The sequence below is a fragment of the Ruicaihuangia caeni genome, assembly GCF_029952955.1.
GTDB lineage: Bacteria > Actinomycetota > Actinomycetes > Actinomycetales > Microbacteriaceae > Ruicaihuangia > Ruicaihuangia caeni.
Genome location: NZ_JASATX010000001.1, coordinates 1,036,263 through 1,092,961, shown reverse-complemented (window position 1 = coordinate 1,092,961; position 56,699 = coordinate 1,036,263). Strand labels below are relative to the sequence as shown.

Below are 56,699 nucleotides of genomic sequence, written 5' to 3'. Positions count from 1 at the left end.
CTCGCCGACTTGAGCCCCTGCCGGTTGCGAGCAACGAGCGAGCGGCCCGCGCGCCGCAACCTTCGACCACGGGTTGAGGTGACTTAGCGGAGCGGGCCGTGTGCTGTCAAGGGTGTTGAAAACCCGCCGTTAGGCTCGTTTCATGACTGCTCCGCGCGATACCTCAGCCGTCCTGCCAGACGTCGCCGAGACGTCGCCCGCCCGTTCGAGCAACTCCAATAACAGCAAGCCCAAGAACGCCGAAAAGTCCGCAGCCAAGGTCGGCCCCACCGGCAAGCCGCTGCGCGACTTTCCCGCTCCGGCCCCACTGAAGAGCCACGGTCCCGCCCGCATCATCGCCCTCTGCAACCAGAAGGGCGGGGTCGGCAAGACCACCACGACCATCAACCTCGGCGCCTCGCTCGCCGCCTACGGTCGCCGCGTGCTCGCCGTCGACTTCGACCCACAGGGCGCGCTCTCCGCCGGTCTCGGCGTGCAGACGCACGATGTGCCCAACATCTACGACCTGCTCATCGGCAACCTGAAAGACGCCAAGCAGGCGATCGTCGAGACCGCCGTGCCCGACCTGCACGTGGTCCCAGCGAACATCGACCTCTCGGCGGCCGAGGTGCACCTGGTGAACGAGGTCGCACGCGAGCAGATCCTCGCTCGCGTGCTGCGTCAGGTCGTCGACGACTACGACGTGATCCTGGTCGACTGCCAGCCCTCGCTCGGTCTGCTGACCGTCAATGCACTCACTGCCGCGCACGGGGTGCTGATTCCGCTCGAGGCCGAGTACTTCGCGCTGCGCGGAGTGGCGCTGCTCATCGAGACCGTCGACAAGGTGCGCGACCGCCTCAACCCGGCGATCGAGCTCGACGGCATCCTCACCACCATGTTCGACTCGCGAACGCTCCACGCCCGCGAGGTGCTTGAGCGCGTGGTCGACGCGTTCGGTGACAAGGTGCTCGAGACTGTGATCGGACGCACCGTGAAGTTCCCCGACGCGAGCGTCGCCGGTGCGCCGATCACCGAGTTCGCACCCGAGCACGCCGCGGCGAAGGCGTACAAGCAGCTCGCGCGAGAGTTGATCTTCCGTGGCGCAGCCGCCTAGCGCGGCTGAGCAGGCCAAGACCGAGACGGATGCCGCCACCCCCGGCTCGGCTGCATCGCCGACCGACACGGCGGTCATCGACACAGCGTCGCGCCCGGACGCGGTGAGCGACGCCACGCCGAGCTCCGTAGCAGTGGGCACCGAGACCAGAACCGGCAGCCAGCGCGCCGGCGACGCCCAATCCGCGGATGCGGGACCCGCGGACGCCGAACCCGCGGGCGACGCCCGCACCGACGCTGAGGGCGAGGCCCCGGCATCCGGATTCCGCCTCACCCTCAACAACTTCAGCGGACCATTCGACCTGCTGCTCTCGCTGATCACCAAGCACGAGCTCGACATCACCGAGGTGTCGCTCAGCAAGGTCACCGACGAGTTCATCTCGTACCTCAAGGGCCTCGACACCGACGAGGAGCTCAACGAGGCGAGCGAATTCCTCGTGGTCGCGGCCACGCTGCTCGATCTCAAGGTGGCGGGGCTGCTGCCGCAGGGCGAGCTCGTCGACGCCGAAGACGTCGCGCTGCTCGAGGCGCGCGACCTGCTCTTCGCCCGCCTGCTGCAGTACCGCGCGTTCAAAGAGGCCGCGCAGTGGTTCGAGCAGCACTTCGAGGCTGAGGGGCACCGCAAGTACCGCTCGGTGCGGCTTGAGGAGAAGTTCCGCAAGCAGACGCCCGAACTCAAGTGGACGCTCAGTCTCGACGACTTCGCCGCTCTCGCGCTGCTCGCGCTCACGCCGCGGGAGATTCCGACGGTCGGGCTCGATCACCTGCACGCGCCGCTCGTCAGCATCCGCGAGCAGGCGGCGAACGTGGTCACGCTGCTGCGCAGTGCCGGTGCGCTGACGTTCCGCGAACTCATCGCGGGGGTCGAGCAGCGCGGCGTGGTCGTGGCGCGGTTCATCGCGGTGCTCGAGCTCTACCGGCACGCGTCGATCTCGTTCGAGCAACTCGAACCGCTCGGAGAATTGACCATCAGGTGGACTGCGGAACACTGGTCTGAGGAACAACTCGCCAACCTTGGGGCCGACTATGACAACTGACAGCGATCGCACGGATGCCGTGACTGCCGGCGCAGCGCCCCGCGCTGACGCCGCGACGGTCGATGACGCGGTCGCGGTGGGTGCAGGCGATGCAGATGCAAGGGCTGCAGCCAGAGGCGATGCGGGTGCCGATGTCGTCGGCACCGAGACCGATCCCGCCGGCACTGAGACCGATCCCGCCGGCACTGAGACCGACGCAGATGACCGAGGCGAGGCCACTCGATTCGAGGGCGATCTCGAACGCGTGCTCGAGGCGATCCTCATGGTCGCCGACGAACCGCAGAGTGTCGTGTCGCTCGCGTCGGCACTTGGGCGCCCCGTGCGCGAAGTGCGCCACGCCATCGCGAGGCTGAAGGCTGACTACGACGGCGAGGTCGCACCCGGGCCGGTCGTAGCGGGCGAGGCTGGCACCGGCGACGGTGAGGCCGGCACCGACACCGGCTCCAACAACGGCGCGGCCCCGGCGAGTGCCCCCGGCATCCGTCGCGGATTCGAACTGCGCGAGGTCGCGGGAGGTTGGCGCATCTATGTGCGCAGCGAGTACGACGATGCCGTACGCGGGTTCGTGCTGACGCAGACGCCGACGAAGCTGTCGCAGGCGGCGCTCGAGACGCTCGCGGTGATCGCGTACAAGCAGCCGATCTCGCGCGGTCAGGTCGCCGCGATCCGCGCGGTGAACGTCGACTCGGTCGTGCGCACCCTGCTCGGCCGCGGGCTCATCACCGAGGCGTTCACGGACGCCGAGACCGGCGCGATCCACTACGCCACCACCGACCTGATGCTGCAGCAGCTCGGCATCAACTCGATCGACGAGCTGCCGCCGATTTCGCCGCTGCTCGACGACGGGACCGCTGGGTTCGAGGAGCGCGCGAGCTGATGCATCGCGATGACGAGCGCGCGCGGACGAGTGAGCAGGGGCACGAGCACAGGCACGAGCTGGATCACCAGGACGAATCGGAGCACCGTCGGGGGAGCGCCGAAGAAGCGTCTGCGCGCCCAGACGCGCAATCAGTCGGCAACAGTACAGCCGACACCGCCCCGCAAGGCGAGCGCCTGCAAAAAGTCATGGCCGCCGCCGGCGTCGCATCGCGGCGCGTATGCGAGCAGCACATCGCCCAGGGTCGGGTCGCTGTCAACGGCGAAGTCGTAATGGAGCCCGGTCGCCGCGTCGACCCTGCGATCGACCGCGTCACGCTCGACGGCACCGCGCTGCAGCTCGACACCACTAAGCGATACCTCATGCTCAACAAGCCCGTCGGCGTCGTGAGCTCGATGAGCGACGAGCAGGGCCGCCCCGACCTCACCCGCTTCACCGCCGGCTACGAGGAGCGCCTCTTCAACGTGGGTCGCCTCGACCAGGCCACCAGCGGGCTGCTCGTGCTCACCAACGACGGCGAGCTCGCGCACGTGCTCGCCCACCCGTCGTTCGGCGTCACCAAGACCTATATCGCCCGTGTCGCCGGAGACGTGAGCCCAGCCACGATCAAGCGGCTGCTCGACGGCATCGAGCTCGACGATGGCCCGATCGCCGCCGACAACGCCCGCGTGCTCGCCGGATCGGCCCGTGGCGAGAGCCTCGTCGAGCTGACCCTGCACTCGGGCCGCAACCGCATCGTGCGACGGATGCTGGATGCTGTCGGTCACCCCGTGAAGGCCCTCGTGCGGCGCCAATTCGGCCCGCTGCACCTCGGAACCCTCCGTGAGGGGCAGCTGCGCGAGCTGACCAAGGCCGAACTCGGGGCGCTGCTCACGCTCGCTCGCGACCCCGAGAGAGCGGCACGACAGGAGCGTCGAAAGGCGCGGAACCGTCCGAAGCAGAAGCCCGGCAAGGGCGACCAGACGCGCGACGGTGGCCGCGAGAGCAGGGGTCGGCGTGAGTCAGCGGGGGAGCGCCGCACCGGTTCAGGTGGTGGCGCGCGTACTGGCGCCCGCACCGAACGTGACCGCGAGCCGGACAAGACCCGCGACCGCAAGCCCGCCGCGAAGCGCGATGGCAGCCGCAACGCAGGCAGCGCGAAGACCGGTGGCCGGGAATCTGCGAGAGTAAAGTCCGCGAAGCGGCAGGCATCCGCCGGTGGTCGCCAGTCCAAGACCGCCTCATCACGCAGCCAGCAACAACGCGGCAGCCAGCCCCGCGGCACGGCCCGCAGCAACCAGAAACGAGGAAGACAGCAGTGAGCGAACGGCGCCTCAACGAACAGGTGCGCATCGTCGGCAGCGGCCTGCTCGGCGCGAGCATCGGACTCGGGCTGCGCGACCACGGGGTCGATGTGATCGTCGCCGATGTGTCGCCGTCGGCGCAGCAGCTCGCGATCGACTACGGCGCCGGCCGTGCACCCGCCGAGGGCGACAACCCTGGACTCATCGTCGTCGCCGTGCCGCCGGACGTCACCGCGCGGGTAGTCGCCGCCGAACTCGCCGCCTACCCGAACGCGCTCGTGACCGACGTCGCGAGCGTCAAGCTCGGCCCGCTCGAGCAACTGCGCGCCATGGGCGCCGACCTCAGCCGCTACCTCGGCACGCACCCCATGGCCGGGCGGGAGCGCGGCGGCCCCATCGCCGCTCGCGCCGACCTGTTCCTTGGCCGCCCGTGGGTGCTCGCCGGCCACGACGACATCACCTACAAGCGCGCCGCCGCGATCGAAGACATGATCCTCGACCTCGGGGCGGTGCCGATCGAGCTCACTGCCGAGACGCACGACGAAGCGGTCGCGCTCGTCTCGCACGCGCCGCAGGTGGTCGCCTCGCTCATGGCCGCGCGTCTCGTCGACGGGCCGGATGCCGCGCTCGGCCTCACCGGGCAGGGGCTGCGCGACGTCACGCGCATCGCCGCGAGTGACCCGGGCTTGTGGGTGCAGATCCTCGGTGCGAACGCGAGCCCGGTCGCCGAGGTGCTGCGGGGACTGCGTGACGACCTCGACGCGGTCATCACCGCACTCGACGAACCGGATGCCGGGGGCTCTCGCCGCACGATCGCCGAGGCCATCGCGGTCGGCAACACCGGAGTCGCCCGCATTCCGGGCAAGCACGGCCAGGACCGTCGCTTCGCGCAGCTTGTGGTGATGGTCGACGACCGCCCCGGCCAGCTCGCGAAGCTGCTCACCGAGGTGGGCGAGGTCGGCGTGAACCTCGAAGACCTCCGGCTCGAGCACTCGCCGGGCGCGCAGATCGGCCTCGCCGAGCTCGCCGTGCTGCCCGAGGTCGAGCACAAGCTCGTCAGCGAGCTCGAGGCGCGCGGCTGGCGCATCGCGGCGGTGTCGGCATGAGCGCCCAAGGCAAATCCCAGCACGAGCCTCAGCAACATGACGCGGCCGCGCACGCGCAGCCCGCGGCATCCGCCCCCATGATCGTCGCGATCGACGGACCGGCCGGCAGCGGCAAGTCGTCGGTGAGCAAGGCCGCCGCGCGCGAGCTCGGGTTCGCCTACCAAGACACCGGTGCCGCGTACCGCGCGTTCGCCTGGTACTGCGTCGAGCAGGGCGTCGACCTGCACAACCCCGACGACGTCACCGACGCAGTGCCTGGCTTCGACTACGCGATCGGCACTGACCCCGACCGTTACTACGTGCGGGTCGGCCGGCACGACGTGACCGACGACATCCGTGAGCCCCGCATCTCGGCCGTGGTGAGCGCGATCGCGCGAGTGCCGGCGGTGCGCGAGCGGTTGACGGCGATCTTCCGCGAGATCATGGCGTCGACCGAGCGTCCGGGAATCATCACCGAGGGCCGCGATATCACCACGGTGGTCGCGCCCGAGGCGCCCGCCCGCATTCTGTTGACTGCAGACGAAGACGTTAGAATGTCGAGGCGTTCGGCGGAGCTCGCGGGCACGCAGCCCGAGCACCTCGTCGCCGAACAACTCGGTGCGAGAGACCGGCTCGACTCGCAGGTGGTCGATTTCATGTCGGCCGCCGACGGAGTGGTCACGATTGACTCGACCCACCTGACCTTCGACGAGACCGTGCGCGCTGTCACCGACCTGGTGCGCGCCACGATGGCGACCGACCGCAACTGACCGCCCGCACGAGCGCGGCGGCGGGGCCCACGAACAGGATCACCCATGACTGCTGACCACGACACCCCGCGCGACGACTTCGCCACCGGGCGCGGCTTCGACGCCGCCGACCTGGCTGCAGACAGCGCTGCCGACGCCACAGAATTCGACGGCGCGGAGTTCGACGGCGCCCAGCATGATGCCGGCGAGTTCGACGACAGCGCCTTCGAGCCCGCCGCCGATGACGAGGCCTTCGCCGAGCGCCTCGCCAGCATCGACGAAGCGGATGCCGAGGCCCGCACCCGCTCGCTGCGCGCCGGGCTCGAGGAGTACGAGCTCGAAGACGAAGACCTCGACCTGCTCGAGGGCGTCACGGTCGGCGAAGACGGCATCATCACGATGCCCGCGCTGCCGGTGCTCGCGATCGTCGGCCGCCCCAACGTGGGCAAGTCGGCGCTGGTCAACCGCATCATCGGCCGCCGCGAGGCCGTGGTCGAAGACGTGCCGGGCGTCACCCGTGACCGGGTGTCGTACAAGGCCGAGTGGAACGGGCGCCGCTTCACGGTGGTCGACACCGGCGGGTGGGAGCCCGATGCCAAGGGCATCAACGCCTCGGTGGCGGCGCAGGCGGAGGTCGCCGTCGACCTCGCCGACGCCGTGCTGTTCGTCGTCGACGTGAACGTCGGCGCGACCGCCACCGACGAGCACGTGGTGCGGATGCTGCGCTCCGCCAAGAAGCCCGTGCTGCTCGTCGCGAACAAGGCCGACGACCCCCGGCAAGACTTCGAGGCCTCCGCGCTGTGGAGCCTGGGGCTGGGGGAGCCGTGGCCGGTCTCCGCCCTGCACAGCCGCGGCGTTGCCGACCTGCTCGACAAGGTGCTCAAGGTGCTGCCCGAGGTGTCGAAGGTGGCGAAGGAGGAGTACGGCGGGCCAAGGCGCGTCGCGATCCTCGGCCGCCCGAACGTCGGCAAGTCGAGCCTGCTCAACAAGGCAGCCGGTGAAGAGCGCGTCGTCGTGAACGAGCTCGCGGGTACAACTCGCGACCCGGTGGATGAGCAGGTGGAGCTCGGCGGGCGCATCTGGCGCTTCGTCGACACCGCCGGCATCCGTCGCCGCGTGCACCTGCAGAAGGGTGCGGACTTCTACGCCACCCTGCGCACGAGCGCCGCGCTCGAGAAGGCCGAGGTCGCCGTCGTGATCATCGACGTGACCGAGCCGATCAGCGAGCAGGATGTGCGCATCATCGACCTCGTGCTCGAATCGGGCCGCGCGCTCGTGCTCGCTTTCAACAAGTGGGACCTGCTCGACGATGAGCGCCGTCGGTATCTCGAGCGCGAGATCGAGCAAGACCTTGGTCACGTGTCGTGGGCGCCGCGCGTCAACATCTCGGCCCGTACCGGTCGCCACCTCGAGAAGCTCGTGCCCGCGCTCGAGCTCGCACTCGACTCGTGGGATACCCGCATCCCGACCGGCAAGTTCAACGCGTTCCTCGCCGAGCTCACCGCCGCGAACCCGCACCCCGTGCGCGGCGGCAAGCAGCCGCGCATCCTCTTCGGCACGCAAGCTTCGACCCGCCCGCCGACGTTCGTGCTGTTCACCACCGGCTTCCTCGACCCCGGCTACCGCCGCTACATCCAGCGCAAGCTGCGCGAGCTGTGGGGCTTCGAGGGCACCCCGATCGTGGTGAACATGCGCGTGCGCGAGAAGCGCAAGCGCTAGCCGGGCTTGTCGATCGCCAGCGCCGAACGGATGCTGCGCCTGGGGGGAGTCGCGTAACGCACCGCCGTCGCTCGCTCGCCGTTCAGCCGAGTGCGGCAGACTGAGACGATGACCCAGCAGCAGGCTCCGCCGCCCCTCGGGCCACGCGACCCTGCGGACGCCTGGGTCACCGGCCCCGACGGACGCCGCTTCTGGGGCCGCTTCGGTGCGGCCGGCTTGCTCGCCATCGACCCCGCGCGCGGGATTCTGCTGCAGCACCGCGCCACCTGGAGCCACTTCGGCGATACCTGGGGCCTGCCCGGCGGCGCCCGCCACGAGCACGAGTCGGCCTACGACGCCGCCCTCCGCGAGGCCGAGGAAGAGGCAGGCGTGCCCGCGGATGCTGTGCGCCCCCTCTTCGAGACCGTGCTCGACCTCGGCTTCTGGTCGTACACGACAGTCGCCGTCACCGTCGAGCACCCCTTCGAGGCCCGCATCGCCGACCTCGAGAGCCAAGCCCTCCGCTGGGTTCCCACCGCGGATGTCGGCAGCTTGCCCCTGCACCCCGGCTTCGCAGCCGCCTGGCCCGCACTGCACGAGCGCCTTAGCCGCGAAGTTCCCTAGTGCCTTCTCGCGCGCTGCACTCGAGAGTGCGCAAGTCGACTCAGGAACCGCGCTACTATAGACAGGTTGCTCTGAGCGTGCTTGGGGCATCGGGCTGTGGCGCAGCTTGGTAGCGCACTTGACTGGGGGTCAAGGGGTCGCAGGTTCAAATCCTGTCAGCCCGACCAAATAAGTTGAAACTCTCTCACTATCGCTGCTTGTGGAGCTAGCGCCCATGTGCTGGCCAAATGCGCTCGCGACCGGCCTGAATCTGACGGTTCGAAACGTGACGACCCATACGCAAGACGAACTGGACGAGCAAGGGGCGATGGAACGTCTCGCCGCCCACAGCTACCTCGCGCGCGTGCGCGACGCGTGTGTGAGATATGCCATGCCGACCCAACGGAAGTCAAGCCCGTGATTCATGTCTGGGTTTTCCGGGGCTCGCAGGCCCCGCTTTACGGAATTGACGCCGGATGTGCGTGGTGCGCCCTCATGCAGCGCTGCGCGTCTATTGCCGCCATGCGCGTCTCGAGTCTGGCACTCTGGAGATGTGAAGCACTGGCAAGAGCGACTCCAGGCTGCCTTTCCGAGCAACTCGGCTTTGTTCAATGGACAAGCAAATGACTTTAGTTTCGTGGTTCAGTCCATCAACTTGATCGGCGGCGAGTCCATCCCTCTGCAGCGTGCTGGTGTAACGGCGGTCGTTGGCGCAAATAACGCGGGGAAGTCGACGGTACTGCGGGAGGCGTGGGAGAAGCTCGCTCATCGCCCCGGTCATCCAGAGGTGCCTCGGATCGCAGTCGAGTCCCTGACGCTGGCTACCAGCGGAACGGCTGCCGACGTGATCTCATGGGTCGGAGAGAACTCGACGTTCATTCAGCGAGATTCGACCGCGGGCTTTCAGCGGGCCCAAACTGGTGTCGTAAATCCATCCCAACTCCTTCGGGGCTGGAATACCCACCCTCCAGCTGAGCTCGGAGAACTGGCAAATTTCTTGGTCTTCTACGGGAATGCGCAGGGCCGTTTCGGCATCGGCGGGGCGGCTGAAATGCGCGAGAACGTAGATGATCCGCCGCAACATCCTGTCCATCGTCTTCAAGACTCGAAGGCCCTGCTCGATGAGTTGAGCGCTGTCTCCGAAGAGATCTTTGGCAAGCCCCTGACGCTGGATGGTCTTGGGAGGACACTTAGGCTGCGCGTGGGCAGCGTGGGTCTTGAACCCCCACGCATTGACGACATCTCCCAGGCGTATCGCGACAGGATGGCGGAGTTACGGCCACTCGACGAGCAAGGCGATGGGATGCGCAGCCTGATGGGCCAGCTTCTGCCCGTGGTGACGGCGTCGTACAAGCTCCTACTCATCGACGAGCCCGAAGCATTTCTTCACCCGCCCCAGGCGCAGGCGCTGGGTGCCGAACTCGGCCGGATAGCCGCCCGTGAGAAGCTCCAGATCGTGCTGGCGACGCATGATCGTGGCCTCTTAACGGGCCTACTGCAGTCCGGGGTTGACGTTTCCGTGGTGCGGCTCGCGCGAAGCGACGGCCCAACGCGGGCGAGTCGACTCGGCGCGGCTGAACTACGCGCGCTGTGGACTGATCCGGTTCTCAAATACACCAATGTTCTCGACGGCCTTTTCCATCGCATGGTCGTGGTCGCCGAAGCAGAAGGTGACTGTGCGTTTTTGGCAGCTGCGCTCGACTGCCCTAGTCGGGCTGATGGCCCTCTTCCCCGGAACGAAATTCTGTTCGTTCCTACGGGCGGAAAAGATGGAATGGCGAAGGTCTGCTCGGCCCTATCAGCGGTAGATGTGCCTGTGGTTGCTGCGCCCGACCTGGACATGCTCTCCGACAAGTCGAAGTTGTCAGTGCTTGTGGGATCGGTCGGTGGCGTATGGACCGAGGAGCTCGATCGGCTTTGGAAGGTCGCTACCGCCGACCTGACTGCGCCTCGCGAACCGGCGAACGTTGGCCATGTGCTCGACGCCATCACCGCGCTTCTCGCGGACAAGCGGAGCGAGCCCTACTCCAAGTCGTTTAAGGACGCGGTAGCGGCGCAACTGCGAACGACTGCCTCGCCGTGGGCCTCGGTCAAAGAGCACGGGATGTCCGCCTTTCGCGGCGAAGCAAGGACCGCGGCCGGCGAACTGCTGACAAAGCTCGACGAAGCCGGCGTGGTCCTGGTCGAACACGGGGACCTCGAGCGCCTGGCACCCGAGGTCGCAGTGCGAAAGGGTCCGGGTTGGCTTCAGGCTGCACTAGAAAGAGGCGAGCAGTGCAACGCGCTCACGCAGCGCCATGTCGATCGCATCGTCGCGTCTGGGGCGAGGCGGGTCAACGCAGGCAGTTAGCCGAGTAGAGCAGACGCCTCGGGGATCTCCTGGCAGGTCGCATCCACCAGGGTGAATCTTGGTGTGCCAGCCAGCTTGATGCCGGAGCCTCGATCATGGATCTCCGGCTCAGGGATGTAGGTGCTCCCGCCCGCCGGCCCAGCCCCTCGACCAAGTGAACTGGTGGGCCGGCGTCGGCTGCACCTAGAAAGCTGTAGTGCTGGAAGAGCCACCGCCTGTATGCCGAACTGGGCGATCGCACACCGGCCGAGATCAGGGTTGCACGCCACGTCAGCAGGACCCGCGTGGCTTAGCGAGTCGTCCGTCACGACAACAGACCCAGGAATTCGGGTAGTGATCGAGCAACGGGGGTAAGAGCGTCTAGATTGCATCGGAATCGTACGCTAGTGATTCCAGACCCCGGGGCCACCAAGGGTCGCGGTACATCGCTAGCGGCAAACGCGAGGAAGGGTTCTGCGCCGATAGTCGCGAAAGTAAAGTCCTCCGCCGACTCGATGTCGCCTGCGAGCGTGCGCAATGCGATTCGGTTGACTCGCGCAGCTACCGGTCCCGGCAATCGTTGCAGCAGACTTTCTAGTAGGTCGATGACGGAACGCCCGGAGGGATCGTCGGCTATGGCCAGCGAGGCTACCAAGACTGTCTTGGGATCTCCGATCGCCAATTGATCCAGAGCGAACTCATGATTACGTACGGACCCAGCCGTAGTCTTTACCTCGATGCGAGCGCTAGGCAGCGAGAAGTCAAAACGATCGCCAGGGGTACTATGCCACGCCGTCGCTAGCGGGGTTGGGTCCTCGGCAGAAGCGATCAACCACAACTCGCCCCATAGCCCCGTCACGGTCGATGTCTCGATCACGCCACGTTGAGCCACCAAGTCCGCCAGGCTATCGAGGAAGTCGACTATTTCCGCCGAAGTGGGGTTGTCCGCCAGGGTCGAAAGCAACGCGGCCGCTACTACTGCGAAGGACGAGAGTAGGTCGTCATTGCCCCTCCGGAGCGCAACCATGGCGAAGCGCCTCTGCAACACCTCGTCGCTAGCGGCGTCAACGATTGTGAAGTTGTCCCCCGTCAGGATGTGCAGTGCCTTGAGGCGGCGCTCATCGACGAATGTTTCCTGGTCGACTTCGAAGAGGACAAAGCGTTCCTTGTGCGCGGAAACCGCCACGAAGGCATCGTGGCGGTCAGGGACGCGTCGTGCATCGAGCGCCCCGTCCCCGAGCGGACGGTCCCCGAGCGTATGGAACGCCTCCAATATGAACTCGGCTGTACCGGCGATGTCGCTCAAGTTTCAATGAACCAGTCGTTGCTCAGGCCGTCAGGGAAACTCACTGCGAACCATGGGACACGATCGTAGGTTTCGCCCGGAGGCGGCGAGTCAGTGAGCGCGAGGGTTCTCAGTTGGATAGTCACCTCGTCGGGTGAACGGAACGTCCGGTCACCCGAATAGTTGACCGCGGCGCCCCTGGCGCCCGAGGGGTTCATACCCACGAGGAGGTTCTCTTGAACCACGCTAAGTTGACGGCCGGGGCCGGCTGGAACGTCGAGTTCGCTCATGAAGACGAGCGCTGCCGATTTCGGATCATCGTTTCTCGGCTCTCGGATGACTCGAGCCAACTGCATTGCGATCGCCTGTAGCAGCATCGAGTCTTCGGCGTGCCCGGCGCGGATTTGGAGCAGGAACTCCAGGGCTTCTTCGAGTTCGATCCCGGTGACCGCGAGATTTCTCTTGCCGCTTCGACGGTCAACAGCATCAGGAAAGAGGGTTCCATCCACTGCTTCGTTCCGCGTGCGCGCCAAAACCGCGGCAAACAATTCTTCGTTGGCGAGTCGGATATCTTCACCGAGATGCATCCACTTGGGCCAGGCCCATTGCCGACTGGCCCGCCTTCGAGCTACTCTCCGCCCGATGACTGCGGTGCGAGTGGGACTTGCGAATTGACCGTGCAGCACAAAGTCACGCTTCCACACCGATAGAGGCTTGCCCTCGTGGCGCTTCAGTCCTGCGCGAAGGAACTCTTCGTTGTCGACGTAATCGACAAATGCGTCTCGCGCATCTGAGCGAAGATAGACCCTGCAGTAATCAATGTAGGCAGCTCTATATCCGAAGAATCGTGCACGTTGCTGCAAGACGTCCGCGTTGCCGGCGATGGGCCGTGGCATGTACGTGACGGTTAGGCCCTCAACGGTGAATCCGCGATCAAGCTTCATCCCGCCGATCAACAGCCAGTAGAAGTCCGATGTCCAGTCGATATCCTTTTCCGCTTGCTGCGTCGAATTGACTTCAACCACGCGGAGCTCTTCGGTGAGTTCTGGGATGCGAGAGATTAGGTCCTCGAAGGTACCCAACTCTTCAACGGTTTTCGCCAGTTCTTCGTATGCAGCCTGAAAGCCGACCAAGACTTCGTCCCGATACTCGCCACCGGCTTCGATACCTTTTTGCCAGTCTTCAAGGAGATGCCGGATCCACGATCGATATTGCCGGTGGGGCGCTGTATTCTGATGTGCCTGCACCATCATTGACCGGTTCTCCTCGATTCCCTTTCGACTCGCGTCGGCAATGCCGAGGAGAAACACTCTTAGCGCATCCTGCAGGCCCTGCGGCGGTTCGGTCAGCGGGTTGCGAGGGTCGTAGGTCTCTGCGTCCGGAACCACGACTACCAACTCCTTGACTCGGTCTTGGAAGAAGGCACGGCCGCCGGTGTAGTCCGGCCCGCTGGACAGAACCTTGGCGTAGTGTGGATCGAGCCGATCAGCAGTAGCGAGGAGCAAGTTCGCCTGGGGCGTGGCCGTATATTGGACGAACGAGTGGTGGGGGAGCGCCGCGCGGAGGCTTGCTACCGCTGAGTAGGTTGGGCTTTCGTCGGATGCGCCAGAGAGACGGTTCCTGCGCGCTCGAGTATTGGGTGTTGCCTGGTCGCTCTCGTCATCGATTATCAACACCGGAACACCGCTCAAATCGAGTCGCTTGAGCGCGGCCGCCGCGTTCTCAACGCGGCCCGCGTGCTTCAAGACGGTCAGTACTAGCGCTGGCTTCTCCTGAAGAGCTGCTCCGTCTCGATGTCGCTTCCAACTTTTTAGGGCAGATTGGATTGCGGGAAATGATGGACCGTTGACTTCGGGGTTGTCAAACAGCTTCCAGCTTCGCTGTAACTCGTCAAGACCAAAGTCCTTTCGAAGTCGGGCCTCGCTCTGGCCCTTGAGATTTGTGGTTGTCCCCGCGAGGAGGATCACGACTCCGAAGCCATTGTCGGCCGCGAGCGATGAAAGAGTTGTGAACGAAAGAGTCTTGCCGGATTGAACATATCCGACGACCAGAACAACCGAACTACCTGCCGGCGCAGTCGGTGGTATGCAGTGGCCCAGGATCGATTTTGCTTCGGTGAGCACTGTGCTCATGTCGATCGCGCCCCGACCGCTCGATTTGGATGCGATGAACTGCTGTGTCCGCTCGCCGATCTCAGGTTCCCAGGCGTTATTCATCCCAGCATTCATCGGCGCGATTGTGATTGTCACCCTTTGTCCTCTGTTCCGTCGATACTCGAGAAAGTCTCTCGCGCGAGTTCGTTGATGCGTCGGATGACGCTGTGTGATTTGGCGCCGCTCCGCTTCCCAAGAGCGAGCGCCAACCCGATCGTGGCTGCGAAAGCCATGATCATCTCGGAGTTCTCGTTTGCCGCCCCGAGGAACTTGCGGCTGAAGGGATGGGCGAGGCTGACAGTCACTTTGACCCGTGTCTCCGGAAGTCGAGAGGCTGAGTGCGCACCGGGGACTTCCGCGCCAACTGCGATCCAATCGGGTATTCCGTCTTCAAGCGTCGCCTCCAAGTCCACGGTCCAAACCTCGCCCTCCAGCACGACCTGAGCCGAACGATTGATTGAAGCGAAGTCACGAGACTGCGTCACAGTGTCTGGGATGTGCTCTTCATCGTCGGACCGCTGAGCTATGACTCTGGACGCAACCGTGTCGAAGTGCTCCTCGACAGAAGTGGCGACTTTGGTGACGGCTTCTTCTACGGGCTTCCGATGGTCGGCGATCGGCTGGAGGCGATAGTTTGACGCCTGCTTGAGGAGATCAAGATCGCCGTCTGATAGGGCGGCTTCGAGTGCCTCGAGGAAGGCATCCTCGTAGCCGTCCCAGCGGAAGCCGTCTTTGGTGTGGCTCACCTCGAAGCCTTCCAGGGTCAACTCGCCGTAGAGACGCTGGTAGGTGTGCGTTGTCGAGCGTCCAAAGATCTCTACAGGACGGTATGTTTCGTCTGCACTTCCCAGAATGAGTCGGCCCCGTCGCATTAGCGCAAAGCCAGCCTCGGCAGTGGAACCCTTGGCGCGCAGGCCCGCGAACCCATACACACGATGGGTCTCGTCGAGGCTGAAATCTATCTTCTTTACCCAACGCATCACCGCACCGCGTGGATCGCTTGCGCGTGGAGCAACTAGGGGCTCAACCTCTGCGAACGTTAGCTTCTCTCCTCGGAACACGAGCTCGAGGTTTCCGGTTCGAAGGAATTCGCGGTAGATGCTGGAAAGGTGAGCCTTGATCTTGCTTAGCGTCTTGGTTTGTGGGATGTGATTTAACCGGAACAACTCGATTGTTGTGAAGTGCGAGTTCGCTTCCGTGGGTGCCTCGCGCACGTGGATAGTGTCCCGCTGGTTATCGCGGATCTCATCAATATCAAAATGCACTGTTCGCTCAACGGCATCGCCCGCGACCGAGGTGGTTACCTTCCACTCTCTTGCGAACCAGGTAGCTGCACTTTTCATGCCCATACCGAACTCAGATAGCCCCGTGCGATCGGGGGGGGCCTGTGCAGCGCGGAATGCACGAGGGAAGTCCGCAGGATCAATTCCTCCTGCGTTATCGCGAATGACGACTCGGCCGCCATCCTCTGGGTACAAGTCGATCGTGACTCGGAGCGGCCTGCCTGGGGATGCGAGTCGGTGTTGCAGGGCGCTGGCGATGGAGTTGTCGACGAACTCCGCTAGTGCGAACCAGGGCTTGTAGTTCAGATGTCTGAGCACGCCCAGGATGTTGACTTCCGGTCGGATGTTTATGTCCACGTGCGCTTGGATCTCCGCCTCAGGCAGCGGCCTTCGTCGAACCGCTGGCCAGCCCAGGTTTGGTCTTGACTAGACCACGAAGGAGTGGCTCAGCTATGGCCCTCACCACGCTCGCATTTACAGCGTTGCCAAGCGCTTTGTAGGCCGTGAGATCGCTCTCCGGCAGTCTCACCTCCCCAAGGCTTTGGAGTTGTGCACACTCACGAGGCGTCATGTATCTCCGTACACCGACGAGGTCGCTGCCAAGGATGGGAACTTGCGTGTGTGTCATTGCGACGAGACTGGGGGCAGTCGTGGTGCGCTTCACTCGAATTCCCGACGCTCTCACCTGCAGGACAAACTTGTCGATCCGGCGTTCGTCGCCTTGAGCGTTCCACTCAAACTTCTGAAGGCTCTGCGGTAAGTCCCAGGGCTTCCAAGCTTCCATCCAGGGCGCGATCCAAGAACGGTTCGTCCAGAAGAAGTCTCGATTCTGACGAATAAAAGCTCGTTTCCAGGTAGGAAACCTGTAGTCCCCGTCACGGCGAGCGTAGCTGGGTAGCAGTTCGTACTGACGCTCGCGTGTAAGTCCAGAGAGTTCATGCCCAAAACTCCCCATGAATCCATCAAGCTCGCGCGGGCCCTTCTCGGCCCAGATTGCCGGAGGCGTTCCCTCATCATCAAATGGGTACGTAGCGCCGAATTCCATGGACCAGATCGGAAACGAAGGAAGCTTCACGTCTGCGGGAGAACGTCGGAGAAAGTCATCCCACATGTCAATCGCTCGGAGCGTCTGGGGCGGAATCGCACGGCTTGGTAGAGCTGAATCGTCAAGAACGGTTCGGATGTCAGTCTTCTGGTGCGTTGGCTCTGGCCACTGGAAGTCCCTAAGTCCATCTAGGGATCCGACAAAGTATGCGCGCTCCCGGATCTGTGGGACCCCGAACTCGTGGGGGGAGTATTTGCGCCACTGGACGGTGTAGCCGGCCTGCTTCAATTCTGTGAGGATCGTGTCAAGAGTCTCCCCCCGCTTATGCCGCAGGATGTTCGGAACGTTCTCCAGAATGAAGCGGCGAGGCTGTCTCACTTTCAGAATGTCTAGCACTTTGAAGAAGAGTTGACCTTGAAGGGTGTGCGCGAAGCCAAGTTGCTCGCCCGCTTTCGAAAACGGTTGACAAGGGAACCCCGCGGTTAGGAGATCGTGCTCTGGTACTTGGGTACGTATGACTCTCGCGTCGTCGAGGGTGTTCACGTCGGACCACACCGCGGTACCGGGGAAGTTCTGGGAATACAACCGATTGAGCGTCGGCTCCCACTCGGCGGCAAAGACTCCTTGGCCGCCGAGTCCTTGCAGCGCGATATGGAATCCGCCGAGACCTGCGAAGAGATCTATGAAACGAAAACGTGCGTCACGCTCCATCATGTTTCCTACCCTTTGATCGCTGGCAGCGCTCAGCCTATTGGCAAGCGGAGACATTCTCGGGTACCGTCGGCCGCGTGGCGGCCTACGTGGTGGTGATGTCGTGGCGATAGTGCGGAAGTTCATTGTCGGTGACCGGGACGTTAAGGCACCACAGTCGGAAGTTGACGGCTACGTGCAGCGGGTCCTCGGCGACGACGGCACGGTCTACCTCTACCTCTATAACTATGCGGAGGGCGGCCCGAAGCCTGGTGCTTCGCCGACGCAGAGTATGCACTTTGACTACACGGCGGCCAAAGCCCTAAAAGCGATCCTTGACGAGACGTTTGGGTCCTTCTAACGCCTGTCAGTCTGCTGAGGTCCCTAGGCGGATTGAGAGCAGTCGGTGCCAGCGCCATTCACGATGTGTCCTGCATCCCCCCAACAGGATCGGCCGTTGGGGCGTTAGCGGCAACTGCGCTCCATAGCGCCCTCGCTCGCGGGTTGCACCGCCGCGTGCTCGACGCTTGGTGCGCACCGTTGGTTGTCGGTGCGTCGGTTGTGCTTATTTCCCACGCACTCTAAAGTGCATAGCGAACAAGTTCTTGAGCCGAAGGGGTCTCGTAATGTCCGTTGAGACGCAACGCAGCGTCAACACCTCGCTGGCGCGGGGTGCGATGAGTCTGCCCGAACTCGTCTTCACCGCACTGGCGACGCTTGCGCCGCTTACCCTCGTCGCGGCGGTCATGCCGCTGCACTTCCTCGTGGGCGGCGCCGCGGTGCCGGGCGGGTACATCGTCGCGGCCGCGGTGATGGCGCTGTTCGCGGTGGGGTTGAATACCATGCTGAAGTACGCCCGCAGCGCTGGTGCGTTCTACCTCATCATCGCGAAGGGTCTCGGCAAGGAGACGGGCACGGCATCCGCGATGCTCGCCGTGCTTGCCTACAACGCGCTGCAGGTCTCGACGTACGGCGCCATCGGCGTCTACGCGGCCGACAGCATCGCCCGCTGGACCGGCGTCACGCTGCCGTGGTGGTTCTACGGCCTCGTCGTGCTCGCGATCGTCGGCTTCTTCGGCATCCGCGGCATCACCGCTAGCGCCCGGGTGCTCGCCACCGTGCTGGTGCTCGAGATCCTCGCGCTCGTCGTGCTCGCGATCGCCGTGATCGCCTCCGATAAGTCGGGCCCCGTGCCAGTCGAAGCACTCAACCCCGGCCTCATCCTGCGCCCCGAGAGCGCGGCGATGTTCGCGCTGATCTTCGGTGCGTTCATGGGCTTTGAGTCGACCGCGATCTACTCCGAAGAGGTCAAGGGCGGCGCCCGCACGGTGCGCCGCGCCACCTACATCGTCGTCGCGTTCATCGGACTCTTCTATGGCTTCATGGCCCTCGTCGTGCTCACGGCCTACGGCTTCGATGGCATCGACGCGGCTGCGGCCGATGACCCGGTGGGTCTCGTCGTGCAGCTCTTCGCCGTGTTCACCAACCCGGTGGTTTACGAGGTGATGAACATCTTGCTCATCCTCAGCGCGTTCGCGGCCCTGCTCGCCCTGCACAACGCGTCGAACCGGTACGTGTTCACGCTCGGCCGCGAAGGCATCATCCCGCGCGTCTTCGCTCACACCGGCGCCAAGACCTCGTCGCCGTGGGTCGCCGGCATGCTGCAGTCGGCCGTCGCCCTCGCGGTGCTGCTGTTCTGCATCTTCGGCAACGTCGACCCCTACACCGGGCTGTTGCTGCTCGGCAGCGCGATCGGGTTCCTCGCGATCATCCTGCTGTGGGCGCTCTGCTCGCTTTCGGTGCTGCGCTACCTGCGTCGCACCCACCCCGACGAGGGTCTGTGGCGCACTACCATCGCGCCGGCACTCGCGTTCGTCGGACTCGTCGCCGCGACGGTCGCGGTCATCGTGAACTTCGACCTGTACTCGGGCGGCGACCCGGTCGTGAACGTGGTCGTGTTCGCACTCACGATCGCCGCGGCGGTCGGTGGCATCGCTCGCGCGCTCTACCTCAAGCGCAATAGGCCCGAGGTGTACGCGGTGCTCGCGACGCAATCCGCAGCCGACGACGAGGAAGAGCCGCAGCCGCAGGCCGCGACCTCCTGACCTCGCCGCATCAGCCCCGGCGTGGGCCGAACCCCTTCAAGATCGGCCCACGCCGGCCAACCTCTGACACCTCGTGAGGCGAGCGCGCGGCATCCGCACCACTCGCCTTCACCTCGCACCACTGGAGCACCATGTCGACCGACACCAAGCTGACGGCACCCGCCGCTTGGTCGCCGCGCGGGTGGCCCTCCGAGCGCCCGTTCACCACCGACAGCCCCGAGACCTGGGTGTACACGCCCCGGTACTCATACCTGCCAGGCGAGACGGTCGAGCTGCACATAAGCACCACCGCGAGCGAGTTCGAGCTCGAGGTCATCAGAGACGGCGCGCACCCCGAGACCGTGCATCGCGCGCACACGCTCACGGGCGTGCGGCAGGAGACGCCGGCGGATGCCTACGCCGTCGGCTGCGGGTGGGAGCCGACCCACCACTGGAGCATCCCAGACGACGCCCCCGCCGGCTTCTACCTGATCATCGTGCGCAACCACACGCCTTCGGGCGAGGTGTGGGAGCGCGAGCACTTCATCATCGTCAAGCACGCGACCGACCACCGCGCGTCGATCGCCCTGATACTGACGACGGGCACGCTGAGCGCCTACAACGACTGGGGCGGCGCCAACCAGTACCGCGGCATCGGCGACGACCCGCGCAACGAGATCGGCTCACCGCTCTCATCGACGCAGCGACCGATCGCGCGCGGGATGCTGCGCAAACCTCCCGGCGTGCCGCAAGAGTTCCACTCGCACACCCCACCGATCGACGCAGCGCCGCGGTACCCCGCCTACGAGTGGGCGCGCCTCAACGGGTACAGCCGCCACCACGCCGACGCGTTCTGGGCCACCTACGAGCGTGACTTCGTGATCTGGGCCGAGGGCCACGGCTACGAGCTCGACTACCTCACACAGATCGATCTGCACGAGGACCCGACGGCTCTTGACCCCTATGATTGCGCGGTCGTGGTCGGGCATGACGAGTACTGGTCGTGGCAGATGCGCGACGTGATCGACGCGTTCGTTGAGCGCGGCGGCGGATTCGCCCGGTTCGCCGGCAACTACCAGTGGCAGGTCCGGCTCAGCGACGACAGCACCACGCAGTACTGCTACCGGCTGCCGTCACTGGACCCGGCATCCGACACCACACCCCACCTGACCACCACGGTCTGGGAAGCCCGCAGCGTCGGCCGCCCGGGCGCGACCACGGTCGGGCTCAACGGCCTCGGCGGCACGCTCACCCGCTACGGCGTCGCCGCGCCCCGATCGTCCGGCGGGTTCACCGTGTACCGCCCCGAACACTGGGCGTTCGCAGGCACCGACCTGTACTACGGCGACCTGCTCGGCGGCGCACCCGCGTTCCTCGCCGCCTTCGAGGTCGACGGAGTCGAATACACCTTCCGCCGCGGACTGCCGTTCCCCACCTTCGAAGACGGCGCCCCCGACACGCTCGAGATCCTCGCGCTGTGCCCCGCAGTCAAGGGTGAGGAAGACCGCTTCAACGGCACCCAGCCGCTGGGCAGCTCAGACAGCGGCATCCAAGAGCTGTTCGACGCGCTCGGTGACGAGCTGCCCGATTACGTGCGCCAGAACGAATCTCGAGGCTCGGGCATGATCGCCACCTTCACCCGAGGCGCCGGCGAGGTGTTCAACGGCGGCTCGACCCAGTGGCCGCACGCGCTCAGCACCGGCGACCCGTTCGTGTCGCAGGTCGTGCGCAACGTGCTCGACCGCTTCACGCGACGAACCGGGCGGTCCGGTTGATTCGGACTACCCGCCAGTAGACCTGACCGCGCCGACCACGCTCGACCTTCCGCAGGCGAGCATCACCACGAACCAGAGAGAACCACCGTGCACACCACCACCGTCGAGTACGAGCCGATCGACCTCACGCCGGTCTTCACCGCACCGGCCGACATCATGGAAGACCCGCTCGAGATCACGCTCGGCCAGCGCTCCCTGCACGGCCTGCCGTTCTCATTCGGAACCCCGGATGCCGCCTTCGCCCTCGCCGCGCCGGGCGGTGAGCCCGTCACGGCTCCCGTGAACGACGAGGCCCGCTGGCTCGTGTTCGCCCACGCCGTGCTCGAGCCCGACCTGTTCGAAGGCGGCTCGATCGGCGAGACCGTCGGCGCATACCGAGTGGTCTTCGACGACGGCGAGACCGTCGATGTGCCGCTGCGCCAGCGGTTCGAGATCGGCCCCACGCCGCGCAAGTGGTCGGGCCGCGCGCTGCCGCTCGACTGGGGGCAGACGCCGTTCCTCGCAGTCAACGACGCCGAGCACGAGCTCATGGACCGCACCTGCGGACGCTACGACGAAGCCGGCGCGCGCCTGGTCGAGATCGAAGACCCGCAATCACGCGTGCCCTACGTGTTGCCGTACCGCTTCTACCTGTGGGCCTGGCAGAACCCGCGCCCCGACGCCCGCATCGAGCGTGTCGAACTGCGCGGCGAACGCCACACCATCGTGCTCGGCGCGCTCACCCGCAGCCTGCTCGACGAAGAGCCGCTCATCCGCGAGGTCGCGCGCGAGACCCTGTTCACCTTCGCCGACGGCGAGGCCGATGAGACCGTCTCGATCGAGGTCGACCGCGGCAGCAGCACCTACCTCTACAAGGTCGCGCGCTCGCAGCCGCACGCCGGCCTTGACGTGAGCAGCTGGGGCGGCACTCGCGAGCGCGACGACATCGGCTACGCCCGCATCGCCGCCGCACCGTCCGCCACGGTCACGGTGCGCCGCGGAGCCGAGACGCTCGGCTCGTTCCGGTGGCGCGACCTCGTCGAGCACGGCGAGCTCGCGGTCTCGGCATCCGTCACCGCGAAGCTGCCCTCGGCCGACCGCACCTGGGTCACGGGCGAGGTGCGGGATGCCGACACGGGTGAGCTCGTGGCATGCCGCATCCGCTTCGAGTCAGCCGACGGCATCCCGTTCGCCCCCTATGCGCACCACGCCCACATCAACTCCGACGGCGGCACCTGGAACCTCGACATCGGGGGAGACGTGCGCCTCGGCGCCCACACCTACGCGTTCATCGACGGCCGCTTCGAAGGCTGGCTGCCCGACGGCGAGGTGACCGTCGAATTGGCGCGCGGGTTCACCTACCGCCCGGTGCGCCGCACCATCACGGTCGGCCCCGATTCGACCCGGTTCACCCTCGAGGTGCAGCGCGAGTTCGACCCGCTGGCCCGCGGCTACGCCGGTGGCGACACGCACGTGCACTTCGTGTCGACCAAGGGCGCCGAGCTCGAGGCGCGCGCCGAAGACCTCGAAGTGGTGAACCTGCTGCAGACCCAGTGGGGCCACCTCTTCACCAGCACCGAAGAGTTCTCGGGACGCCCCGAGCAGTCGCCCGACGGCCGCACCGTCGTCTTCACCGGGCAGGAGAACCGCACCAACATGCTCGGGCACATCAACCTGCTCGGCATCCGCGAACCGATCTTCCCCTGGTGCACCGGCGGCTCAGAAGAGGCCGACCTCGGCGGCGGACTCGAAACCACGCTCTCGCGCTGGGCCGATGAGTGCCACGCGCAGGGCGGCACGGTCGTGCTCGCGCACTTCCCGGTGCCCTACGGCGAGACCGCAGCGCTGCTCGCCACCGGACGGCTCGACGCGGTCGAGACCATCGCGTTCGACCACTACAACATGAACGAGTACTACCGGTACCTCAACGCCGGATTCCGGATGCCGCTCGCCGCAGGCACCGACAAGATGACCGCCGAAGTGCCCATCGGCATGATGCGCACCTACGCCGCAGTCGACGACCCGTCGCAGGTCGACTACTGGGCGTGGTCGCGCGGCATCAAGAGCGGCAACACCATGGTCACCAGCGGTCCGCTGCTGTGGGTCACCGCAGACGGGGCGCCGATCGGATCGGTGGTGCAGACGGCATCCGGTTCAACCGCGCAGCTCGCGATCGAGCTCGAGACGGTATTCCCAGTGAGCGAGATCGAGGTGATCGTCGACGGCCGCGTCGAGGCGCGCGTGCCGGTGCCCGAGGGCGCGACCCGTCACCAGGTCGAGCACGCGATCACGGTGCATGAAGACTCGTGGGTCGCGGTGCGCTGCTTCGGCAGGGATGCCGCCAAGCACCACGACAACTGGGAGCGCCCCGTCTTCGCGCACACCTCACCCATCTACTTCGCCACCGCGGGGCAGTACGCCAAGACCGACGAGGGCACGCTGCGCAACATGCTCTCGATCGTCGAGGGCGCCCGCCGCTACGTCACCGAGCGCGCCCGCACGAACTGGGCAGGCAGCGCGACCCAGCGGCACGGGCAGGCCGACCACATGGCATGGCTCGTCGAACCGTTCGACGAGGCCACCCGCGCACTGCACGACCGGCTCGCCGCCGCCGGCTTCGAAGCCTGAGAAAGGAACCACCAATTGTCTGATCTGTCTGATCTGTCTGATCGATCACTCGTCTACCTCTCGGCGACCGAGGCGCTGCAGCGATTCCGCGACGGATCGCTGCTGCCCTCCGAACTCATGGCGGCGCTGCTCGCCCGCATCGACGAGGTCAACCCGGGCCTGAACGCGTTCACCGCGGTGTACGCCAAAGAGGCCATGGCCGGTGCACGCCTCGCCGACGAACGCTGGCGTCAGGGCACCGCCCGCCCGCTCGAGGGCATCGCGCTCGCCGTGAAAGACAATGTGCCGATCACCGGGCACACCGTCACCTACGGCTCGAAGCTGTACGCCGACAACGTCGTCTCCGACACTCATCCGGGCGTCGCACGGATGCTTGAGGCCGGCGCCGTCGTGATCGGCCGCACCACGATGCCCGAGTTCGGTGAGGCCGGCAACTGCTACACCCCGCTGTGGGGCGTCACCCGCAACCCGTGGAACCGCGAGTACGGACCCGGCGGGTCGTCGTCGGGGGCGGGCGTGACCCTCGCCGCCGGCATGACGACGATCGCCGACGGGTCCGACATCGGCGGATCGATCCGCATCCCGGCATCCTGCTGCGGTGTGTACGGGTACAAGGCGCCGTTCGGCCGCAACCCGAACGACCTGCCCAACACCTTCGACCCCTACATGCACTACGGCCCGCTCGCGCGCACCGTCGAAGACGTGTGCCTGATGCAGAGCATCATCGCCGGCCGGCATCCCGACGACATCAGCACCGTCAACGAGACCGTCGACTACACGGCCCTGGCCGATGTGAAGGGCTGGAAGATCGCGTACTCGATCGACCTCGGGTACTTCCCAGTCGACACCGAGGTGCGCGACAACCTGCTCTCGCTCGTCGAGGGGCTGCGCGCGCTCGGCGCGACCGTCGAGGAGGTCGAACTCGACTGGGGGACCGAGGCGTTCGACGCCTGGCTCGCCACGAACTCCAGCCGTGGTTCCGCCGCCCGGTTCGTGCACGACTTCGAGCGCGACGTCGACCAGTTGGCCGACTACACCGCCGACATGATCGCGCACGGCAAGTCGCTCACGCCCGACGACCTCACCGCGGCGCTCGAGGTGCACGTTGCGATGTACGGGCGCATGGGGCGGATGCTGGAGGAGTACGACGCGTTCCTCTGCCCGACCACCGCGCTGCCCTCCGTCGGCGCCGACCGCTCGCCGCTCGACCTCGCGATCGAGATCAACGGCGAGATCGTGCCGGAGAAGATCGCCGAGGCCTGGTTCATGACCTACCCGTTCAACATGCTCAGCCAGCTGCCCGTGCTGAGCATCCCGAGCGGCATGTCGTCGATCGGCGTGCCGACCGGCGTGCAGGTCGTCGGCCCCGCATTCGACGACATGAAGGTGATGTCGGTCGCGCGCGCTGTGGAGAAGCACGTGTACAAGACCGACTTCTGGCAACTGGAGGTGAGCGCGTGATGAGCGTGGATCAGATTGTTACCCTGTCGCCGACTGCGCTGGAGGGCTCTGTGCCCGACCCGGCGTCGTACGACGAGGTCAGCGACGGCTGGACCGAGACCGAGTACCGCGCCGACTTCGGCAACTCGGCCGTCGAGGGCGGCTATTGGACCGGTTCGGCCGGCAGCGTCGCATTCGAGTCATGGCCGTACACCGAGCTGTGCGTCGTGCTCCGCGGCCGCGTCGCCGTGGAAGACGAGTCCGGCGCGCGCCGCGAGTTCGGTGCGGGGGAGTCGTTCGTGATCCCGCAAGGGTTCAAGGGCGTGTGGCACACGCTCGAAGACACCGAAAAGGTGTTCATGGGGGTGCACCGGGCGCAGTAGCGCTCGGCGCAATCGACGCGAGGTCACGCGGGCGCAATCGACGCGAGGTCGCGCGGGCTCGAAGCCGGCCGTTCCGAGAGGGGCGGCCGGCTTCCCGTCGCGGTCGCGCCAGCGATAAGACAGACACCAAGTGGCTGCTTCGGGTTCAGATGCTACGCACAGCCCACGCTCAGAAAGGTTGTAGGCTCCGGTGGTGCTCGATCGTTGGGACCCGCTGATCCTTGTCCATGCCGTAGCGGCCACTTATGCCCTCGGCTTCGGCGTCGTTCAGATCTTTCGGCGCCGCAAGGGCGACCGGCCTCACCGCATCGTCGGCTGGACGTGGGTGGTCGCGATGGCGCTGGTCATCACCACCTCGTTCGGCATCCGCACGATCAACGGCGGGTTCGGGTGGCTTCACGCCCTCTCGCTCTTTACTGCGTTCACGGTGACCATGGGCATCATCGCGGCGCGACGTCACCGGGTGAAGTCGCACCGATCGTTCCTGCTCGGCAGCTACTTCGGGCTGCTCGGCGCATTGATCGGCGTCGTGGCGGTGCCTGATCGCCGCATCCCCGACACAGCAGTGCATCACCCTTGGCTTGTCGCCGCGTTCATCGCGGCGATCGCATTGACCGCGGCGGCGTCGGTGTGGGGCATCGTGAACCTGCCAGCGCGTGGGCCGAAGAAGGCGGCCGGCCAGGTGTCTGAGTCGACGGCGGAGAACTCTGAGGCGCTGCCGCGCTAGTCGAGGCCCGCACCGTCATGGCGGAACCGCAGCTTCACGCTGCTGCTCTGCCGGGCTGCTTGAGCTCGTGAGTGTGGCACCCGCCTACTCGCCGGTCGCGGGCGTCAAGAACCAGAGCACCGTCGCACCGTCTTTGGGCGACGCTGTCCAGTGGTGCGACTCTTTCCCGTCGAAGGTGAGCGAGTCGCCCTTAGCCAACACCCACTGCTGATCTTGGATCTCCATCGTCAGCTCGCCGTCGAGCACATGCACGAAGTGCACGTTCGAGTTGACGGTGTAGTCCTGCGAGTTCCCCTTGGCGCCGGGCTCGATGATCGCGTGGATCGCCTGCACACGCGATTCCTGGCGCGGAGTGAGCAGCTTCTCGAGGGAGCCCTCGGTGGCCGACGACAGCTTCGGCGCGTTCTCGAGCTTCACGTGCGCGGCATCCGTGCGCGAGAGCAGAGCGCCCGCGTCGATGTTGAGCGCGTTGCAGAGGTTGATCAGGGTCGCAACGCTTGGCGAGGTCAGGTCGCGCTCGAGCCGGCTGATGAACCCCTCGGTGAGGCCGCACGCATCCGCGACCTGCTTGATCGTCATGTGCTTCGCGAGCCGTGCCCCGCGCAGTCGTGACCCGATGCGAGCACGCTCGGGATACTGCTCTACTGCAACGACTCGCATCTGTTCGGGCCCCGTTTCTCGCGCTTCTCTCCACAGTATCGGAGGGCAAGTGCGGTCTCCGCGGTCTGCGAGTGAACGGGCGAAGTCCGTGCGAAGTCCGTGCGAACGCCACGGCCCGGCCGGTCACGAGGTCATAGCGGAGGAGGGTCGGTGGGGCCGAGCGCGTGATCGTCGGCGTGCGCGTCGTTCGCGGCATCCGCACTGTCGCGCTCCTTCAGTTCCACGAAGAACGCGTGTGTGTCGGTGGAGCCGATGTTTGCTCCGGAGTGGTCTTGCGCGTCGAGCCAGCGCACCTGAAACGCGTCCAGATGGAGATCGCGAGTGCGCTCGCCTTGCGTCAGGCGGCGGTCGAAGTCGGAGAGCGTGATCATCACCGAATCCGGGTGACTGTGAGTCACTGTCGCGTCGCCCGGGCGGTCGAAGTACTCGAGCACCCTCACGCGCGCGTTCTCGAACACCACTCGGTACAGCTTTGGGTTGACGTCAATCGGATCAGGCATCGTCGACCTCCAGCGAGAAGCAAACCTCGCGTCGGCGCAATCGTAGGTCCGGCGCCGGGCACACGTTAGAGGTCTGTGGCGACTCATCGGCAGCAGAGGAGCGGCTGATTGAGGCCGGCCTACCCGGTTCGGTCCGGGGCCATGTGGCTGGGTGCGCGATCACATCGAATCGACGCATTCCGGGGCACGTCGCGACCTGAAAAAGGTTCGCGTACCGATATGCTGCGAAACGTCGTTTGCGCGCCGGTGACCGCGACCCCTCCCGAGGGTGGCGGAGCGTTGCGTTGACCGCCTTACCCTGACCCGGCACCACCCGACTCCTGGAGCACTCGTGCGCCCCTTCGCACTGACCCGCAAACCCGCCCGCGCTGCGACGTCCATCTCGCTCGCCGCAATCATCTCCTGTGCCCTGGTTGTGGCAGGAGCACCATCCGCAGCCATGGCCGCAGATGTGCCAGTCACGACGGATGCCGAGCTGGCCACGGCGCTGAACACCGCGCCCGACGGCGACGTCGTTGTCGTCAATGCCGATTTCGCGCTCGGCGCTGCGGCAACGGTGGCGAATTCGATCGCGCTCGATCTGAATGGACACGCGATCTCTGTGGCGGGTCTTACTGTCGCCGCCGGCAAGGCATTCACGATTCGCGACACCGCTGGCGGTGGCGCCCTCAGCGCTACCGCAGGCTTTGCGGCCGGCATCACAACCCATGGCGCCACCCTCACCATTGAGAGCGGCACGATCACGGCCACCGCAGGGCACGGTGCCGGCATCGGTGGTGGCGACGGCCAGGACTGCGGCACCATCAACATCACCGGCGGCACCGTGACCGCCACTGGCAACTCTGATGGTCCGGGCATCGGCTCGGGCTGGGCATCCAACGGTCCCTGCACGATCTCGATCTCGGGTGGCCAGGTCACTGCCGTCGGCGGCAACCTCTCATCGGGCATCGGCAGCGGTTGGTATGCGCCTGCCCCTGCGACCGTGTCGATCACAGGCGGAACCGTGGTCGCGACCGGCAGTGCGAATTCAGCGGCGATCGGCGGCAGCGAAGGCAGCAACGGCGGAACCGTCACGATCGGCGATGGTGCAACGGTGACGGTCAACTCGACGAACGGCCGGGCCTTCGGCGGGGGAGTCGGCGGCGGCTTCGGCACGGTCACGATTGGTGGAACCGTCATCGTGCCGGCATCCGCATCGATGATCGTTCCCGCGGGCGGGGCGGTCACGGTGACCCCGACCGGCTCGATCACGGGCGACGGGGCCCTCGGTGGCGCAGGGACGCTCGCCAACAGCGGGACTCTCACCGTGGCGTCGATCGACAGCGTCGAGAACGGCGGCACGCTCGCCGTCGCGGGCAACAACTACGTCGTGACGTTCGACTCGAACCACGTCGATGCGGCCCCGGCATCGACCGCACAGCGCGTCTATGCGGCGTCGCTGGATGCTGCGCTGCTCGCTTTGCCCGCGCCGACGCTGACCGGGCGCACGTTGACCGGATGGAACACGCTCGCCGACGGCACCGGCACCGCGTTCACCAGTGCGACCTCGATCAGCGGTGACCTCACCGTCTTCGCCGTGTGGAACAACCCGACGCCGCCGGTGACGCCTGCTCCGCCGGCTGGCGGCGGAGCGGCTGTTCCGGCCGCCGACAGCGGAACCGGGCGCACCCTCCCGCAGACCGGTGTCGACGCCAGCCTCGGCTGGCTCGCGCTCGCGCTGCTCGGTCTCGGAGCCGCAGCTGGCGTCGTCTCGCGGCGCCGCGAGCGTACGCAGGGATAGTCCGTACGGCGCTGGGCGGCGGCGATAACCGCCGCGGCCCAGCCCGCCACCTCACGGAAAGCTGACGCGCCCGTCGTCGCCGATCGTCCAGCCAGGGTTGTGCGCGATCTCCCAGAGCACGCCGTTGGGGTCTTCGACCTGCGCGTGGAAGATGCCACCGTAGTCGCCGGGCTGTGGCTGCTTGCGCACCGTTCCTCCGCAGGCTGCCATCGCTTCCACGAGTCGGATCACGGCGTCTCGGCTCTCAACGTTGTGCGCGAGGGTCACACCTGACACGGGCGCGGGACGCGGTAGCCCGAGGTCTTGGGCGAACTTGTCTTCGCGGAAGAAGCCGAGTATCAGCCCGGGCGCGAGCTGAAAGAACACGATCTCGTCGGCTACATCGAGGGTGGGCGTCCAGCCGAGGCCGTCGACGTAGAAGGCGCGAACGGCATCTAGGTCGTGGGTCGACAGGGTGATGAAGTGCAGGCGTTGCTGCATTGCCTGCTTGGGGTCACTCGAGGTCAGCTTTGCGGCATCCGCGTGGTCCATGGCCGCAGCGTAGCGCCAGGCGAGCTCGCACGTCTGCCGAAGGGGGCTGCCGGTGTGAGCCTACGCCCGCGCTATGCCAGCGACAGGAACAGCTTCTCGAGCTCCTCGGGGTTGGTCTTCGACTCGTCGCCCGAGTCGGTGAGGCATTCGCGCAGCGCGGTGGAGATCACGAGGAACCCGGCGCGGTCGACGGCCTTCGACACCGCTGAGAGCTGCTGCACGACGTCGCGGCAGTGGGTGTCGCCCTCGACGGCGGCGATCACCGCGGCGAGTTGACCGTGCGCGCGGCGCAGACGGTTGACGATCTTCCGCTTGGCTTCGGGGTCGTATTCGGCGTGCGTTGTGAGGTTCTCGGTCATTGCGGCGCCCCTCTCAGGTCGAGTTGACATTCATGATACCCCAGGGGGTATTATTTCCAGCACGGATTGATACCCCCGGGGGTATCTCCGACATTGTTGAGACAGAGAGATTGGAAACGGCTTCATGTGCCGAGCAACGAAGTGCAACACCTGTGGCAAGACCACCTGGACCGGATGCGGTGAGCACATCCAAGACGTGAAGCGTCAGGTTCCGGCATCCCAGTGGTGCAACGGCCAGCACTCGCGCGCCGAGGTGGAAGCGGCTGCCCAGGGAGCGCGCGGCGGCGGGTTCCTCGCGCGCCTGTTCGGCCGCTGACGGCATCCGCACCGCATCCGACGAACACCCGCCCGCCCAAACCCGACCCGACTCACCCGAGAAACCCGAGGAACGCACCATGCTGCTGGAACGCATCTACGACGAAGACCTCGCCCAAGCGAGCTATCTGATCGGCTGCCAGGCGCGCGGCGAGGCGATCGTCATCGACCCGCGCCGTGACATCCGCGTCTACTCCGACCTCGCGAAGAAGCACGGCATGACGATCACCGCGGTCACCGAGACCCACATCCACGCCGACTACCTCTCGGGCACGCGCGAACTGGCCGCAGCCACCGGCGCGACGATGTACGTCTCTGATGAGGGTGGCCCTGAGTGGACCTACGGCGAGGCATTCGACGAGGCCGTGCGCATGCGCGACGGCGACACGATCCGTCTCGGCAACGTGACGATCACCGCGGCGCACACTCCGGGCCACACCCCGGAGCACCTGTCGTTCCTCGTGACTGACGGCGCGCAGGCGAGCGAACCCGGCTTCATGATCACCGGCGACTTCGTGTTCGTCGGCGACGTGGGCCGCCCCGACCTGCTCGACGAGGCAGCCGGTGGCATCGACACCCGCTTCGCCGGCGCCAAGCAGTTGTTCGCCAGCCTGCGCGACCGCTTCCTGACCCTGCCTGACTATGTGCAGGTGCTGCCCGGTCACGGTGCCGGTAGTGCGTGCGGCAAGGCACTCGGCGCGATCGACTCGACCACCGTCGGCTACGAGCGCGCGTTCTCGTGGTGGGGCAAGTACCTCGAGGCGGGGGATGAGCAGGGCTTCATCGATGAGCTGCTCAACGGGCAGCCCGACGCCCACGCCTACTTCGCGCGCATGAAGGTGCAGAACCGCGTCGGGCCCGCGCTGCTCGGCGAGCTGCCCGACCTCGCTGAATACAGCGCCGACGACGTGCGCGCCGAATTGGCCGCCGACGCGGCGATCTTCATCGACACGCGTTCGCATGGCGCAGTGCACACCGGCACGGTTCCGGACGCGCTGAACATTCCCGGTGCCGCCAAGGCAGCAACATACGGAGCTTGGGCGATCGACCCGGATGCCGAGCAGCGCCCCCTCATCGCGCTCGCCGCCGATCGCGACGAGGCCGAAGAACTGCGCGCACACCTCATGCGCGTGGGCATCGACACCGTGACCGGTTTCATCTCCTCGCTCGACGGGCTCGACCTGGTCGCGCCGCGCACCGTCTCACCCGAGGACCTCGACGGGCTCGACCGTGCCCTGCTGCTCGACGTGCGCAGCAAGGCCGAATACGCGGCCGGGCATCTGCCCGGTGCCGAGCAGTTGAGCGCGGGTCGCGCCCTGTGGAACCTCGATCGCTTGCCGTCCGAGGGGACCATTGTCAGCTACTGCCGCAGCGGCCTGCGCAACAGCGTGGTCGCGAGCGCACTGCGTCGCGCGGGGTTCGACGTCGTCGAGCTGGAGGGCTCGTACCTCGGGTGGGTCGCGGCGCAGTCAGCGGGGCGAGCAGCGGCGTAGCCGGCGGCCTGGCCGGTGCCCGGAGCTGGCGCGGTGCGTCAGAGTCCGTCGGTTCGGTGGGCCACCGCCGACAGCGGCCCCGTAGGCTGGCGAGGTGGCGACCGGGATCGGACAAGCGCGACGCGACCTCGAGTCGCTGTGCGCCCGCGGGGTGGACTGGGCGCTTGATCCTTCCCGGTTCGGCGTCGACGCGGCATCCGCTCGTCGTTCCGGAGTGCTGGTGCTGTTCGGGGTGCTCGATCGCGAACCCGCCGACAGCGACGGTCCCGTGCCCGCTGATCTCGACGTGCTGCTGCAGCGGCGATCGGCGACCATGCGCCACCACGCGAGCCAGATCTCGTTCCCTGGTGGGGGAGTCGACCCGGCGGATGCCGACATCACGGCGACTGCGCTGCGTGAAGCCGTCGAGGAGACCGGCCTCGAGCCCTCGGGCGTCGACGTGCTCGGCACACTGCCTGAGCTGCCGCTGTCGGTGAGCAGCAACCTTGTCACGCCGGTGCTCGCATGGTGGACTCGTCCTTCGCAGGTGGCTGCGGTCGATCACCGCGAGACAGTCGATGTGTTTCGGATTCCTGTGGCCGACCTGCTCGACCCCGCGAACCGGCTCACGGCGGTGCGACGGCGCGGCGCGCAGACATTCCGTTCACCGGCGTTCGACGTCGAGGGGCGCCTCGTGTGGGGATTCACCGGCATCGTGCTGTCGAGGCTGTTCGACGAGCTGGGATGGACCGTTCCATGGGAGGCCTCGCGCACGACCGAGGTGTGAGCGTCGTCTCAGCCGAGGGTTCCTCAGCCGAGCGCGATGAGGAGCGCGAGCACGGCGAGCACGAGCGCGACCGGCGTCATCACCGCCCGCTCGATCCGCGAGCGCGAGATGGCGTTCATCACGACGCCGAGCGCGAGGAATCCGAAGACCACCCACATAGCGACCTGCGCGAACCCGTCGGGCAAGACGTCGACGACATCGGCGCGCGCGAGCGCGATCACCGCGATGAACCCATAGACCAGGATCGACACTGCTGAGCCGATGCGGTATCCAGTGGGCAGGACGCCCGCGTGCTGGCCGCCCCAGGCGGCGCGCCCCCACGGTGCCCCGAGCGCGAGCGCGGCCTGAAAGAGCGTGAGCAGCCCGATGACCGCGACGAACGCCACTGCGACAAACATGAGCAAAGCATAGCGATCAGCGAGCGCCTCACTTCGCGGGGTGGTTCGCGCCGCTGCTCAACCGAACCACGGGATGAAGAGCGCCGCGACGATGGCGCCGACGAATCCGAACGCCCACAGAGCGCGCACGAGCGCGGCACGGCTCACTTCAGAGCGAAGCTCATCGAACGCCGAAAAATCCGGCATCGCAGGCAGGTCGGTGCTGCTCCAAAGAGCGGGCGCGGATGCCGCGGCCACCAGTCGCTCGACGGCATGCGGCTCCAGCGCTCGCCGCTGCTTCTTCAACCACCGTGCCAGGCGAGTCGCATCCAGCACTCGCACGTGTTCCGGCTGCTGCTTGATCGTGATCGAGCGGGCACCCACGACGACCACGAGCGCGCGGGCGGTGACGGGCTCACCCACGGCTGCTGTGAGGAGACGACTCGCACGGCGCGCCTCGTGCTGAGCGTTTCGCAGGTGGTCGGTCTCCTGGCCGTTCACGAGCAGCCGCCGAGCGCCGACCCACACCCGTGCTCCACGGTGCGCCTTCGTGTTGATGGTGAATACGCCACCTGGCCCGATCACGACGTGGTCGATGTCACTGCCGGCCTCGCCGACCGGCACCGAGTGCATCACGCGCCATTCGGCTCCGAGCACTGCGAGACACTGGGCCACTTCGAGTTCGCCCAGGGCGCCTGTGAACCACGACCGTGCCTCACCATGCAGCGGGTTGCTTCCAACGAAGCGACCGATGCGCGATCTTGGCCGCACTGACTGCTGCAGCCGTAGACACTCGGCCACGACGCCCGAGGCCGGCAGGCGGTCTACCAATGAAGCGGTGAACTCGATCGGTTCTCGCATGGGCTCATCGTGCCAGTCGTGAGGCTCTGTTGGGCCGCCCAGTTCGTGGGGGCTCTCCGCCGAGACCCCGCAGGCGCTTGACCTTGACGCAACGTCAAGCTCTAGCGTGTTGAGTGATGGACGCGCCTGGTGCGCATCACTGGCGGGAGGAGGCGGCATCCGTGGACTGGTCGATCCAGGAGGTGGCCCGTATGGCAGGCACAACGAGCCGGGCGCTCCGGCACTATGACGACCTCGGGTTGCTTCGGCCCAGCCGAATCGGCAGTAACGGGTACCGCTACTACGACCGAGCCTCGCTCGTGCGGCTGCAGCGGCTCCTGTTGATGCGCGAGCTCGGGCTCGGCCTCTCAACGATCGGCGAGGTGCTCGACCAGCAAACCGATGAAGCATCGGCGCTCACAGCGCATATCGAGTGGCTGCGGCTCGAGCAAGAGCGCATCAGCCGACAGATCGCGTCGATCGAGCGCACCCTGGTGGCCCTGGGCGGCGACGCAGCAAGCACCCACAAGAGGGTGGACAACGACGATGAAGGAGCACTGACCATGAACGACATGTTCGACGGGTTCGATCACACGCAGTATCGCGAGGAGGTCGAACAGCGCTGGGGAAAGGATGCCTACAAGCGCAGCGCCGATTGGTGGGAGTCGAAGACTGAAGCGGAGCGCTCCAACTGGCAGCAGCGAGCTCAGTCGCTCGGGGCGGCGTGGCTCGCGCTCGCCGAAGCGAAGGCAGACCCGCACGGTGCAGAAGCACAGGACGCGGCGGCTCGCCATGTCGATTGGCTGCGCGGTATTCCCGGCACTCCCGCCGAGCGCGGAGACGCCGCGACCGTGCGCGCGTATGTCGAGGGTCTAGCCGAGATGTATGTCGCCGACGAGCGGTTTGCCGCCAACTATGGCGGAGCGGAGGGCGCTGCGTTCGTGCGTGCGGCGCTGCTGCACTACGTGGCGACGGCGCTCTGAGGACGACTCGACCTTGCAGCGGCTGCGGCGCTCCGGTCGACTATGCCGAGCTGACCGAGCGTGCGGTAGAGCCGTCACTGAAGGAGCGCTTCAGGCAAGCGCCGAGGCGACCGCTTCCTCGACCGTGTGATGCGCGAACCGGAAACCCGATCCGGTGAGCACGCCCGGCTCGACTCGCGCGTCGCTCGTGAGCAGCGAGTCGACGGCGTCCCGACCGAGCACCAGGCGCATCGCCCAAGCGGGCGCCGGCACGAGGAACGGGCGGTGCATGCGACGCGCGAGGGCGCGCCCGATGTCGTTCGCGGTGGCGGCAGTGGGCGCGGCGAGGTTGACCGGGCCCTCGATTTCGCGCTCGATGACGTGCCTGATCGCGTTCACCTCGTCGCGCAGCGAGATCCACGGCCAGTACTGCGTGCCTCGGCCGATCGGGCCGCCGAGGCCCAACCGGGTGAGCGTGATCAGCGGCTTGAGCACGCCTTCGCGGTGCAGCACCGGAGAGGTGCGCAGCAGCGCCACCCGGGTGCTCTCCGCCGCGCGCATTGCCTCGGCCTCCCACTCGACACAGAGCCGAGCGAGAAACGTGTCGCCGGCCGGGGCTGACTCGGTGAGCAACCGCCCTGGTGCCGAACCGTAGTAGCCGACGGCAGACCCCGACAGCAACGCCGGCGCGTCGGTGCCGAGCGAGCGCAGCGCGTCAACCACCGCTCCAACGGCCTGAAGCCGCGATTGGCGCAGTGCGTCGCGGTACTTCGGGGTCCACGGCATCCTGCCGACACTGGCACCGTTGAGCACCACGACCGCCTTGGCGCCTTCAAGCGCTTGCGGATCAAGCGGCGTACCGCGGGTGAGCCATTCCACCTCGTCGGACCCGCGGCTCGGCCTGCGCACGAGCCGAACCACCTCGACGCCGTCGAGCTGCAGCGAGCGCACGAGCGCCCGGCCGATGAGCCCCGAAGCTCCCGCCACCACCACGCGACTGCCGACCATGCCACCATCCTGCCCGCTACGGTTCATCAACGCCTCCGGTGTCGTCTCCTGCGCCGTCGTCGGCACTCGGCTGCCTCGCCGCCGCGGGGGAGACGCGCTCCCACCGCTCGATCGGCCCCTCGACGACGGTGAAGAGCGGATGCGTTCGCGGCCGCTCTTCACGCAAGCGCGCGGCGTCGTGCGGGCTGCGCAGGCTGAGCTTCTCGGTGAGGCGCTGCCACTCGTACTCGACCTGCCCGGAAGTCACGGTCAACGGCGGCACACCGGTGCTCGGGCGCTCGATCTTTGCCGCATCGAAGCGGTATCCGCGCCGGCGCGCTTCGTCGGCCACGCCCGCCAGGTAGGCACCGACCGCAGCGAGCGGGTCATCTGCCGCGCGGAAGCGCTCAAGCTGCGGATGCCGCACATACCCGCGGGTGCGGCCGGCGAGCACCGCCTGCGCGAGCAGCGCCTCGCGCCAGCAGGCCAGCAGCCCGGCGCGGTCGAGATGCTCGGGGTGCAACGACCAGAGCCTCACGAGGCGTCACGCCCTGCTCGATCGATCGTCATCTCGCCTCGCCTCCGCACGGCAATCGTATTCGGTTCGCGGCACCCGATCGGCCGGCTCGCGACTCACGCAACGGCCGCAAGTCACGGCGACCGTCGCACGCAAGCCCGAGCCGGGGTACCGTGCAGGGCATGTGGTGGACCGTGATCGTGATCTTGCTCATCCTCTGGCTGGTGCTGTCGGTTCTCGGCTTCGTGCTCAAGGGCTTGTTGTGGCTCGCCGTGCTGGGCATCGTGCTCTTCCTCGGCACGCTCGTGTTCGGGTTCTTCCGCAGCCGCTCGCGCACGTGACCAGGCGTTCGCGAACCTTCTCCCGACGGGCGCGCTGGTAAGGGCGCTCTGGCGTGTCGCAGCCCGGGCAGTGAAGGATATGCCGCATGACTGTGACCGCCTTCGACAAAGATGTCGACTCTCTGACCTTGACCTTCGTCGTCGAGCTGCCGATCGGGATGGAGCGTGCCTGGCAGTTCTGGGCAGACCCTCGCACGCTCGAGCGCTGGTGGGGGCCGCCGAGCTGGCCGGCTACCGTCACGCAGCATGACTTCGTGCCGGGTGGCAGCACCCGGTACTTCATGACTGGCCCCGACGGTGACACCTCGCACGGGTGGTGGACGATCACCGAGCTCGAACCTCCTCGCCTCCTCGCGTTCGAAGACGGCTTCTCGGATGTCGACGGCACGCCGATCGCCGAGATGCCGACCACCCGGGCCAGAGTGACGTTCGAACCGCTCGAGGCGGGCACACGCATGACCATCGCGAGCACGTGCGCCTCACGCGAGCAGTTCGATCAACTGATCCACATGGGCGTCGAAGAGGGCATGACGCAGGCCCTCTCACAGCTCGACGCGCTCATCGACGAAGAGGTCGCCCGCGAGGAGTGAGCTCAGCCGAGGAGTGAGCTCAGCCGCGGTCGGCGAGCCGTGCGACCGCCGGCATATCGGGCGCGGCCCAGTCGAGCGTGCGCAATTCGGATGTCGGAAGCCACAGCATCCGATCATGGTCCGTGCTCTGCGCCGGCAGCGCGCCGTCGGTGACGACCGCGTAGCACGCGAGGTCGATCGGGCGCCTGCCCGGCCCCACCTCGGTCACGCTGCGGTCGATGAGCGGGCCCACCTCGATCGATACCCCGAGCTCTTCAGCGATCTCGCGTTGCAGCGCCGCGCGCGGATCTTCGCCCGCTTCGACCTTGCCGCCCGGGAACTCCCACTTCCCGGCGTCGGGTTTGTGCGCGGCGCGACGGCAGGCCAGAAGGCGGCCATCGGCATCCGCGAACACTGCAGCGACGACGTGGAGCACGAGGGCAACGCTACCGGGCACCGGTCGGTCGAATTCACGACCGGTGCCCGGGGCTGCTCCTGGCACCGCTACTGGAACGCGGGCACCACGTGCTCGATGAACAGTTCGAGCGAACGCTTCTTCTGCTCGTGGGTGAGGCTGTTGTCGCTCCAGAAGCTGAACTCCGTCACGCCGAGCGCCTCGTAGTGCTTGAGCCGCTCGATCACCTCGGCCGGGGTGCCGATCATCGCCGTGCGGTGGAGCGACTCGGGGCGGAACTCCGGGCGCTCGGCGAACTTCTCCTCGGGACTCGGCTCGAGGAAGCCGTTCGCCGGCGTCGTCTTGTTGCTGAACCACGCGTCGAAGGTGCGGTAGAAGCGGTTGATGCCTTCTGCTGCCGGGCGCCAACCGTCCGGATCGTCCTCGGCGTGCACGAACGTGTGCCGCAGCACCATCAGGTCGGGGCGGCGTTCGATCTCCGGGTGAGCGGCGACCGCGGTCTCGAACTTGTTGACCAGGTCTTCGACCTCCTCGTCGCCCTTCATGAGCGGCGTCACCATGACATGGCAGCCGTTCGCCACGGCGAAGTCGTGTGACGCGGGGTCGCGTGCGGCAATCCACATCGGCAGGTCGGGTTGCACTGGCTTCGGCACGCTGGTCGAGGTCGGGAACTGCCAGAGCTCGCCGTCGTGGGCATAGTCGCCCTTCCAGAGTTCGCGGATCGCCGGAACGATCTCGCGCAGATGCTTGCCCCCATCGGTGGCGGGAAGGCCGCCGGCCATGCGGTCGAACTCGAACTGGTAGGCGCCGCGCGCCAGCCCCAGCTCTGCCCGACCGCCGCTGATCACATCGAGCAGGGCTGTCTCGCCCGCCGCCCGGATCGGGTTCCAGAACGGGGCGATGATCGTGCCGGCACCGAGTCGGATGCGGCTGGTGCGGGCAGCGAGGTAGGCGAGCTGCGGCATCGGGTTCGGCGAGATGGTGTACTCCATCGAGTGGTGCTCACCGATCCAGACGGTGCCGAACCCGCCTTCCTCGGCCATGAGCGTCAGCTCGGTGAGGTTCTCGAACGCCTCCTCGTAGGAGACGGTCTCGTCCCACCGCTCCATGTGCACGAATAGCGAGAAGCGCATGGCTGACTCCTACTCCTGCCCGGCATTCGCCGACGCGGCGGTCGACGCGCTCGCGGCGCCATTGCGTTCGGCGATGGTGACGTTGTTGCGCGCCCAGTGCTCGTGGTCGACCTCGCGAATGATGACGGTGATGTTCTCGGGCGCGGCGTCGACCGTGGTCTCGGCGGCGTTGTGCAGGGCATCGATCAGCGCGCGGAGCTGTTCCGGGCTTCGGCCCCTGGCGAGCGATACGTCGATGAGTGGCATGGCGTTCTCCTTATCCGCGCATGACGAAGGGGTCGGCGACCGGTCCTTCGTCGGTGTTGATCCAGATGCTCTTCAGCCTGGTGTACTCGTTCATGGACTCGAGCCCGTGCTCGATGCCCACGCCCGAACTCTTGAACCCTTGCCGGGGCGACATGGGCGACATGGCCCGATAGGTGTTGACCCAGATCGTGCCGGCGTCGAGACGCCGGGCGACTCGGTGTGCCCGCGCCAGGTTCTGGGTCCAGACACCGGCGGCGAGACCGTACTCGGTGTCGTTTGCAAGGCCGATGAGCTCGTCTTCGTGCTCGAACGGCATGATGGCCGCCACGGGCCCGAAGATCTCCTCCCGCACCACGCGCATCGAGTTGTCGACATCGGTCAGCACGGTGGGCGAGTAGAAGTAGCCGGGCAGCGACACATCGGGGCGTCCTCCACCGGTGTGCACCGTGGCGCCTTCCTCGGCCCCGAGCCTCACGTAGGAGTCGACTTTCTCGAGCTGGTCGGCGAACGCCAGGGGACCGAGCTCCGTGTCATCGGCGAGCGGGTCGCCGACCCTGATGGAGTTGGCGCGCGCTGTGACGCGCTCCAGCAGTTCGTCGTACACCGCGCGATGCGCGAACACGCGGCTCCCCGCAATGCAGGTCTGACCGGCGGCGGCGTAGATGCCGGCGATGACGCCCATGGCGGCGTTGGCGACATCAGCATCCTCGAACACGATGTTCGGGCTCTTGCCGCCCAACTCCAAGGTGCACCCGATGAACCGGCTGGCGGCTTCGGCGGCGATGCGCGCGCCGGTGGCCGTCGAGCCGGTGAACGAGATCTTCGCCAGCAGCGGGTGGCTCACGAGGGCGGCGCCGGCCTCGGACCCGAAGCCAGTGACGACGTTGAACGCACCGTCGGGGAATCCTGCCTCCGTGGCCAGCTCGGCCAGCAGCAGAATCGTGCGCGAGGTGTGCTCGCTGGGCTTGACGACCACGGTGTTGCCCGCGGCGAGCGCCGGCGCGATCTTCGACGTCGTCAGCGTGAGCGGCGAGTTCCACGGTGTGATCGCACCGACCACTCCGAGCGGCTCGCGCTGCGTGTAGTTGAGGATCGCGAGGGATGTCGTCGGGATCTGCGAGCCCTGAACCTTGTCGGCGAGCCCCGCGTAGTAGTAGTAATACTCCGGCAGCGCCGCGAGCTGCCCTCGCATCTCGCGCAGGAGCTTGCCGTTGTCGAGGCTTTCGTATCGTGCGAGATCATCCGCGCGCTCGCCGATGAGATCGCCCAGCCGACGCAGCAGGTGCCCGCGCTTGGTGGCACTGAGACCGCTCCAGCCGGGCGAGTCGAACGCCTCGTGTGCGGCTCGCATCGCGCGGCCGACGTCTTCGGCGCTGCCGCGCGCCGCCTCGTACAACGGCTCGAGCGTCGCCGGGTTGCCGCTGGCGAAATAGGCGCCGTCGGCGGGGGCCACGTATTGGCCGCCGATGTAGTGCTGCAGTCTGGGCAGTTGGTCGGTCACGATGCGGCTCCTTCTGCACGTGGCGTTGCGGCCGGGCTTGCGGTGCTCGCCAGTTCGGCGACGGTGATGAAGTCGGCGATCGCACGTGCCAGCGACCCTGGATTCTCGACGGGCAGCATGTGCCGCGCCCCCGGTACGATCTCGACGCGGGTGCCGGGGATCGCGAGCGCCAGGCGGTATGACATCTCCGGCGTCGAGCCGGGGTCGTGCTCTCCTGTGACGGCGAGCACCGGCATCCGAATGCCCGACAACTCGGTCGCGATCTCCTGGTCGGCGTGAGCGAACACCGAATAGGCGTGCAGATACGACTCCTGGTCGTTCGCCAGCAGCACTCGCTCCGTCTCCGCGATCGTCTCGGCGCTGACGGTGGTGCCTGCCGGGAACCACCGCTCCAGGGATGCTTGGACGCTCTCGGCGAAGTGCCGCTCCGCGTTGCGCAGACGCCCCTCGACGGCCGCGCGTTCGTCGGGAGTGCGGCGGCATACCCCGCTCACGCAGGCCAGGGTGAGCGTTCGCTCTGGAGCGTGCCGAGCGAGGTGCTGGGCTATGAGCGCTCCGAGCGAGAACCCGACGACGTGCGCGGGCGTCTCCGGCATCCGTGCGAGCACATCGTCAGCCAATTGGCCGAGCGTCTGCGGTCCGCGAAGCGGCGGGCGCTCGCCGTGGCCGGGCAGATCGAGTGAGATGACCTCGCGGTCGGCCATCGCGGCATGGCCGGAGAGCGCTGCGCGCAGGGGGCGCCACATGGTGCGGTCGAGCCCCACGCCGTGAAGCAGCACCAGCGGCGCGTGCTGGGCGCTGGTGGGGGAGGAGATCGCGGCGGTTGCCATGGACGTGGCCGTACTCACTGCTCGGTCGAGAGGGGCGCGAGCCGTTGCTGCGGACGTCCCTGCGCGGCGGCCACGAGCCCGACGACGATCTCGTGCGGGTGCGGTGCGTCGGGGATGCGCACCTCGACGCTCTGGTGGTGGGAGCGGATCGTCGCGTCGGTGATGTGCTTGAGCGGAACATCGAACACGGCGCCGGCGACGGCGCGCTTCTCGACTGCGGGCAGCAATGTGGTCGCGCGGGCCGCGGTGCGGAAGTGGTCACCGAACTTGAGCGTGTGGATCAGGGCCGAGCCGTGTTCGATCTCACCGTCAGTGCCGACGATCGCGGCCTTGCCGTAGGCCTCAACCGGTGAGCCGAGTGCCTCGACGACGCGTGGTGCGAGCAGCGCTCCGAGCTCGGATGCCGTGCGCTCGATGCCGTCGCTGAGATCGTCCACGAATCCGTGACCGTGCCAGGGGTTGTCGATCACCGCCGCCACCACCGCGATGCGCGCGGCCGGTTCGACCGGTCGTCCGCCCTCAGCGACGACCTCCTCGACGATCGTGATGATCTTGCGGATGTTCACAGTGCGATTCCCTTCAGGATTTCGGAGGTGACCGGCAGGTCGGTCGCCCGATCGCCGATCCGCGCATGCGGTCGTGGCCCGGTGGATACCGCGGCGATCACGGCGATCTCGTCGGTGTGGGGTGCGTCCCGCAGCGATACGTCGAGGCTCTGATAGTGGCTGCGGGTCGACGCGGCGGTCTTGTGCCAGAGCGGAACACGGATGTTGCCACCGGGGGCCGCGCGCCCGTCGGCGAAGCAGAGGATCGACGTGCCCCCGAGCGCCTCGCGCACGAGGTTGCCGAAGTACGGGGTGTGGATGAGTGCACCCGCATGCTCGAGCTCCCCGTCGAGGCCGACCACGGCGGCCTTGCCGAAGGCCTCGACCCGCTGCGCCCCGCCCACGGCATCGAGCAGCCGGTCGGTCAGCAGCTTCGCGAGCACCGGCGCGATTCGTACCGTCTCGGGTTGGAGGTCGAACTCAGTCGAAGTGCCGATCCAGGGGTTGGCGATGACCGCCACCGCGCTGGCTCGAAGAATCAGCGCCGGCTCGCCGCCGGCGCTCGGAAGCTCCTCGGTCGAGGTGATGATCGAGCGGAGCCCGATGAGCGCACCGATCTCCTCGAACTCACGCAGCGTCGAACGCTCGAAGAGCTCGAAGCTACGCGGAGCGAGAGTGTCGGTGGCGGTCATGCATCGGTTCCTTTCGGGTGGGGCGGAGGCTGACCCCAGCCCGGCGGTGAGCTGGGGTGCGAGCGAGCGAGCGCGGCGGCGGTGATCAGGCATCCGGCCGTGCGTGCGATGCCGCTTCTTCCGCGGCGAACGCACGGAATACGGCGGCGCTCGAGGCGTCGACGTGGGAACGCATCGCCACTTCGGCTCCGACGTGGTCCTTCGCCTCGATGGCGGCGACCACGCGCTCGTGCTCGTGCAGTGACGATCCAAGCCGACCCGGCTGCCCGATGGAGCGGGTGACGAGCCGGTGATAGGCCAACTGGTTCATGAGCCGGTCGTAGTGCTCTTCGAGCTTCTGATTGGCCGAGCCCGAGATGAGGATCGCGTGGAACTCATGCACGAGCGACGCGTAGCGCTCCCCATCACCCTGGCGTACGGCTTCAGCGGATGCCTCGAGATTCCGCTGCAGCGCGGCGACTTCGGGCACATCGCCGCGTCGCGCGAGCAGCCCGGCGGCAAGGCCCTCGAGCCCGCCCTTCAACTCGAACAGTTCCACGATCTCGCGGCGGGTCGGCTGTCGCACGAAGGTGCCGACGCGAGGCCGGATCTCGACCAGCCCCTCGTTCTCGAGCTGCTTGAGTGCCTCGCGAATCGGTGTGCGGCTGACCTCGAACTCCTCGGCGAGGAAGAGCTCGGGCAGCAGCGCCCCGGGCGGGTACTCGCCGCCGAGAACGAGCGCGCGCAACCGGTCGAGCAACGGTGCCTGTTCGGGCAGCGGCGACTCAATCGTGGCGGCGTTCGCGGTCTCTTGCATGCCAACAATGTAGCTTGCATGCAACAGCACGTCAACAACCGCCGCTGAATATCGGCACTTTCGCCAATTTGCACGGAGCGCTTGACGGAGGTCGACGTCGTCGCTACGTTCTGTTGCATGCAAACGATCAAAGAATCGGTGACTGTCGCCTGGGCCGCCGCCTGGGATCGCGGCGAAGTCGATGCTCTCGATGCCGTGCTGCACCCCGACTACCGTCGGGAGAGCGCGAACCGGGGAACGATCACCGACCTCGCGACGCTCAAACGCGACATCCTTGAGGTGCGTGAGGCGTTCCCAGACCTCGTGACGACGCTTGACAAGGTCATAGTCGACGGCGACGATCTGGCGATCTTCTGGAGCACGACCGGCACATTCAGTCGTCCGCTCGGGGGAGTGCCGGCGACCGGACGACGCGTGCGCACGACCGGGTCGAATCACGCCACAGTTCGCGATGGCGTCATCGTTCGCGAGCGCGTCACATGGGACCAGAGCGAATTGCTCATCGACCTCGGAGTGCCCTCGCTCCGATCTGCATTCGAGGCGGACGCGGATGAGGTCGTCGTCGACGACCTCTCGGGCGCCCTCGGGCTCGATGCGCTCAAGGGCTTCAATCGTCAGTTCATCACCGGGGTGACGGTGGTCACCACAACCGACGCCGACGGCACGCCTCGAGGGCTCGCCGCGAACTCGTACGCCTCGGTCTCGTTGGAGCCGCCCCTGGTGCTGGTCTGCGTGCAGAAGACCTCGTCGACCTATCCGGCGTTGTTCGCCTCCAGTCACCTCGGCATCAACATCCTGAGCAATGCCCAACGTGGCACCGTCGCGACCTTCGCCTCGAAGGAACCCGATAAGTTCGCGCACCTCGACTGGCATGCCGCCCCGAACGGCAGCCCGCTCATCGAGGGGTCGTCGGCCTCCATCGAGGCCGAGATCAAGGAACGCCTGCAGGCCAAGACGCACACGGTGTTCATCGCCAAGGTCACCCACGCCGAACTCGGCGACGCGGTGCCGATGATCTACAAGGCGGGTCGCTTCTTCGACGGCGAGCACTTGCAGGAACTCGAAGCCGCACCCGTCTGAACTCACCACCTCCTTGCCCACGCCCCACCCTCACCTCAGGAGATTCGATGACGAACCACCAGCCTGACCAACCCGGCACACCGATCTACGGGTCATCCGTGCTGCGCACCGAGCCCTTCGCCACCGAAGAGATCCCCACGACCGAGCGCCATGGCCACCCGCGCCAGCAGTTCACCCTCTGGTTCGCCGCGAACATGGTGCTCGCGGTGCTCGTCTCGGGATTCTTCTCGTCGCTGTTCGGCCTGTCGGTCATCCAGGGACTCACCGCGGTTGCCGCAGGAACCCTCGTCGGCGCGATTGTGATGGGCCTGCTCGCGGGCATCGGCACCAAGCTCGGCGTGCCTCAGCAGGTGCAGGGTCGCGGCCCGATGGGCTACTTCGCGAACTTCGTGCCCATCGCCCTGCTCACGATCATCTCTGCCATCGGCTGGACCGCCGTGAACACCGTGTTCGCCGTGATCGCGCTGCAGACCCTCATCGAGGTGCCGTTCTGGATCGCTGCGGCCGTGATCTTCGCCGTGCAGGCCGTCTTCGCGATCTGGGGCCACAACCTCATCCATATGATCAACAAGGTCGCCACGGTGGTGCTCGCCATCCTCTTCGCAGTCATCACGGTGCTGTCGTTCCAGAAGGTCGACTTCGCAGTGGGGGTGAATCCCGAGGCTCCCTTCTACATGGGGGATGTCGCGGGCTGGCTGACGTTCGCCGGGTTCTTCTTCGCCTATGTCATGACCTGGACGCCGTTCGCCTCCGACTTCTCCCGCTACCTCTCGCCGAAGACCTCGCACACCAAGGTGATGGCATACACGGCCGGCGGTTCCTTCGCCGCGATGATGTGGCTCGGAGGCATCGGAGTGCTGGTGTCGAGCTTCGCCGGCGAGCTCGACGCCATCCCGGCGCTCGCTGAGCTCACCGGCACGTGGGCGCCCGTTGCGATGTGGACCGTGGTGCTCTCGACGCTCCCTGTGAGCGCGATGAACCTCTACGGCGGCTCGCTCTCGCTGCTCACCATCCGCATCCCGGTGAACCGGATTGTCGGGGTCATCGTGATCGCGGCTGCGAGCCTCGGGGTGACGTTGCTCATGCAGACGAACCCTTACGGCAGCTTCTATGACTTCTTGCTGATCCTGGCGTACCTCGTTGTTCCGTTCAGCACGATCCTCCTGCTCGATTACTATCTGCGGATGCGCAAGCTCGGCAGGATCGCGGTCGACCAGCTCTTCGACACTCGGCGCGGCATCGAGTGGGGCTTCGTCGCCTGGGTGCTCGCTTGCGCCTTCTCGTCGCTGTTCTGGGCCTCGACGCTCTACACCGGCCCTCTCTCGAGCGTGTTCGCCGACTTCGGTGATGTGTCGTACCTGGCCGGGGCCATTGCCGCGGTAGTCGCGTATCTGGCGTTTCGTCCGCTGCCCGCGCTGTCGAGCCTTTTCGGCCGGAAGGACACCGAGCTGGAGTACGCGAATTGAACCACCCCGCGTCGACCGATTCGACGGCCCTGGTCGTCGTCGACATGCAGCGAGTGTTTGCTTCACCCGACAGCGAATGGCACGTGCGCGGCTATGAGGGGGCGGCCGCGCATGTGACCCGCCTGGTCGCGCAGTTCTCAGGCCCTGTGGTCTGGACGAAGTTCGTCCGCGATCCCGACGAGCGGGGAAGCTGGGGCGCCTACTACGATCGCTGGTCCGGATGCCGCGAAGAGCCGGGCTCGCCGGCGTGGGACCTTACCCTTCCCACCGCCGAGAGCCACGAGGTGCTCGCGCTCCCCACGTTCTCGAAGTGGGGAGCGGAGCTCGCCGCGCTCACTGGCGACGCCGACCAGCTCATCGTGTGCGGTGTCGCGACCGATTGCTGTGTGCTCTCGACGGTGCTAGGCGCGGTCGACGCGGGGAAGGCCGTCACTGTGGTGACCGACGCGTGCGCGGGGATCACCGACACAGCGCACGAGCAAGCGATCGCGCTGATGCAGTTGCTGTCTCCGATGGTCACGCTCGCGACGACGGCCCAGCTGGTCGGTGGCAGCGCTCAGCGTCGGGGAGCCGAGTCTGCTCAGGCGAGCGCTGAATCGCCGTAGTGCATGAGGTCGCCCGGGTCATAGTGCGCCTTGGCCCGGGCGAGCCGGGCGCGCACCGCAGGTGACCAGCTGTGCAGGTGCGACGTGACGCCGTTGAGGCGACCGCGGAAGTTCACCATGGTGTAGCCATTGCCGTACGGTTCCATCGCCTCGAGGAGCCGTTCGAGCGCACCCCTGACATTCGGCGCGTCGGTTGGGGTGAGCGCGCCGACCGCCATGAGTGAGAACGCGGCGTCGCGACCGGTGATCGCATCGTGCCCGCTCGTCGACCCACGGACCGCGACTGCTGTGGAGTGCGCGAGCGCTCCGCCCATGAGCCGCACCTCGGCCATGAGCAGCGGCGTGTTCGTGCCGGCTCCCACTTGCTGCAGCAGGGCGGCCTGCGCCTCCGGGCCGAACTCGCGCAACAGCATGCCGGCGTCTTCGAACGGCAGGGGATCCTGCGGGTCCATGTGCACCGCGTCCAGTTCGAGCATCGTCGTCGAGGTCACGGTGTCCATGATCGGGTTCGATACCGCCCGCATGGGCGCGAGCAGGGCATCGGCCTCCTCCGTCGTGCACTCGCACGCGAATCGCAGGTGCGCCACGAACTGCTTGCGCAGCGGCATTGGCACGCCCGGCATGTCGGGAACCCTGAGCAGAGCGACCGACGCGGATGCCTGCAGGGGGAGCGCCGCGGTCCACTCCGAGAATGCGGAGAGCACCTCAGCAGCATCCGCACCCGGGTACATGATGCCGCCCGCCATGAGGGCCCCGATCGGCAGCAGGTCGAACGTCATCGAGGTGACGATGCCGAGGTTGCCCTTCCCGCCGCGCAGCAGTTCGAAGAGCTCAGGATCGCTCTCGGCGTTCACGGTGTGGAGGCCACCGTCGACGGTCACCAGCTCGCACTCGCGCACCCGGTCTGCCGCGAAGCCGTACGCTCGGCCGAGCACCGGCAGACCGCCTCCGAGCGTGTATCCGACGACGCCGACGTCGCCGGTCGAGCCTGACAATCCGAAGAGGCCGTGCATGGCCGAGCGCTCGTGCACGCTCTTCCACTTGACGCCGGCGCCGACGGTTGCGGTGCGGTCGATCGGTTTGATCTGCACCTCTTGCATGCGGCTCGTGTTGATGAGCATCCCGCCGTACATGGTCTCGGCGTGCCCGTGACCGGTCGCCTGCACGGCGATCGGTAGGGCCCGGTCGCGAGCCCAGTTCACCGCGGCCACGACCTCGCGTCCATTGGTCGGGAAGACCACCACATCCGGTTCGTGCTTCGTCGCCAGGTTGAAGCAGCTGACCGCAGCGGCGTAGTCCGGATCGTCGGGACGCACCAGAGGGTAGGTGAGCGCCCTCTGCAGTTCGGCGGCCGAGTTGATATCCCGCATGGCGGCACCTGCCTCATCGCTCGCGTCGACGGCCTGGTTCACTCGGGCGGGTGGATGCCGGCCCCGGCGCTTTGCAGGGAGTATGCGCCTCGCGATGAACCCGGTCAAGAGGCATCCGCGCGTGCTGGCCGACATGGGCACGCGCGGCTGAGAGCCGCCCCAGACTGGGCCGCGCTCGCTCGCTAGATTCGAGGCGTGCGAGAGACATTGCGTGCCGGTTCCAAAGTCCTGATCACCGCAGCGGTGGCTGCTCTGGCGCTCGCCGGGTGCTCACCGACTTCGGCCGGCAACTCCGAGTCGGGCCGCGATGGCGAGGCGCACAGCATCCTTGCCGAGCACGGTCTCGACGGACTCGACCCGGTATCGCTCGTCGACGAGCTCGATCGGATGCCGCTCGCCGACCGCCCCGACGACCTCGTCGTCTCGGTGCGCCCCGACATGCTGCTCGTCGGCTCGCCGGAGAACATGGACGCGGCCGCGCCGATCGCGTTGCCAGACGACCAGTTCTATCTCTCGATGGCACCGTTCGTCGACGTCACGCACGCCTGCACCTTCCACAGCCTCACCACGTGCGTCGGTGAACTGCAGAACGAAGACATCACCGTGCGGATCACCGACGAGGCGACCGGCGAGGTGCTGCTCGACGAGAGCACGCGCACCTTCGACAACGGCTTCATCGGCTACTGGCTGCCCGCCGACCGGGTGCTCACGGTCCACGTCGAGCACGACGGCCGCATCGGCACGACCGAGGTCTCGACTGGAGCCGACGATCCGACGTGCCTGACGACGCTGCAGCTCGCCTGATCGCCGCTGGAGGCGGCGGCCGGCCTACAGCAGTTCGGCGCGCAGTTCCTCGGGGGAGCGGGGCGACAGCAGCCCGGGCGGCACGTCGAATACGGTCTTGGCTCCGTGCTGACCCGCCGCGGCCAGTCGGTGCACCGCACGCGCATACGCGACCAGCACGCTCGAGGTGAACTCGGGGTTGCTGTCGAGGGCGAGGCGGTACTCGACCACCTGCGAGTGCTCGGCGCTGGTGTTGCCGCTCCGGATCACGAAGCCGCCGTGCGGCATTGCCGCGTGGTCGCGTGCGAGCTCCTCGGCAGAGATGAAGTGCACGGTGGTGTCGTAGTCGGCGAAGTAGTCGGGCATGGTGACGATCGCCTCGCGCACTGCCTCGGCATCCGCGCCATCTTCGAGCACCACGAAGCACTCGCGGGTGTGCTTCTCACGGGTCGACAATGCGGGACGGATGCCGCTGCGCACCTGTTCGATCGCTGCCTCCACGGGCAGGGTGTACTGCACGCCCCCGGCGACACCGTCGAGGCGGCGGATCGCGTCGGAGTGGCCCTGGCTGAGGCCGCGGCCCCAGAACGTGTAGGTCTCGCCGTCTGGGAGCACCGCCTCGCCGAACACGCGATTCAGCGAGAACAGCCCCGGATCCCAGCCCGCCGAGATCAAGGCGGTCGTGCCGGCCTCGGCCGCGGCAGCGTCGACGGCCGCAAAGTGCTCGGGGATGCGCGCGTGAGTGTCGTAGCTGTCGACGATGTTGAACGACGCCGCGAGCTCCGGGCTCTGCACGGGGAGGTCGCTCTTCGACCCGCCGCACAGCACCAGCACATCGATGGTGTCGCGGTGGTCCGCGAGAGCGCTCCAGGGGAAGACCGCTGTGCCGGCTGCCGCGCTCACTGTCTGGGGATCCCGCCGCGTGAATACGCCGACGAGCTCCATGTCGGAGTTCTTCGCGATGGCGGCTTCGACGCCGCGCCCTAGGTTGCCGTACCCCGCTATGCCGATTCGAATCTTGTCGTTCATCGTCGTCTATCGTTTCACGCCCAGCGTGTCGCGAAAAAAGCCCGACTAGTTCAACTTTGAATATGTTACGTTGAACTAGCCATCCAATGACGGACCAGGCCTAGGAAGGAACTTGCACTCTCGTGATCAATCTCCTTGAAGGCGCACGGCGAAGCGGTCTCATCGCAGCCGGAGCGCTCACCGCAGCACTCACTCTCACCGCTTGCGCAGGCGGCCCCGCTCCCGGTTCCGATCCGGTCGATGAGGATGTGCTCATCGACCAGGCGGCCTGTGAGCGCAACGCCGACGTTGGCACCATCACCTATATCTCCGGTTACGGCTACTCGGCGAGCGCGGGGCAGCTCGACGTGTTCCTCGCCGAAGAGTTGGGCTACTTCGATGCGCTGTGTCTCGACGTCGAGATCAACGCCTCGGGTGCCAACGGGCAGCAGCTCGTCTCCTCGGGGCAGGCGCAGTTCACCGCGTTGGGCTCGGCATCCGACGTCATGCTGGCCGCCGCCAATAGCCGCAACCTCACGGCCATCGCGACCTATGGCAGCGTCTCGCCCTTCTCGATCTTCGCCAACGAGAAGATCAAGAGCCTCAAGGACCTCGAAGGCGGCACGCTGGGTTACTTCATCAACCTGACGCCCACCGCGTCGAAGATGCTCGACCAGGCGGGCGTCGACGTGTCGAAGGTCGAGCTGGTGAAGATGACCAACTACGACCCCACTGTCGTGCCCCGGGGCCAGGTCGACGCGATCGTCGGCTACGCCTCGAACCAGCCGCAGACGCTCAAGGCGATGGGGGAGCCGTTCAACGAGTTCCTGCCCGACGACCTCGGCGTGCAGGGCACCTACAACGTCATGGAGGTGAACAGCGAGTTCCTCGAGAAGAACCGTGAGGTCGTTGCCGACTTCATGCGGGCCACGCTCAAGGCGCTCGACTTCTGCCTCACCGACAAGGACGAGTGCATCGACATGATCAGCGAGCTCGCCGCTGAGAACAACCAGGGCGAGGCTTTCCCGCGCGACCAGCAGGAGCGCACGTGGGGCGTCGAGTCGACATGGGTTCGCAGCAACCCTGACCTTCCGCCGGGTGTGCAGACCGAGGAGCAGTGGCAGTCGGAGTACGAGCTGGTGCAGGAGTACGGCGGGCTCACCGACCTGCCTGCCCTCAGCGAGATGATGGACACCGAACTCGTCGCCGGCCTGTACGACGACAACGGCGAGCTCATCTGGCCGGGCGAGTGAGCAACTCCATGCCCGCGCAACAACAGCACGACCAGCAGCGTCTCGCGCACGAGGCGATGCCGCTCGACGAGGGCGGGCCCACCCGGGCCCCCCTCGCCGGGGCGGGAGCCGGTTCGCAAGCGGCCACGGAAGCAGCAGTGCAGGCGGCCGCGCGTACCGGCGGAGTGCGCATCAGCAATGTCTCCAAGAGCTTCGGCACCGACGAATCGCGCACGCTCGTGCTCGACGGCATCGACCTCAGTGTCGGCATGGGCGAGTTCGTCTCGGTCATCGGACCGAGCGGATGCGGCAAGTCGACGCTCCTCAAGGTGATCGCAGGGCTCACGGACGCCGACGGCGGTGAAGTGACCGTCGATGGCAACCCCGTGAGCGCCGCCACCAAGAACAAGATGATCGGCCTCGTGCCGCAGTCGCCTGCCCTCATGCCATGGCGCACGGTGCTCGACAACGTAACGCTGCCGATGTCGGTCAACCGCGGCGCCAACGGCGGCCGGTCGATGCGCGACCCGGTCGAGCTGCTCGAATCGTTCGGGCTCGGCCACGCGATCGACAAGTATCCGGCGCAGCTCTCCGGCGGCATGCAGCAGCGCGTCGCCATCGCTCGCGCCTTCGTGTTCGACCCGAGCGTGCTCCTGATGGACGAGCCCTTCTCGGCACTCGACGAGATGAACCGCGATCAGCAGCGCATGGGCCTGCTCGACTTCTGGCAGTCGAACCGCAAGGCCGTGATCTTCATCACCCACTCGGTGCCCGAGGCGATCATGCTCTCCGACCGCATCGTCGTGATGGCTGCGCATCCGGGGCGCATCGCCGAGATCATCGATGTCGACCTGCCGCGTCCGCGGAGCGTCGACGACTACGCGACCGACGAGTTCCGTGATCTCGAAGGCATCGTGCGCGCGAAGCTTCGCGCCGTCATGGAGCCCGGCGCCGCAGACGCGGCGGCCGGTGGAACGGGGGAGACGCGATGACCGAGGTTCGCGTGCGCGGCGCCCAGTTGACCGCGACGGAGGCCACAGCGACCGTCGGTACCGCGAGCGCTGTGCCGAGCGGTCGTCGCAAGCCCCGGCATCCCGGCCGCCACGTGCCCGCGTCGAGGCGCTGGTACAAGTGGCGCATCTGGCTGCCGCCCGCCGTCACCTTCGTGATCGTCGCCGTCGTGTGGCAGTTGCTCGCGCTGGCCAACCCCTACGTCATCCCCACCATCGACGCGATCGTGGCAAGTCTGCTGCGCGATCCGCAGATGTACTGGGTCAACATGCTCGTGACCCTGCAAGAGGTGGTGATCGGTGCTACTGCCGGCATCCTCGTCGGATTCCTCATCGCCGTGGTCATGGCCGAGTTCGAGATCATGGAGCGCGCCGTGATGCCGCTCTTCGTCGTGATCATGGTCACGCCGATCGTCGCGATCGCGCCCGCGCTCGTCGTGGCCTTCGGCTTCGGCATGATGCCGAAGTACATCGTCACAGCTCTCGTGGTCTTCTTCCCGATGCTGGTCAACTCGCTCGCGGGCCTGCGCGACGTCGACCAACGCACGCTCGATGTGATGCGCACGCTGCATGCGAGCCGCTGGGAGATCTTCCGCGATCTGCGCTTCCCCGGGAGCATGCCCTTCGTGTTCGCCGGGCTGCGCGTGGCGTTGCCGCTCGCGATCGTCGGCGCGGCAGTGGCCGAGTTCGTGGCCGCCGGGCAGCAGGCCGGTCTCGGCTCGCTCGTGACGATCGCCGCCGCACAGGCCAACCTGCCGGTGACGTGGGCCAGCATCGTGCTGCTCTGCGTGCTCGGCGTGCTGATCGTCTCCTTCCTCGCACTGGTTCGCAACCGCGTGCTCTGGTGGAGCGACGGGGAGACCGTCGCCCGCTGACCTGCTGCCGCATCGCGTCGGCAGCGTTCTCTCCCACACAAGGAGCAAAGAAATGAAAATGCTTCGCTTTGGTCTCTTCGAGAACGCCCAGGCGAACGACTCCGGAACCGCCACCTGGCGGCATCCGGCGAACGAGCGCGACCACTTCGAATCGCTCGACTACTGGGTCAAGATCGCGCGCATGTGCGAAGACGCCCGCCTCGACTTCCTCTTCCTCGCCGACGCGTGGGGCTGGTCGGAGGTCGACGGCGAGCGGTTGCCGATCAGCTCTGAGGAGGGGCTCGACTTGCCGCGCCTCGACCCGGCCATCGTCGCGGCCGCGCTCGTGGCAGCAACCACGCGCCTCGGGCTCGTCGTGACCGGCTCGACGCTGCTGGAGCAGCCGTACTCATTCGCCCGCCGCATGGCGACCCTCGACCACATCTCGAAGGGTCGGGTCGGCTGGAACGTCGTCACCACGGGCACGGCCGAGACGGCGGTCGAGGCGTTCGGGATGCCCATGGTCGCGCATGACAAGCGCTATGACATGGCTGACGACTTCATGGAGGTCGTCTACAAGCTGTGGGAAGGATGCTGGGAGCCCGACGCGCTCCAACGCGATAAGGCGGGGCGGTACGCCGATCCGGCCAAGGTGCACCGCATTGAGCACGAAGGGCCCTTCTTCCGCTCGCGCGGCTACGGGAACACCTCCTACTCGCCGCAGGGCACGCCCGTGCTGTTCCAGGCCGGCTCGTCAGACCGAGGTCGCAAGTTCGGCGGCACGCACGGGGAGTGCATCTTCCTCGGCGGCTCACCATCGAAGCTGCCTGATCAGGTACGGGCCATTCGGGCCGAGGCCGTCGCGGCGGGTCGCGCCGCCGATTCCTTGAAGATCATGTCGGCCTTCTCGTGCGTCGTCGGCGCGACTCGTGAGGAAGCGCAGCGAAAGTTCGAACTGATTCTCGAATCGCAGCGGCCGGAGGTAGCGGTGGCCTCGTACGCCATGTTCACTGGCCTTGACCTGTCGTCGTACGCTCCTGATACGCCGATGACGGAGCTGCACACCGAGATGTCGCAGACTCAGGTGCAGCGCTTCGCCGGGCTCACCGTGGGTGACGTGCTGAAGGACTGGCACGCATATGGCGTGCGAGGAAAGCCGGTGGTCGGCACCGCCGAAGACGTCGCCGATGCGATGTGCGAGCTGGCGGAGCGCGCTGACCTCGACGGGTTCCTGCTCACTCCGGTGGTGCAACCCATGTCGACGGTCGACTTCGTCGAGCAGGTGCTCCCGATCCTGCGCGAGCGAGGTGTCGCTGCCCAGGACTACCAGGGTGAGAGCCTGCGCGAGCGCCTGGTCGGCACGCCTTCGCCGGTGCTGCGCGATGACCACCCGGGCGCCGCGTACCGGGCGCAGCTCGCGGCAGCGCGGTAGGGCACTGACAGCATCCGGCCGGCTTGGTGCCATGCTCCGCCGGCCGGATGCGCCGTCGGGAGGCTTGTGTCGGCATCCTGCGCACTGCCGGGGGTCGTATCTGGTTTTCTATGGAGCGGCGGCGCCCGGTGCGCTCAGGCGGTCTCGCCGGCGAAACGGTACTCGCCCGCCTCGAGCCGGCCGCGCAGTTGGCGCGCCCACTCCTGCTCGCCGCGCAGACGAGCAGTCGAGTACTCGAAGAATTCGCGCACATACTTCGGCGTCGAGCTCGACCGCTCCACGTCGTCGATCTCGTATGAGTTGCTCTTGATGCGCGCGTCGATCTCATGGATGCGATGCTCCAGGGCCTCGATCACCTCGCCCCGCTTGAGCGCGTACATGAACGAGGTCGTGGCCATGATGGGCTTGATGTCGAAGGTCTCGACCGTCCAGAGGGCGCGGCGCAGCATCCGCATGAACTCGACCTCGCCCTCCGGCGTGAGTTCATAGGTCGTGCGCTCGGGGCGGTTGCCCTCGATCTCTACGCCCGCCTCGCTGATGTAGCCGTCCTTCTTCAACGAACGCAATGCGTTGTAGATCGAGCCGGGTTGGATGTTCGCCCACTCGTCGACATGCCAGGTCAGCAGTTCTCTGCGCAGGAAGTAGCCATGCACCGGCTGGAACTGGTACACGGCGCCGAGCACGACGAGGCGTGTGGTGGACGACATGGCTCTCATCGTATGGGGAGCCGAGCCGACTCAGATGCTTGCGCGCCGCCCGGCACGTTAGTAGCGTTGTGATTAATCAAACTTGAATATCAACGCTGGTGACGCCGCTCAGGCGAGAGGCGCATCATCGAGGATGTATGGAAGAGGAAGAAGCCATGCCAGTACAGGCGCACGCCACGTTGGATCAGCTGGCCCTCCGCGAAGCGTTCTCGCTGTATCCGACGGGTGTCGTGGCTCTCTGCGCGCTTCGCGAAGGAGCGCCCGTCGGCATCGCTGTGAACTCGTTCACCTCGATCTCGCTCGACCCGCCTCTCGTGGCCGTCAGCATCGCACGTACCTCGACCACCTGGCCGCTGCTCGCCGACCGCCGCCTCGGGCTGAGCGTGCTCAGCGCGGAGCACGGAGGGCTCGCGCGAGCGCTGGCGTCGCGCAGCGGCGACCGCTTCGCCAATGCGCAGTGGCGCGCGACCGATGGGGGAGCAGTGCTCATCGAGGGCGCAGCGCTCTGGCTCGAGTGCGACCCCTGGGCGCGCTATGACGGCGGTGACCACGAAGTCGTGCTGTTGCGGGTGGAGCATGCCGAGACGTTCCCAGGTGTCGCGCCGCTCGTGTTCCACCAGAGTCGCTTCCGTGCGCTCGACGAGGCGTGAACGTGCCCCGGCAGTGAATCGTCGCCGTCCGAGCGCCTGTGGCTGAGCTCGCTCGGCTACGTGCGCACTGTGCCGCCTCTGCGCCAGTCACGCTGACGCGGCCGTTGACGCGCGTGGCAGTGGCGGGCTTCCGGCGGACGATGCACCGTTGAGGAACGCCTTGAGGGGCCAAGAGGCCCTCGCATGCCGAAGCGCCGCGCACAGCGCAGAAGGCGCAAAGCGGCGCATGAGGCGCGGGGAAGTGCGAGAACAGTGAAGAACGGAGTGCACGCCGTGGCGGAAGCGCACGAGACAGCCGATCAGCGCAACGCGATCGGACGCACCGAATGGGTGATCGCGGAGGGGTACATCCCCTCTGGCGGCACCGGCGGATCACCGGCGCTCGAGAGTCACGAGACGGCCTGCATCCTCAACGCTTCGGACTCTCCCGCGAACGTGGAGATCACCATCTACTTCAGCGACCGTGAACCCGCTGGGCCGTACCGGCTCACCGTGCAACCGCGACGCACACTGCACCAGCGCTTCAATGACCTGAGCGACCCCGAGGACGTGCCACGCGATACCGACTATGCGGCCGTGATCCGCAGTGACGTGCCCATCGTCGTGCAGCACACGCGGTTGGACTCGCGTCAATCGGCGCTCGCACTGCTGTCGACCATCGCCTGGGCGGGGTGAGCGCGCAAGGCGAAGCGGCGTGCGGGACGCGTCATCAGAGACGCCCCGCACGCCGCAGGAGATGTGGTGCCGCGGCACCACCTCATTCAGCTCAGATGGAGCGGATCTTCTCCGCCTGAAGCCCCTTGGGGCCCCGTGCCGTCTCGAACTCGACGCGCTGGTTTTCCTCGAGGCTGCGGTAGCCGTTGCTCTCGATCGCACTGAAGTGCGCGAACACGTCGGCGCTGCCGTCGTCAGGGGTGATGAAGCCGAAGCCCTTTTCCGCGTTGAACCATTTCACGGTGCCAGTGGCCATGATGTTTTCTTTCTTGTTGTTGAGTCGAGCCGCGACTGCGGCCCGTTCGGCCGCGCCGCGGGGGCGCAGACGTGCGTGGGGATGCGCTCGACATCCGAGGAGACAGCGACGAGGCGCTGCTCGAGCAGGCATTCCAGCGACCGGATGCCGCG

The 56,699-nt window shown here is 66.8% G+C and carries 57 protein-coding genes, 1 tRNA gene and 1 pseudogene; 35 read left to right on the top strand and 24 right to left on the bottom strand.

All coding sequences use genetic code 11. The features are described 5' to 3' along the window. Nucleotides 1-142 precede the first annotated feature (142 nt). The 11 genes and pseudogenes from QF206_RS05040 to QF206_RS04990 all read left to right on the top strand — a co-directional run bounded on the left by QF206_RS05040 (nt 143) and on the right by QF206_RS04990 (nt 10,774). Nucleotides 143-1,093 (top strand): ParA family protein, encoded by a 951-nt coding sequence (locus tag QF206_RS05040; protein ID WP_281488071.1) that lies wholly within the window; start codon nt 143-145, stop codon nt 1,091-1,093. A 133-nt stretch (nt 1,094-1,226) separates the two neighbouring features. Next, nucleotides 1,227-2,129, top strand: a complete 903-nt coding sequence (locus tag QF206_RS05035; RefSeq protein WP_422785357.1) for a segregation and condensation protein A — start codon at nt 1,227-1,229, stop codon at nt 2,127-2,129. A 262-nt stretch (nt 2,130-2,391) separates the two neighbouring features. Beyond that, nucleotides 2,392-3,006, top strand: coding sequence for an SMC-Scp complex subunit ScpB (gene scpB / locus QF206_RS05030; RefSeq protein ID WP_281488145.1), 615 nt, complete (start codon nt 2,392-2,394; stop codon nt 3,004-3,006). A gap of 176 nt (nt 3,007-3,182) precedes the next feature. Then, nucleotides 3,183-3,893, top strand: a pseudogene (locus QF206_RS05025) (pseudouridine synthase); the annotation flags it as partial. A gap of 410 nt (nt 3,894-4,303) precedes the next feature. Next, on the top strand, nt 4,304-5,395 hold the full coding sequence (locus QF206_RS05020) for a prephenate dehydrogenase (RefSeq protein ID WP_281488069.1): 1,092 nt from the start codon (nt 4,304-4,306) through the stop codon (nt 5,393-5,395). 77 nt (nt 5,396-5,472) lie between these two features. Continuing rightward, the gene (cmk, locus tag QF206_RS05015; RefSeq protein ID WP_281488144.1) at nt 5,473-6,144 is read left to right on the top strand and encodes a (d)CMP kinase; all 672 of its coding nucleotides are present in this window, start codon (nt 5,473-5,475) and stop codon (nt 6,142-6,144) included. A 45-nt stretch (nt 6,145-6,189) separates the two neighbouring features. Beyond that, complete coding sequence (gene der / locus QF206_RS05010) at nt 6,190-7,842, top strand: ribosome biogenesis GTPase Der (protein ID WP_281488068.1); 1,653 nt, start codon at nt 6,190-6,192, stop codon at nt 7,840-7,842. Between the two features lie 108 nt (nt 7,843-7,950). Continuing rightward, nucleotides 7,951-8,445 (top strand): NUDIX domain-containing protein, encoded by a 495-nt coding sequence (locus QF206_RS05005; protein WP_340309587.1) that lies wholly within the window; start codon nt 7,951-7,953, stop codon nt 8,443-8,445. 90 nt (nt 8,446-8,535) lie between these two features. Continuing rightward, nucleotides 8,536-8,612: transfer RNA gene (locus tag QF206_RS05000), tRNA-Pro, on the top strand. Nucleotides 8,613-8,659: 47 nt separating this feature from the next. After that, nucleotides 8,660-8,845 (top strand): TIGR02391 family protein, encoded by a 186-nt coding sequence (locus QF206_RS04995; protein WP_281488067.1) that lies wholly within the window; start codon nt 8,660-8,662, stop codon nt 8,843-8,845. A gap of 132 nt (nt 8,846-8,977) precedes the next feature. Next, on the top strand, nt 8,978-10,774 hold the full coding sequence (locus tag QF206_RS04990) for an ATP-dependent nuclease (protein WP_281488066.1): 1,797 nt from the start codon (nt 8,978-8,980) through the stop codon (nt 10,772-10,774). A 304-nt stretch (nt 10,775-11,078) separates the two neighbouring features. On the opposite strand, the gene QF206_RS04985 is transcribed toward QF206_RS04990, so the two are convergent. From QF206_RS04985 to QF206_RS04970, 4 genes are read right to left on the bottom strand one after another with little or no spacing between them, the layout of a single operon-like run. Then, nucleotides 11,079-12,059 carry a PD-(D/E)XK motif protein gene (locus QF206_RS04985; RefSeq protein ID WP_281488065.1) on the bottom strand — a complete coding sequence of 327 codons (981 nt, stop codon included), beginning with the start codon at nt 12,057-12,059 and terminating at the stop codon, nt 11,079-11,081. Then, complete coding sequence (locus QF206_RS04980; protein ID WP_281488064.1) at nt 12,056-14,287, bottom strand: Z1 domain-containing protein; 2,232 nt, start codon at nt 14,285-14,287, stop codon at nt 12,056-12,058. Before QF206_RS04980 ends, QF206_RS04985 begins: the two co-directional genes overlap by 4 nt. Beyond that, nucleotides 14,284-15,831 (bottom strand): ATP-binding protein, encoded by a 1,548-nt coding sequence (locus QF206_RS04975; protein ID WP_281488063.1) that lies wholly within the window; start codon nt 15,829-15,831, stop codon nt 14,284-14,286. The genes QF206_RS04980 and QF206_RS04975 overlap by 4 nt, the downstream gene beginning before the upstream one ends. Nucleotides 15,832-15,850: 19 nt before the next feature. Continuing rightward, nucleotides 15,851-17,230: a DNA cytosine methyltransferase gene (locus QF206_RS04970; RefSeq protein ID WP_281488062.1), complete on the bottom strand. Its 1,380-nt coding sequence runs from the start codon at nt 17,228-17,230 to the stop codon at nt 15,851-15,853. 103 nt (nt 17,231-17,333) lie between these two features. Here QF206_RS04970 and QF206_RS04965 point away from each other — a divergent pair, with 103 nt between their 5' ends. The 7 genes from QF206_RS04965 to QF206_RS04935 all read left to right on the top strand — a co-directional run bounded on the left by QF206_RS04965 (nt 17,334) and on the right by QF206_RS04935 (nt 26,225). Next, a complete protein-coding gene (locus QF206_RS04965; RefSeq protein WP_281488061.1) occupies nt 17,334-17,570 on the top strand; it encodes a hypothetical protein in 237 nt (78 codons plus the stop codon). Nucleotides 17,571-17,835: 265 nt separating this feature from the next. Beyond that, nucleotides 17,836-19,314, top strand: coding sequence for an APC family permease (locus tag QF206_RS04960; RefSeq protein WP_281488060.1), 1,479 nt, complete (start codon nt 17,836-17,838; stop codon nt 19,312-19,314). A 131-nt stretch (nt 19,315-19,445) separates the two neighbouring features. Then, complete coding sequence (locus QF206_RS04955; protein WP_281488059.1) at nt 19,446-21,068, top strand: N,N-dimethylformamidase beta subunit family domain-containing protein; 1,623 nt, start codon at nt 19,446-19,448, stop codon at nt 21,066-21,068. A gap of 87 nt (nt 21,069-21,155) precedes the next feature. After that, nucleotides 21,156-23,675: a CehA/McbA family metallohydrolase gene (locus QF206_RS04950; protein WP_281488058.1), complete on the top strand. Its 2,520-nt coding sequence runs from the start codon at nt 21,156-21,158 to the stop codon at nt 23,673-23,675. A gap of 15 nt (nt 23,676-23,690) precedes the next feature. Next, a complete protein-coding gene (locus tag QF206_RS04945; RefSeq protein WP_281488057.1) occupies nt 23,691-25,136 on the top strand; it encodes an amidase in 1,446 nt (481 codons plus the stop codon). A gap of 5 nt (nt 25,137-25,141) precedes the next feature. After that, nucleotides 25,142-25,498: a cupin domain-containing protein gene (locus tag QF206_RS04940; RefSeq protein WP_281488056.1), complete on the top strand. Its 357-nt coding sequence runs from the start codon at nt 25,142-25,144 to the stop codon at nt 25,496-25,498. A gap of 193 nt (nt 25,499-25,691) precedes the next feature. Continuing rightward, nucleotides 25,692-26,225, top strand: coding sequence for a DUF2306 domain-containing protein (locus tag QF206_RS04935; RefSeq protein WP_281488055.1), 534 nt, complete (start codon nt 25,692-25,694; stop codon nt 26,223-26,225). Nucleotides 26,226-26,309: 84 nt separating this feature from the next. Here QF206_RS04935 and QF206_RS04930 read toward each other — a convergent pair whose 3' ends face one another. Then, nucleotides 26,310-26,885: a helix-turn-helix domain-containing protein gene (locus tag QF206_RS04930; protein ID WP_281488054.1), complete on the bottom strand. Its 576-nt coding sequence runs from the start codon at nt 26,883-26,885 to the stop codon at nt 26,310-26,312. Nucleotides 26,886-27,016: 131 nt separating this feature from the next. Continuing rightward, nucleotides 27,017-27,385, bottom strand: coding sequence for a cytoplasmic protein (locus QF206_RS04925; RefSeq protein ID WP_281488053.1), 369 nt, complete (start codon nt 27,383-27,385; stop codon nt 27,017-27,019). 331 nt (nt 27,386-27,716) lie between these two features. Between QF206_RS04925 and QF206_RS04920 the strand changes: the two genes are divergently transcribed. Continuing rightward, nucleotides 27,717-29,165, top strand: a complete 1,449-nt coding sequence (locus tag QF206_RS04920) for an InlB B-repeat-containing protein (protein WP_281488052.1) — start codon at nt 27,717-27,719, stop codon at nt 29,163-29,165. Between the two features lie 51 nt (nt 29,166-29,216). Here the strand turns inward: QF206_RS04920 and QF206_RS04915 are convergent, their stop codons facing one another. Then, entirely contained in the window at nt 29,217-29,696 is a 480-nt protein-coding gene (locus QF206_RS04915) for a VOC family protein (RefSeq protein WP_281488051.1), read from the bottom strand. Between the two features lie 71 nt (nt 29,697-29,767). Continuing rightward, nucleotides 29,768-30,055: a metal-sensitive transcriptional regulator gene (locus tag QF206_RS04910; RefSeq protein ID WP_281488050.1), complete on the bottom strand. Its 288-nt coding sequence runs from the start codon at nt 30,053-30,055 to the stop codon at nt 29,768-29,770. A gap of 124 nt (nt 30,056-30,179) precedes the next feature. On the opposite strand from QF206_RS04910, the gene QF206_RS04905 reads away from it, so the two are divergent. The 3 genes from QF206_RS04905 (at nt 30,180) to QF206_RS04895 (ending at nt 32,629) form a co-directional block, all read left to right on the top strand. Continuing rightward, nucleotides 30,180-30,371, top strand: a complete 192-nt coding sequence (locus tag QF206_RS04905) for a hypothetical protein (protein ID WP_281488049.1) — start codon at nt 30,180-30,182, stop codon at nt 30,369-30,371. Between the two features lie 79 nt (nt 30,372-30,450). Continuing rightward, complete coding sequence (locus QF206_RS04900) at nt 30,451-31,863, top strand: MBL fold metallo-hydrolase (protein WP_281488048.1); 1,413 nt, start codon at nt 30,451-30,453, stop codon at nt 31,861-31,863. A 94-nt stretch (nt 31,864-31,957) separates the two neighbouring features. Beyond that, the gene (locus QF206_RS04895; protein WP_422785350.1) at nt 31,958-32,629 is read left to right on the top strand and encodes an NUDIX hydrolase; all 672 of its coding nucleotides are present in this window, start codon (nt 31,958-31,960) and stop codon (nt 32,627-32,629) included. A gap of 23 nt (nt 32,630-32,652) precedes the next feature. Here QF206_RS04895 and QF206_RS04890 read toward each other — a convergent pair whose 3' ends face one another. Together QF206_RS04890 and QF206_RS04885 are read right to left on the bottom strand one after the other, a co-directional pair. Next, on the bottom strand, nt 32,653-33,027 hold the full coding sequence (locus QF206_RS04890) for a hypothetical protein (protein WP_281488047.1): 375 nt from the start codon (nt 33,025-33,027) through the stop codon (nt 32,653-32,655). Between the two features lie 57 nt (nt 33,028-33,084). Further along, nucleotides 33,085-33,867, bottom strand: coding sequence for a nuclease-related domain-containing protein (locus QF206_RS04885; protein ID WP_281488046.1), 783 nt, complete (start codon nt 33,865-33,867; stop codon nt 33,085-33,087). 161 nt (nt 33,868-34,028) lie between these two features. Between QF206_RS04885 and QF206_RS04880 the strand changes: the two genes are divergently transcribed. Continuing rightward, nucleotides 34,029-34,829, top strand: coding sequence for a MerR family transcriptional regulator (locus QF206_RS04880; protein ID WP_281488142.1), 801 nt, complete (start codon nt 34,029-34,031; stop codon nt 34,827-34,829). A 90-nt stretch (nt 34,830-34,919) separates the two neighbouring features. Here the strand turns inward: QF206_RS04880 and QF206_RS04875 are convergent, their stop codons facing one another. After that, the gene (locus QF206_RS04875) at nt 34,920-35,816 is read right to left on the bottom strand and encodes a TIGR01777 family oxidoreductase (RefSeq protein WP_281488045.1); all 897 of its coding nucleotides are present in this window, start codon (nt 35,814-35,816) and stop codon (nt 34,920-34,922) included. 16 nt (nt 35,817-35,832) lie between these two features. Continuing rightward, nucleotides 35,833-36,333 carry a pyrimidine dimer DNA glycosylase/endonuclease V gene (locus QF206_RS04870; RefSeq protein ID WP_281488044.1) on the bottom strand — a complete coding sequence of 167 codons (501 nt, stop codon included), beginning with the start codon at nt 36,331-36,333 and terminating at the stop codon, nt 35,833-35,835. A 161-nt stretch (nt 36,334-36,494) separates the two neighbouring features. On the opposite strand from QF206_RS04870, the gene QF206_RS04865 reads away from it, so the two are divergent. Together QF206_RS04865 and QF206_RS04860 are read left to right on the top strand one after the other, a co-directional pair. Then, the gene (locus QF206_RS04865) at nt 36,495-36,653 is read left to right on the top strand and encodes a hypothetical protein (protein ID WP_281488043.1); all 159 of its coding nucleotides are present in this window, start codon (nt 36,495-36,497) and stop codon (nt 36,651-36,653) included. Between the two features lie 86 nt (nt 36,654-36,739). Continuing rightward, nucleotides 36,740-37,243, top strand: coding sequence for an SRPBCC family protein (locus tag QF206_RS04860; protein WP_281488042.1), 504 nt, complete (start codon nt 36,740-36,742; stop codon nt 37,241-37,243). A gap of 19 nt (nt 37,244-37,262) precedes the next feature. Here the strand turns inward: QF206_RS04860 and QF206_RS04855 are convergent, their stop codons facing one another. The 8 genes from QF206_RS04855 to QF206_RS04820 form a co-directional block, all read right to left on the bottom strand. Further along, on the bottom strand, nt 37,263-37,658 hold the full coding sequence (locus tag QF206_RS04855) for a (deoxy)nucleoside triphosphate pyrophosphohydrolase (protein ID WP_281488041.1): 396 nt from the start codon (nt 37,656-37,658) through the stop codon (nt 37,263-37,265). A gap of 68 nt (nt 37,659-37,726) precedes the next feature. After that, the gene (locus QF206_RS04850) at nt 37,727-38,770 is read right to left on the bottom strand and encodes an LLM class flavin-dependent oxidoreductase (protein ID WP_281488040.1); all 1,044 of its coding nucleotides are present in this window, start codon (nt 38,768-38,770) and stop codon (nt 37,727-37,729) included. 9 nt (nt 38,771-38,779) lie between these two features. Continuing rightward, the gene (locus QF206_RS04845; RefSeq protein ID WP_281488039.1) at nt 38,780-39,016 is read right to left on the bottom strand and encodes a tautomerase family protein; all 237 of its coding nucleotides are present in this window, start codon (nt 39,014-39,016) and stop codon (nt 38,780-38,782) included. Between the two features lie 10 nt (nt 39,017-39,026). Next, nucleotides 39,027-40,517 (bottom strand): aldehyde dehydrogenase, encoded by a 1,491-nt coding sequence (locus QF206_RS04840; protein ID WP_281488038.1) that lies wholly within the window; start codon nt 40,515-40,517, stop codon nt 39,027-39,029. Then, nucleotides 40,514-41,347: an alpha/beta fold hydrolase gene (locus tag QF206_RS04835; protein WP_281488037.1), complete on the bottom strand. Its 834-nt coding sequence runs from the start codon at nt 41,345-41,347 to the stop codon at nt 40,514-40,516. The genes QF206_RS04840 and QF206_RS04835 overlap by 4 nt, the downstream gene beginning before the upstream one ends. Nucleotides 41,348-41,361: 14 nt before the next feature. Next, complete coding sequence (locus QF206_RS04830) at nt 41,362-41,913, bottom strand: amino acid synthesis family protein (protein WP_281488036.1); 552 nt, start codon at nt 41,911-41,913, stop codon at nt 41,362-41,364. Beyond that, complete coding sequence (locus tag QF206_RS04825) at nt 41,910-42,584, bottom strand: amino acid synthesis family protein (RefSeq protein ID WP_281488035.1); 675 nt, start codon at nt 42,582-42,584, stop codon at nt 41,910-41,912. Before QF206_RS04825 ends, QF206_RS04830 begins: the two co-directional genes overlap by 4 nt. An 85-nt stretch (nt 42,585-42,669) precedes the next feature. Continuing rightward, nucleotides 42,670-43,380, bottom strand: a complete 711-nt coding sequence (locus QF206_RS04820; RefSeq protein ID WP_281488034.1) for a GntR family transcriptional regulator — start codon at nt 43,378-43,380, stop codon at nt 42,670-42,672. A 117-nt stretch (nt 43,381-43,497) separates the two neighbouring features. Between QF206_RS04820 and QF206_RS04815 the strand changes: the two genes are divergently transcribed. From QF206_RS04815 to QF206_RS04805, 3 genes are read left to right on the top strand one after another with little or no spacing between them, the layout of a single operon-like run. Beyond that, the gene (locus QF206_RS04815) at nt 43,498-44,460 is read left to right on the top strand and encodes a flavin reductase (protein ID WP_281488033.1); all 963 of its coding nucleotides are present in this window, start codon (nt 43,498-43,500) and stop codon (nt 44,458-44,460) included. 47 nt (nt 44,461-44,507) lie between these two features. Then, nucleotides 44,508-45,926, top strand: coding sequence for a purine-cytosine permease family protein (locus QF206_RS04810; protein WP_281488032.1), 1,419 nt, complete (start codon nt 44,508-44,510; stop codon nt 45,924-45,926). Then, the gene (locus QF206_RS04805; RefSeq protein ID WP_281488031.1) at nt 45,923-46,531 is read left to right on the top strand and encodes a cysteine hydrolase family protein; all 609 of its coding nucleotides are present in this window, start codon (nt 45,923-45,925) and stop codon (nt 46,529-46,531) included. The genes QF206_RS04810 and QF206_RS04805 overlap by 4 nt, the downstream gene beginning before the upstream one ends. Here QF206_RS04805 and QF206_RS04800 read toward each other — a convergent pair. Beyond that, the gene (locus tag QF206_RS04800; RefSeq protein WP_281488030.1) at nt 46,507-47,901 is read right to left on the bottom strand and encodes an FAD-binding oxidoreductase; all 1,395 of its coding nucleotides are present in this window, start codon (nt 47,899-47,901) and stop codon (nt 46,507-46,509) included. The two genes, QF206_RS04805 and QF206_RS04800, sit on opposite strands and share 25 nt — an antisense overlap. Nucleotides 47,902-48,096: 195 nt before the next feature. Between QF206_RS04800 and QF206_RS04795 the strand changes: the two genes are divergently transcribed. Continuing rightward, the gene (locus tag QF206_RS04795) at nt 48,097-48,705 is read left to right on the top strand and encodes a CueP family metal-binding protein (protein WP_281488029.1); all 609 of its coding nucleotides are present in this window, start codon (nt 48,097-48,099) and stop codon (nt 48,703-48,705) included. A 24-nt stretch (nt 48,706-48,729) separates the two neighbouring features. Here the strand turns inward: QF206_RS04795 and QF206_RS04790 are convergent, their stop codons facing one another. Further along, nucleotides 48,730-49,713, bottom strand: coding sequence for a diaminopimelate dehydrogenase (locus tag QF206_RS04790; protein ID WP_281488028.1), 984 nt, complete (start codon nt 49,711-49,713; stop codon nt 48,730-48,732). 122 nt (nt 49,714-49,835) lie between these two features. Between QF206_RS04790 and QF206_RS04785 the strand changes: the two genes are divergently transcribed. Genes QF206_RS04785 through QF206_RS04770 form a run of 4 tightly spaced genes read left to right on the top strand, consistent with a single transcriptional unit; the run spans nt 49,836 to nt 54,220 of the window. Continuing rightward, a complete protein-coding gene (locus QF206_RS04785; RefSeq protein WP_281488027.1) occupies nt 49,836-50,945 on the top strand; it encodes an ABC transporter substrate-binding protein in 1,110 nt (369 codons plus the stop codon). Between the two features lie 8 nt (nt 50,946-50,953). Then, complete coding sequence (locus tag QF206_RS04780; RefSeq protein ID WP_281488026.1) at nt 50,954-51,916, top strand: ABC transporter ATP-binding protein; 963 nt, start codon at nt 50,954-50,956, stop codon at nt 51,914-51,916. Beyond that, the gene (locus tag QF206_RS04775; protein WP_281488025.1) at nt 51,913-52,809 is read left to right on the top strand and encodes an ABC transporter permease; all 897 of its coding nucleotides are present in this window, start codon (nt 51,913-51,915) and stop codon (nt 52,807-52,809) included. The genes QF206_RS04780 and QF206_RS04775 overlap by 4 nt, the downstream gene beginning before the upstream one ends. A 52-nt stretch (nt 52,810-52,861) precedes the next feature. Then, nucleotides 52,862-54,220, top strand: coding sequence for an NtaA/DmoA family FMN-dependent monooxygenase (locus QF206_RS04770; RefSeq protein ID WP_281488024.1), 1,359 nt, complete (start codon nt 52,862-52,864; stop codon nt 54,218-54,220). A gap of 134 nt (nt 54,221-54,354) precedes the next feature. Here the strand turns inward: QF206_RS04770 and QF206_RS04765 are convergent, their stop codons facing one another. Continuing rightward, a complete protein-coding gene (locus QF206_RS04765; protein WP_281488023.1) occupies nt 54,355-54,927 on the bottom strand; it encodes a PadR family transcriptional regulator in 573 nt (190 codons plus the stop codon). 155 nt (nt 54,928-55,082) lie between these two features. Here QF206_RS04765 and QF206_RS04760 point away from each other — a divergent pair, with 155 nt between their 5' ends. Together QF206_RS04760 and QF206_RS04755 are read left to right on the top strand one after the other, a co-directional pair. Continuing rightward, nucleotides 55,083-55,577: a flavin reductase family protein gene (locus QF206_RS04760; RefSeq protein WP_281488022.1), complete on the top strand. Its 495-nt coding sequence runs from the start codon at nt 55,083-55,085 to the stop codon at nt 55,575-55,577. Nucleotides 55,578-55,850: 273 nt separating this feature from the next. Then, on the top strand, nt 55,851-56,252 hold the full coding sequence (locus QF206_RS04755; RefSeq protein WP_281488021.1) for a sensory rhodopsin transducer: 402 nt from the start codon (nt 55,851-55,853) through the stop codon (nt 56,250-56,252). 91 nt (nt 56,253-56,343) lie between these two features. Here QF206_RS04755 and QF206_RS04750 read toward each other — a convergent pair whose 3' ends face one another. Next, nucleotides 56,344-56,547: a cold-shock protein gene (locus tag QF206_RS04750; RefSeq protein WP_281488020.1), complete on the bottom strand. Its 204-nt coding sequence runs from the start codon at nt 56,545-56,547 to the stop codon at nt 56,344-56,346. Between the last annotated feature and the right edge of the window lie 152 nt (nt 56,548-56,699).

Coding starts and splice junctions, on each gene's coding strand:
- QF206_RS04910 (WP_281488050.1), bottom strand. CDS start 30,055: ATGACCGAGAACCTCACAACGCACGCCGAATACGACCCCGAAGCCAAG.
- QF206_RS04970 (WP_281488062.1), bottom strand. CDS start 17,230: ATGGAGCGTGACGCACGTTTTCGTTTCATAGATCTCTTCGCAGGTCTC.
- QF206_RS04835 (WP_281488037.1), bottom strand. CDS start 41,347: ATGGCAACCGCCGCGATCTCCTCCCCCACCAGCGCCCAGCACGCGCCG.
- QF206_RS04905 (WP_281488049.1), top strand. CDS start 30,180: ATGTGCCGAGCAACGAAGTGCAACACCTGTGGCAAGACCACCTGGACC.
- QF206_RS04780 (WP_281488026.1), top strand. CDS start 50,954: ATGCCCGCGCAACAACAGCACGACCAGCAGCGTCTCGCGCACGAGGCG.
- QF206_RS04925 (WP_281488053.1), bottom strand. CDS start 27,385: ATGCCTGATCCGATTGACGTCAACCCAAAGCTGTACCGAGTGGTGTTC.
- QF206_RS04810 (WP_281488032.1), top strand. CDS start 44,508: ATGACGAACCACCAGCCTGACCAACCCGGCACACCGATCTACGGGTCA.
- QF206_RS04890 (WP_281488047.1), bottom strand. CDS start 33,027: ATGTTTGTCGCAGTGGCGTTCGTCGCGGTCATCGGGCTGCTCACGCTC.
- QF206_RS04800 (WP_281488030.1), bottom strand. CDS start 47,901: ATGCGGGATATCAACTCGGCCGCCGAACTGCAGAGGGCGCTCACCTAC.
- QF206_RS04915 (WP_281488051.1), bottom strand. CDS start 29,696: ATGGACCACGCGGATGCCGCAAAGCTGACCTCGAGTGACCCCAAGCAG.
- QF206_RS04875 (WP_281488045.1), bottom strand. CDS start 35,816: ATGGTCGGCAGTCGCGTGGTGGTGGCGGGAGCTTCGGGGCTCATCGGC.
- cmk (WP_281488144.1), top strand. CDS start 5,473: ATGATCGTCGCGATCGACGGACCGGCCGGCAGCGGCAAGTCGTCGGTG.
- QF206_RS04750 (WP_281488020.1), bottom strand. CDS start 56,547: ATGGCCACTGGCACCGTGAAATGGTTCAACGCGGAAAAGGGCTTCGGC.
- QF206_RS04825 (WP_281488035.1), bottom strand. CDS start 42,584: ATGACCGCCACCGACACTCTCGCTCCGCGTAGCTTCGAGCTCTTCGAG.
- der (WP_281488068.1), top strand. CDS start 6,190: ATGACTGCTGACCACGACACCCCGCGCGACGACTTCGCCACCGGGCGC.
- scpB (WP_281488145.1), top strand. CDS start 2,392: ATGGTCGCCGACGAACCGCAGAGTGTCGTGTCGCTCGCGTCGGCACTT.
- QF206_RS04960 (WP_281488060.1), top strand. CDS start 17,836: ATGTCCGTTGAGACGCAACGCAGCGTCAACACCTCGCTGGCGCGGGGT.
- QF206_RS04860 (WP_281488042.1), top strand. CDS start 36,740: ATGACTGTGACCGCCTTCGACAAAGATGTCGACTCTCTGACCTTGACC.
- QF206_RS04815 (WP_281488033.1), top strand. CDS start 43,498: ATGCAAACGATCAAAGAATCGGTGACTGTCGCCTGGGCCGCCGCCTGG.
- QF206_RS04760 (WP_281488022.1), top strand. CDS start 55,083: ATGCCAGTACAGGCGCACGCCACGTTGGATCAGCTGGCCCTCCGCGAA.
- QF206_RS04770 (WP_281488024.1), top strand. CDS start 52,862: ATGAAAATGCTTCGCTTTGGTCTCTTCGAGAACGCCCAGGCGAACGAC.
- QF206_RS04790 (WP_281488028.1), bottom strand. CDS start 49,713: ATGAACGACAAGATTCGAATCGGCATAGCGGGGTACGGCAACCTAGGG.
- QF206_RS05040 (WP_281488071.1), top strand. CDS start 143: ATGACTGCTCCGCGCGATACCTCAGCCGTCCTGCCAGACGTCGCCGAG.
- QF206_RS04995 (WP_281488067.1), top strand. CDS start 8,660: ATGTGCTGGCCAAATGCGCTCGCGACCGGCCTGAATCTGACGGTTCGA.
- QF206_RS04775 (WP_281488025.1), top strand. CDS start 51,913: ATGACCGAGGTTCGCGTGCGCGGCGCCCAGTTGACCGCGACGGAGGCC.
- QF206_RS04850 (WP_281488040.1), bottom strand. CDS start 38,770: ATGCGCTTCTCGCTATTCGTGCACATGGAGCGGTGGGACGAGACCGTC.
- QF206_RS04900 (WP_281488048.1), top strand. CDS start 30,451: ATGCTGCTGGAACGCATCTACGACGAAGACCTCGCCCAAGCGAGCTAT.
- QF206_RS04765 (WP_281488023.1), bottom strand. CDS start 54,927: ATGTCGTCCACCACACGCCTCGTCGTGCTCGGCGCCGTGTACCAGTTC.
- QF206_RS04885 (WP_281488046.1), bottom strand. CDS start 33,867: ATGCGAGAACCGATCGAGTTCACCGCTTCATTGGTAGACCGCCTGCCG.
- QF206_RS04955 (WP_281488059.1), top strand. CDS start 19,446: ATGTCGACCGACACCAAGCTGACGGCACCCGCCGCTTGGTCGCCGCGC.
- QF206_RS04820 (WP_281488034.1), bottom strand. CDS start 43,380: ATGCAAGAGACCGCGAACGCCGCCACGATTGAGTCGCCGCTGCCCGAA.
- QF206_RS04845 (WP_281488039.1), bottom strand. CDS start 39,016: ATGCCACTCATCGACGTATCGCTCGCCAGGGGCCGAAGCCCGGAACAG.
- QF206_RS04930 (WP_281488054.1), bottom strand. CDS start 26,885: ATGCGAGTCGTTGCAGTAGAGCAGTATCCCGAGCGTGCTCGCATCGGG.
- QF206_RS04865 (WP_281488043.1), top strand. CDS start 36,495: ATGTGGTGGACCGTGATCGTGATCTTGCTCATCCTCTGGCTGGTGCTG.
- QF206_RS05005 (WP_340309587.1), top strand. CDS start 7,951: ATGACCCAGCAGCAGGCTCCGCCGCCCCTCGGGCCACGCGACCCTGCG.